The organism is Burkholderia sp. LMU1-1-1.1, from assembly GCF_040675865.1.
In the GTDB taxonomy this organism is placed as follows: Bacteria; Pseudomonadota; Gammaproteobacteria; order Burkholderiales; family Burkholderiaceae_D; genus Rugamonas.
In genome coordinates this window covers 115344-170724 of the sequence record NZ_JBEGHG010000004.1, presented here as the reverse complement: position 1 = coordinate 170724, position 55381 = coordinate 115344, and the positions used below count along the sequence as shown (strand labels likewise).

Sequence of the window (55381 nt, the reverse complement as noted above, 5' to 3'; positions counted from 1 at the left end):
TTCAAAGACTCAAATTCGCTCCCAACATGTGAGCGCGGGGTCCACTCCCGCCGTCTCGCGGCGCACCGTCCTGAAGGCCGGCGCCACCCTGATGCTGTCCGTGACCTCGCTCGCCGCGCCGCTGCGCGCCAGCGCCGCGCAGATCCTGGCCGTGCGCGTGTGGCCGGCCGACGACTACACCCGCGTCACGCTGGAAAACGACGCCGTCCTCAAGGCCACCCATTTCATCGTCAAGGACCCGGAACGCATGGTGGTCGACATTGAAGGCCTGGAGCTCAATCCGACGCTCAAAAGCCTGGTCGCCAAGATCCAGTCCAACGACCCGTACATCAAGCAGGTGCGCGTGGGCCAGAACCGGCCCAACGTGGTGCGCCTGGTGTTCGACCTGAAGGAAGAGGTGCGGCCGCAGGTCTTCACCCTGCCGCCGGCCGGTAATTACAAGGACCGGCTGATCTTCGACCTGTATCCGGTCAAGGAAGTCGACCCGATCGCCGCGATGATCGAAAAGGGCAACTGGTCAAGCGACGGCAAACCGCCGCCGGAATCGTCGTCGGCGGCCACGGGCAGCACGCCGAAAGGCGACATGCCGCCGCTCAAACCGGGCGAGGCGGAGATGGCCGCCAACGCCCCGACACCGCGCGAGCAGCTCGAAGCGCTGAAACCGGACATGAAGGCCGAGCCGCGCGACGAACTGCGCAACCAGGTCAAGACCGCCGAGGCCCAGGCCAAGGCCGCAGACAAGGCCGACAAAGCGGACAAGAACAACGTGGTGCGGATGATCACCATCGCCCTCGACCCCGGGCATGGCGGCGAAGACCCCGGCGCCTCCGGCAAGAACGGCAGCAAGGAAAAAGACATCGTGCTGGCCATCGCCAAGCGTCTCAAGGCCAAGCTGGAGGAAGCGCCCAACATGCGCGTGATGCTGACGCGCGATGGCGACTACTTCGTCCCGCTCGGAAAACGCGTGGAGAAAGCGCGCAAGGTGCAGGCCGACCTGTTCGTGTCGATCCACGCGGACGCCTTCGTGCAGCCGTCCGCGCGCGGCTCGTCGGTGTTCGTGCTGTCGGAAAAAGGCGCCAGCTCGACCGCCGCGCGCTGGCTGGCGGACAAGGAGAACCAGGCCGACACCATCGGCGGCGTCAACGTCAAGAACCACGACCGCCAACTGGCCAGCGTGCTGTTCGACCTGTCCACCACGGCGCAGATCAACGACAGCCTGAAGCTGGGCAAATCGGTGCTGGGCGAGATCGGCGGCATCAACCGCCTGCACAAAGGCTCGGTCGAGCAGGCCGGCTTCGCGGTGCTCAAGGCGCCCGACATCCCGTCCATCCTGATCGAGACGGCCTTCATCTCCAATCCCGAGGAAGAGGCCAAGCTGCTCGACGACGGCTACCAGAACCAGATGGCCAACGCCATCGTCAAAGGCATACGGCGCTATTTCGCCAAGAATCCGCCGCTGGCGAAGAACCGGCTGACCTGAACCATCCCAAACACATCAACCAAACGGAAGAACCATGGCTGTAGTTACGATGACAGAATTCGGCGCGCTGCCCGCCGTGCGACTCACCGCCGCCGATGGCGCGCAAGCGACGGTGTCGCTGTTCGGCGCCCATCTGCTGTCCTGGAAAACCGGCGACGGCAAGGAGCGCCTGTTCGTCAGTGCGCAAACGCCGCTCGACGGCAGCAAGGCGATACGCGGCGGCGTGCCGGTCATCTTCCCGCAGTTTAATGTGCGCGGCCCGGGCCTGCGCCACGGCTTCGCCCGCGTCAGCACCTGGCGCCTGACCGACAGTGGCGGCGACGGCGGCCACTCCTTCCTGGAGTTCAGCCTCGATCAGGACGATCTGGAAGCGGAACACGCGCAAGCGTGGCCGCACGCCTTCGAGCTGACCTTGCGCTTCACCCTGCACGGCGACGCGCTCGACGCCGGGTTCACGGTCCGCAACAGCGGTACGCAGGCCTTCCCGTTCGGCGTGGCGCTGCACACCTATTACGACGTCGGCCACCTGAGCGCCACCAGCATCAGCGGCCTGCAGCACCAGCGGTACACCGACCACCATCTGAACACGGCCACGCAGGAGCATCCGGCGCTGCACTTCACCGAGAAGCACGACCGCCTGTACCAATCGACGCCGTCGCTCACGCTGAACACGGCCAACGCCACGCTGCGGCTGGACCAGCAGGGTTTCAGCGAATGGGTGGTGTGGAATCCGGGTCAGGCCGATGCGGCCGCGCTGGTCGACCTGGCCGACGACGAGTACCTGCGCTTCGTCTGCATCGAGCCGGCGCGCGTGGACCAGCGGCCGCTGGAAGCCGGCGCCGCCTGGACCGGCAAGCACCGCATCTGCGCCGACTGAATCAGTTCGATTCCTTGATGATGCGGCCGGAGCCCGGCTGGATCGGCCGCGAATTCAAGGGATAGAGGCGGCTGAACAGCGCCAGCTGGGCCGGCGAGGCCTGAACCGGCTCCTTCATCACCAGCCACAGCACGCCCTCCTGGCAGGGCGGCGTCGTCATCGATCCCATGAAGGTGAAGTAGTCGCGCCGCGCCGGCAGCAGCTCCATCGGGTCGAGCACCACCGCCGGCGCCAAGGTCTCCAGCTTTTCCAGCGGCAGGTTGTTCCACACCGTCTGGATCACCGGCTGCGGCTTGCCGCGCTCCAGCAGCAGCGCCAGCATGGCGATGCGGCCCTCCCCGTCCTTGTGCACCAGGTGCACCACCATCTCGTAGCCCCTGCCGTTGATGCGTTCCTCCGACGGCCGGTGGAAATGGAACTGGATCAGTTCATACATGCGGTTCTGCACCGTGAGGAAATTGCCGCCGCCGACCATCACCTGCACCGTGTGGCCGTTGTCGGTCACGTTGAAGGTGGACGGGTGGTAGTCGAAAGTGATCTGTTCCAGCTCGACCTTCATGCCGTCGCGGATATCGATCGGCGACTGGCGGTTGCCGCTGCCGCATTTGGCCCACGCGGGATTGATCTTGCCCCAGTTGGCGGGACCGGTCTCGCCCTCGTAGGACCAGGTGTTGCTGAAGAATTTGGGCGCCGGCGGCGGCGCGGCGGCGGCCACGGCGGCCGCCTTCTTGGCCTTGGCCGCGGCGGCGGCCCGGGCCTGCTGGTTGGCGCGCATGATGGCCAGGCGGGCGGCGATCTTGGCCGACAGTTCGGCCTCCGCGTCGGCCTCGGTCGGCTTGCGGGCCGGCGACGATGCGCTGGACGCGCTGGAGGCGCCAGCGGCGGCCGACGCACCGACGGCACCGGCCGCGCCGGCGCGCACGCCCCCCACACCGGCGATCGGGGATTTCGCCGAAGGCGAAATGAGCGGATCGGTTGCGGCGCCGGCGCTCGTGACGACGCAGCAGCAGGCAATCAGGGTGAGCAGGGCGGGCACGGTACGCATGAGTTTCCAGAATAAAAGACTTACATACTGGTTTACGGATGCATTTGGGCAAAACTTGAGATGTGCCGCGTTGGCAGGGAGAATTATTTCTGAGGGATTTCTACAGCGGCACACCGCGCGGAGCGCGCGGCGTGCCTGACACAGGGAAGGATCGAGGCGGGATGCGGCTTAGCGGCCCAGCACGCGGCGGCCCAGTTTCCAGGCGCCACCCAGCAACATCGGCACCACGGCCACGCCGACGCCGACCATGACGATTTCGGTCAGATGGTCGCGCACCAACGGGATGTTGCCGAAGAAATAGCCGGCGGTGGTCAACAGCACCACCCACAGCACCGCGCCGGTGATGTTGTACAGCTGGAAGCGCGTATGCGTCATGTCGGACACGCCGGCCACGAACGGCGCGAAGGTGCGCACCACGGGAACGAAACGCGCCAGCACGATGGTCTTGCCGCCGTGCTTTTCAAAGAACTCGTGCGTCTTGTGCAAGGCGTCCTTGTTCAGCCAGCGGTAGTCGTGGGTGAAGACCTTCTGGCCGATGGCCTCGCCGATCCAGTAATTGAGCGTGTTGCCGGTGACCGCCGCCGTAATCAACAGGAACATCAGCAGGGGAAGATTCATCTCGCCCACCGCGCACAGCGCGCCGGCGATGAACAACAGCGTGTCACCTGGGAAGAAAAACAGCACCACCAGCCCGGTTTCGCAAAAAATGATGGCGAACAGCACGGCGTAAACCAGGGTGCCGTATTGTTGAATGATCACTTCCAATGTTTTGTCGACATGAAGGATCATGTCAAAGAATTGCATAAAATCCATATTCTTCCCATAAAGTGTGCGCCGGAATCATACACCACCAATGCCGCGAAAGGTCGAAGTTTCCAGACCCTCTTAACCAGTTTACAATCGTCCGCGTGCCCGCAGCAAGCGGATACGTCCAACCAAGGAGATTCTGGATGTCCCCGACCCGTTTTCTACGTACTTGTACTTATGCGCTCCCCCTCGCCGCGTTCACCGTGCTGACGGCCACGGCCGCCGACCTGCCGGCCAGGCCGAGCGCCGGCGATCTGGTCAAACAGTCCAAACCGGCCGACTGGCGGCCGCTGGACCCGAACAACACCCTGTACATGGAACTGCCGTCGGGGCGCGTCGTGATCGAGCTGGCGCCCGACTTCGCGCCCCGCAGCATCGCCAACCTCAAGACCCTGGTCGGCGAAAAGTACTTCGACGGCCTGGCCGTGCTGCGCTCGCAGGACAACTACGTGGCGCAGTGGGGCGATCCGGACGCCGAAACAAAACCCAAGCCGCTCGGCACCGCCAAAGCCAAGGTGACGGCCGAATTCACCGTCCCCATGTCCAACGATAAGCATTTTGTGCGCCAGATGGACTTCGACGGCTACGCGCCGCAGATCGGCCACTCCAACGGCTTCCCGGTCGGACGCGATCCGAAGACCAAAACCACCTGGCTGGCCCACTGCTACGGCATGGTCGGCATCGGCCGCGACAACGACACCGACAGCGGCAACGGCGCCGAGCTGTACGCCGTCAACGGCCACGCGCCGCGCCACCTGGACCGCAACGTGACGGTCATCGGACGGGTGGTGTCGGGCATGGCGCTGCTGGCGACGCAGCCGCGCGGCGGCGAGGCGATGGGCTTCTATGGTGCGAACGAGGCCAGGACGCCGATCAAATCGGTGCGTCTGGCGGCCGACGTGCCGGAGGCCGAGCGCAGCAACCTGGAGGTGATGCGCAGCGAGGCGCCGATTTACAAGCAAGTGATCGAGGCCCAGCGCAATCGCGGCGGGCCATGGAACAAGTTCTCGCCCAACTACGTGGAGCTGTGCAACGCGCCGATACCGGTGCGCGAGCGCCCGGCGTTATAATCCCTCGGATGAACGCGCCAGACACCCAAACCCTCTCCCCCGCAGCCCCCCGCCCGATCCAGGCCCTGCCCGACCAGCTGATTTCGCAGATCGCCGCCGGCGAGGTGGTCGAGCGGCCGTCCGCCGTCGTCAAGGAGCTGCTGGAAAACGCCCTCGACGCCGGCGCCACGCAGATCACCGTGCGGCTGGAGGAAGGCGGCGTCAAACGCATCGCCATCACCGACAACGGCCGCGGCATCCCGCCCGAGCAGATGCCGCTGGCGCTGGCCCGGCACGCGACCTCGAAGATCGCGTCCCTGAACGACCTGGAAAACGTCGGCACGCTCGGCTTCCGAGGCGAGGCGCTGGCGTCGATCGCCTCGGTGGCCGCCATCACCCTGACCTCGCGCACCGCCGACGCCGCGCACGCGTGGGAAATCGTCGGCTCGCACAACGGCACCGTGTCGCCGTCGTCCGGCGCCCTGGGCACCACCATCGACGTGCAGGACCTGTACTTCAACACGCCGGCGCGCCGCAAGTTCCTCAAGTCCGAACAGACCGAATTCGGCCACTGCGCCGAAGTCGTGCGCCGCATCGCGCTGGCGCGGCCCGACGTCTCGTTCTCGCTCAGTCACAACGGCCGCACCATCGACCACTGGAACGTCAGCGAGATGGCCAAGCGCAGCGCCCACATCCTCGGCGACGGCTTCGCCGAGGCGCGCCTGCCGATCGACGAAAGGGCTGGCGCGCTGCGCCTGCACGGCTACGCCGGCCTGCCGACCGCCTCCAAGGCGCGCGCCGACGGCCAGTTCTTCTATGTGAACGGACGCTTCGTGCGCGACAAGGTGCTGGTGCACGCGGTCAAAGCCGCCTACCAGGACGTGCTGCACGGCGACCGCTTCCCCTCGTATGTGCTGGCGCTCGAACTCGATCCGGCGCTGGTCGACGTCAACGTCCACCCGTCGAAGATCGAAGTGCGCTTCCGCGACAGCCGCGCGGTCCACCAATTCGTCTTCCACGCGGTGCAGCGCGCGCTGGCGGCGACATCGGCCACGTCGCACGGCAGCGTGCCATCGCCGCTGCCGGCGGCCGAAAGCCTGGGCAGTGCGACCTGGCGCGGCGAACAAACCTCGTTCGGCCCGCTGCTGGCGCCCGACTACTCCCCTACCTTCTCGCCGTCGCCGTTCGGGTCGCGCAATGGCGACACCGGCGGCATAGGCGGTTCCGGCTCCGGCGGTTTCAGCGCCGGCGGCGGCTTCGGCGCGCCGCGCTTTGGCGGCAACGAGGGCGGCGTCGCCCAGAGCACAGAGAGGTACGGCGCGCTGTTCGGCGGCGCCGGCCGCATCGACGGCTACCGCGCCGAAGCGGATATGGCGCTGCCGCAGGCCAGCCCGTTCACGGTGTCCGCCGCCGCCATGGCGCAGGAGGAGTTCCCGCTCGGCTTCGCGCTGGCGCAGCTGCACGGCATCTACATCCTGGCGCAGAACACCAAGGGCCTGGTGCTGGTCGACATGCACGCCGCGCACGAACGCATCCTGTACGAACAGTTGAAGAACGCGCTGGAGAGCCGCGTCGCCGGCGAGGAGATGCAGGTGCAGCCGCTGCTGATCCCCGTCACCTTCTACGCCGACGCGGTGGAAGTGGGCACCGCGCAGGAACACCAGGAGACCTTGAAGGCGCTGGGCTTCGACATCGCCGCGCTGTCGCCGACCACCCTGGCGGTGCGCTCCGTGCCGGTGCTGCTGAAAAACGCCGACGCCCAGACGCTGGCGCGCGACGTGCTGCGCGACGTGCGCGAATTCGGCGGCTCGCGCGTGCTGATCGAGCGCCAGAACGAACTGCTCGGCACCCTCGCCTGCCACACGGCGGTGCGCGCCAACCGCATCCTGTCGACCCAGGAAATGAACGCCCTGCTGCGCCAGATGGAAACGACGGAGCGCGCCGACCAGTGCAACCATGGCCGCCCGACCTGGGTGCAGGTGGAAATCGGCGCGCTCGACAAGCTCTTCCTGCGCGGCCAATAAGATGAACGCACCTGTTTCAAAGCCGTTGGCGGTCGCCATCATGGGACCGACGGCGTCCGGCAAGACCGCGTCGGCGCTGGCGATCGCGCAGCGCATCCCGTCCGAGATCATCTCCGTCGATTCGGCGCTGGTGTATCGCGGCATGGACATCGGCACCGCCAAACCCACGCGCGAGGAACGCGCCGCCGCGCCGCATCACCTGATCGACATCCTCGACCCGCTCGATGCGTATTCGGTGGCGCAGTTCCGCACCGATACCCTGCGGCTGGTCGACGAGATCGTCGCGCGTGGCAACCTGCCCCTGCTGGTCGGCGGCACCATGCTGTACTTCAAAGGGCTGGCCGATGGCCTGGACGACCTGCCGGGCGCGGATCCCGCCTTGCGTGTGGAACTGGAAGAGGACGCGGCGCGCATAGGCTGGCCGGCGATGCACGCCAGGCTGGCCGCGCTCGACCCGGAAACGGCGGCGCGGCTGGCCCCCAACGACGCCCAGCGCATCCAGCGCGCGCTGGAGATCTGCGCCCTGAGCGGCAAACCGATGTCGGAGCTGCTGGCGTTGCGAGAAAAGACCGAACTGCCGTTCGAGCTACTGTCGTTCGCGCTGGAGCCGTCAGACCGCGCGGTGCTGCACCACCGCATCGCGCGCCGCTTCGACATCATGCTGGAGGAATCGGAAGACGGCAATCTGATCACCGAGGTGGAAGTGCTGCGCCGGCGCGGCGACCTGCATCCGGGGCTGCCGTCGATGCGCTGCGTCGGCTACCGGCAGGCGTGGGAGTATCTGGACGGGACCATCGACTACGCGACCATGCGCGAGACCGGCATCATCGCCACGCGCCAGCTGGCCAAGCGCCAATTGACGTGGCTGCGCTCCATGCCGGAGCGCGTGGCGCTGGACTGCCTGGCGCCCGATCCGGCCGGCGCCATGCTGGCGCAAATCGCCGAAAAGCTGGGATAGACCGTTACGCCCGTCACGTGGTCGGCGGCGCCGTATCCATATAAATGATTTCCCACAGATGGCCGTCAAGGTCCTGGAAGCCGTGGCCGTACATGAAACCGTGATCCTGCGGCTCCTTGTACGCGCTGCCGCCGGCCTCGATCGCCTTGTTGACCAGCGCCGTCACCTGGTCGCGCGACGCCACCTGCAGGCATACCAGCACCTCGGTCGAGGTATGCGCGTCGCTGACCGGCTTGGGCGTGAAGGTCTTGAAGCGCTCCTCGGTCAGCAGCATGACGAAGATGTTCTCGGCGACGATCATGCAAGTGGCGCCCTCGTCCGTGTAATGCTGGTTGAACGAGTAGCCCAGATGGGTAAAGAACCGCACCGATTTCGGCAAGTCCCGCACAGGCAGATTCACAAAAATATTGGTGGCCATACCATCTCCATTTCGTTATACGCTGATAGTCCTGACATCAGGATACCAATATGCTAACGTTTTAGCGACAGCCACGCGCTTGCATGCACTTTTTTAGAAAAATCTTTGGCCCGCCCTTGACAGTCCAAAGTCCAACCCCGATAATGCTGGGCGTTGCAGGTGATATAGCTCAGTTGGTTAGAGCACAGCATTCATAATGCTGGGGTCGGTGGTTCAAGTCCACCTATCACCACCAAGAATTCGATAAGCCGCTGATCCGAAAGGTTCAGCGGCTTTTTCTTTGCCGGTCCGATCGCTCGGCACTCCGCGATGTGTTCAAGCGCGCGGCGGCACGACCCGGATACCAGCCGCCGCCAGCATTGCCGCAAAGGCTTGCTTGTCAGTGTCGTTAAACTTACAAGCCAACTCTATCCAAGTGATCGCACTGATAACGGCGTCGTTGTATGCCAGCAGCTCGTTAGTTGCCTCTTCAACGTTATTGAAGTGGTCAATCCAGCGGCGCGTCCGTCTTCTGGCTCGCCCAATAGCCAGAGTCCACATCGATATTTTCCAGCAGCGCGACGAAATTCGTGGCCTGGTTGCCCAGCAACTGGGCAAATTGCGACGACAGATTGCACTGCTTCTCCAGCAGCTTGGACATGGTGTTGGCCTGCCGCAGCTGCCCGTAGTCTTGCAGCAACACCGTGCAACCGGTGCGCCAATCCTTGCCCTGTAACTGCAGGCGGCGCACGATGGCCGCTTGTAGTTGCATCGACTCGCTCCAGACCTCGGGGTCCCACAGCCGCGTCGCCAGGGCCAGCGACAGGGCGCCGTTGTTGGCCATGTTCGCGGCATATTTTTTCGCCAGCCTGTGCGTGGTCAGCGCGTGGGCGACGGACGTCAGCGCGCTCGAGGCGAGCGCCTCGGACTCGGCTGCGGGGTCAGACGCGGCGCCGGCTTTCACGCCGACGGAAACGGGGAACTTGGTCATGACATCCTCCTGGTGGACTCAAGCGCAAAGGCGGTCGAGCATGGCGTGGATGGCCTTGATCTGGACCGCGTCACGCGAATAGAAAAGCGATTTGGCATCCTTGCTGCTATAGCCCCACCAATCCCAGCAACCGTCCGCCGCATACGATCCCAGTTGAACAATCTTCTCGCCCGCGCTTGCGTCCATCGTATGCCTCCTGTTTTATCTGTGGATGGATCGGCATCGATGTTCTAGCCGCGTAGAAATAGTATTGATCTATGCGGGGCAGGCTATTGAGATTGATCAAGATTTTACCGGGCGTTGCGGCGGCGCCTCACTCGAACCTTTCAAACGTCTCCCCCAGGAACTCGACAAAGGTCCTGATCCGCGCCGACAGCTGGTGCCGCTGCGGATAAACGGCGTAGATGTCGGCGTCGGGCGTGCGCAGGCCCGGCAGCACCTGCACCAGCCGCCCCGATTCCAGATAGCGCTCGATGTCCCACTCGGCGCGCATCAGGATGCCGTGGCCATCCAGCGCCCAGTTGACGGCGATCTCGCCGTCGTTGGTGGTCAGGTTGCCGCGCACCTTGACCGCCTGCGCGTCGCGCTCGGACTCACGGCCCGAGAACAAGCGCCACACGCCATACGCCTCGTCGCCCTGGCGGATGCAGATGCAGTTATGGCGCCTCAATTCAGCGGGCGATTTCGGTTCGCCGCGCTGCGCCAGGTACTTCGGCGAGGCGCACAACAGGCGCCGGTTCGGCGCCAGCCGCCTGGCGATCACGCGCGCATCGGACGGCGCGCCGAAGCGGATGCAGACGTCGAACTGGTCGTCGGTCAGCGCCGGCGGATCGACCGACAGTTGCAACTGCACGTCCACTTCGGGATAGCGCAGCACGTAGCGGGAAATCGCCGGCGCGATGTGCAACCGCCCGAAGCCCAGGGTGGCGTTGACCCGCAGCTGCCCTTTCGGCACGCCCTGCGAGGACGTCAACAGCTGATCGAGATCGGCGATCTCGCCCAGGATGCGGCGCGCGTGCTCCAGCAGCACTTCGCCCTCGGGCGTCATGCTCATGCGCCGGGTGGTGCGGTTCACCAGCGGCACGCCGACGCGCGCCTCGATGATGGCGAGGCGCTTGCTGACCGCCGATGTGGTGATGCCCAGTTCCCGCGCGGCGGCGCTCAGGCTGCCCGCGCTGGCCAGGGAAACGATGAAGCCCAATTCGGCCGGCTGGAATCCGCTGCTCATGGTCGATTGTGGAGTTTTAGGTTAACAATGGATTGAGTTTAGACCGTCAACGCGGCGCCGTCCACCCGTTAGAGTGGCTCCCACCCCCGCCATTTCAACAGGAGACAGCACATGAAGACCTATCACATCGCCACCATTCCAGGAGACGGCATCGGCAAGGAGGTCGTTCCCGCCGGCCGCCAGGTACTGGCCGCCCTCGCCGCCAACGGCAGCGCCTTCCGCTTCGAGTTCGAGGACTTCGACTGGGGCGGCGACTATTACCGCAAGCACGGCGTGATGATGCCGGCCGATGGCCTCGACGCCCTGCGCGGCAAGGACGCCATCCTGTTCGGTTCCGCCGGCGATCCCGACATCCCCGACCACATCACCCTGTGGGGCCTGCGCCTGAAGATCTGCCAGGGCTTCGACCAATACGCCAACGTGCGCCCCACCCGCATCCTGCCCGGCATCGACGGCCCGCTCAAGCGCTGCAAGCAGGAGGACCTGAACTGGGTCATCGTGCGCGAGAACTCGGAGGGCGAATACTCTGGCGTCGGCGGCCGCGTGCACCAGGGCCACCCGATCGAGGCGGCCACCGACGTCTCGATGATGACGCGCGTCGGCGTCGAACGCATCCTGCGCTTCGCCTTCAAGCTGGCGCAATCGCGCCCGCGCAAGCTGCTGACGGTCATCACCAAGAGCAACGCCCAGCGCCACGCGATGGTGATGTGGGACGAGATCGCGCTGGAAGTGTCGCGCGACTTCTCGGACGTCCAATGGGACAAGGAACTGGTGGACGCGGCCACCGCGCGCATGGTCAACCGCCCCGCCACGCTAGACACCATCGTCGCCACCAACCTGCACGCCGACATCCTGAGCGACCTGGCGGCGGCGCTGGCCGGCAGCCTGGGCATCGCGCCGACCGGGAACATCGATCCCGAGCGCCGCTACCCGTCGATGTTCGAACCGATCCACGGTTCCGCCTTCGACATCATGGGCAAGGGCCTGGCCAATCCGGTCGGCACCTTCTGGTCGGTGGTGATGCTGCTGGAGCATCTGGGCGAGCATGACGCGGCCGCTCGCGTGATGCGGGCGGTGGAAGCCGTCACCGCCGACCCCGCGCTGCACACGCGCGACCTCGGAGGCGCCGCCACCACCGCCCAGGTGACAGACGCCGTGTGCGCCATCCTCGGCGCCGAGGAGCGCCGCGCCGCCTAAGCCCCTCCCCGAGTCAGCGCCCCGACCGGCCATCAGAGCCCAGGCGGGGCGTGCCCGACGCAGCACAACATAACAGGAGACTCCACCATGTATAAGCGCTTCTTTGGAAAGCTATACGTCCAGGTCCTGATCGGCGTGATCGCCGGCGGGTTGCTGGGCTTTTTCCATCCACAACTGGGCACCGACTTCAAACCCCTCGGCGACGCCTTCATCCGCCTGATCAAAATGGTGTTCGCGCCCGTCATCTTCGCGATGGTGGTACTCGGCATCGCCAAGATGGAGAGCATGAAGGAACTGGGACGGGTCGGCGTGCGCGCCTTGATCTACTTCGAGGTGATGTCCACCTTCGCCCTGCTGCTGGGGCTCGTGGTGGTCAACGTCGCCAGGCCCGGCGCGGGCATGAACATCGACGTCAAGACGCTCGACACCTCCAGCATCGCCAACTACACGGCGGCGGCCAGCAAATCCGGCGGCTTCACCGACTTCCTGCTGCATATGATCCCCTCCAGCGTCATCGACGCGCTGGCCAAGAACGATATCCTGCAAATCCTGGTGTTCGCCACCATGTTCGGCATCGCGCTGTCGCACATGGGGCGCCGCGCCAAACCGGTGGTCGACTTCCTCGACGCCTTCTGCAACAGCATGTTCATCATGGTCACCATGATCATGCGCGTCGCGCCCCTGGCGGCGTTCGGCGCCATCGCCTTCACGGTCGGCAAATACGGACTCGGTTCACTGGTCTCGCTGGGCCAGCTGATGGGCAGCATGTACCTCACCTGCGCGGCGTTCGTGTTCGTGGTGCTGGGATTGGTGGCGCGCGTGTCGGGCTTCAGCCTGTGGAAGTTCCTGCGCTATATCAAGGAGGAGCTGTTCACCGTCCTGGGCACCAGTTCATCCGAATCGGTGGTGCCGCAGTTGATGCGCAAGCTGGAACATGTGGGCGTATCCAAGCCGGTGGTGGGCCTGGTGATACCGTCCGGCGTCACCTTCAACCCGGACGGCCAGTGCATCTACTACACGATGGCCGCCATCTTCATCGCCCAGGCCACCAATACGCCGCTGACCGTGACCGATCAACTGGTGGTGCTGGGGGTGCTGATGCTGACGTCCAAGGGTTCGGCTGGCGTGACCGGCTCCGGCTTCATCACGCTGGCGGCGACGCTCGCCTCGCTGGGCAACATCCCGGTCGCCGGCATGGTGCTGCTGCTCGGCGTGGACCGCTTCATGTCCGAAGCGCGCGCCATCACCAACACCATCGGCAACGCGGTGGGCACGATGGCGATCGCCCAATGGGTCGGCGCCTTGGACCGCGATCGCATGCACCGCGTGCTGAACGGCGAATCGACGGAAGAGGAATTGCGCGCGCTGTCGGCCCGGGATGAACCGGAGGACAGCGACCCGATAGACACCGGAAAACACGTAGGGCGGATTAGCGCAGCGTAATCGGCCATGAGCCGCCAGCGGCCCATGCGAAAATCACGAAGCGCGTCCGGACTTACTTGCCGATCACCTTCACCAGCTTCACCAACGCCTTGTCACTGGCGCTCAAACTCTGCGTGGCGTCGTTCCAGCGCAAGGTGGTGGTGGTCGCGCCCTTGCCTTTCTCGTAGTCGTAGCTGGCGCCATCGTCGTCATACAGGTTGAACTCCCCATCCTTGCCCGGGTAGACATGGATGGCGGTGATCGCCTGCTTGGTCGCCGTCGACTGGATGTCCGCACCGACCGGCACGATCGATCCGGCCTTGACGAACACCGGTATCCGCTCGATCGGCGCCGCCACCTTGACCCACTGGCCGCCGCTGAATTTCTGGTTGGTCCAGTAGTCGTACCAATCGGCGCCCGCCGGCAGATAGACATCCTTTTGCGTCTGTCCCTGCTCGGTCACCGGCGCCACCAGGAAGGCCGGGCCGAACATGTATTCGGTGCCGATATTGGCGACATTCGGATCGCCGGCGAAGTCCATCCACAGCGGCCGCATGAAAGGCGCGCCGGTGTCGTAGGTGGTCTTGGCGCTCGAATACAGATACGGAATCAGCCGATAGCGCAGACGGTCGTAGTCGGCCAGGATGGTCTCGGCCGCGCGGCCGAAGGACCACAGCTCATTGGCCTTGCGGTCGCCGTGCACGCGCAATGTCGGCAGGAAGGTACCGTACTGGAACCAGCGCGTGAACAACTCGGGATAGTCGTGATACTGGCCGATCACGTCGCGCGCGTCGGACGGATCGAGCAGCGGCGCCTTGGTGGCCGTGGTGGTCTGCGGCAGTCCCTGCCAGCCGCCGATGTCGTTGCCCCAGTAGGCGATGCCGGACGCGGTCATGTTCAAGCCGGTCGGAATCTGGCGCGCCAGCGCTTCCCAGCTTGGATGGATGTCCGAGGACCAGAACAACGCGCCGGTGCGCTGCGAACCGAGATACGCGGCGCGCGACAGGATCAGCACGCGCTTGTTCGGCTTCCAGGCGCGCATACCCTGCGCCACGCCTTCCACGTGCAGCAGCGGGAACAGGTTGTGATAGCGGTCGCCCGAACCGATCGAGTAGAAGAAGCCGTCCGGCACCAGGTCAGGCTCGGTCTCGTCGAGCCATGGATAATCGAAGCCGCGCGACAGGATATTGTCGCGCGCCTTTTGCCAGAACCATGCGCGCGCGGCCGGATTGGTCGGGTCGATCAAGCCGCCGGTGCGGTCGGAGCGGAACGGCAGGCCGTCGACGGTCTTGCCGTCCTTGTCCTTGAGCAGATAGCCCTTGGCATCGAGTTCGTTGAAGTAGCGGCCCGACGTCTCGTAGCGCGGCCAGATCGAGATGATCGACTGCATGCCCATGTCGTGCAGCTGCTTGTTCATGCCGTCCGGGTCCGGGAACTCGGCCGGGTTGATGTCCATCTGGCCCATGCGCGTCCAGTAGAACCAGTCCAGCACCATCACGTCCAGCGGGTACTTCTTCTCGCGGTAGGTCTTGGCCACGCGCAGCATCAGGTCCTGGCTGTCGTAGCGCGCCTTGGACTGGATCAGGCCAAACGCCGCCTTCGGAGGGATCGGCGTTTTGCCGGTCAAGCGCGCATAGCCCGAATACAGCGCCTCGGGCTTGTCGCCGGTGATGACGAAGAAGCTGACGCGCTCCCCCACCTTGGACTGGAACACCGTGCGGCCGTTGATACCGGCGACGAAACGCGTGGCCGACGGGTTGTCCCAGACGATGCCATAGGACTTGGAGCTGACCATGAACGGCACGCAGACCGTCTCGCCGGCCGGCGCGTCGTACCAGTGGGCGCAGTCGATGGTGCGGCCGCGCAGGTCCAGCGCGCCCGTCGATTCCTGGTTCTGGCCCATGCCGTAGTAATGCTCGTCGGCCGGCGCGGCGAAGGCGGCGCCCACCTGGTAGGTCTTTTCGGTGTTGACCGTCTGCGGCGACATCTCCCAGCTGTTCATGCTGAGGATGGTCTCGCCCTTGGCGTTCTTGACTTGAAGGCCGACCGGCGCCAGTTGCGGCGCGAAGTACTTCTCCCCGGTGCTCGGCACGCGCGGCGCCGGCGCGGCGTTGACATGCAGCGTCAGCGCGGGCGAGGCGAAGGTGTCGCCGTCGGCGCCGGCCGTGTGCTTGAAGGCGCTGGCGTCCGCGTGCTCGGCGATGATGCCATAACCCGGCGCCTTGAGCGCTTCGGCCTTGTCGGCGGCGATGGAGACGTGGACGATGTTCGGGCCATAGGCTTGCACCGCTACCCAGGCGCCGCTGCGATCGAGGGTGACGAGGGGCGCGGCATGGACGGCGCAGGTGAAGGAGACGGTGAAGGCGAAGGCAAGCACCGTCGACGCGGGGCGGAGTGAAAGCAGTTTCATGGGACGGTTCCTGTGATTACAGGCGGATAATTTTGTATTGATCACAACGGTGTCGCAAGTGCGAAAATCACCAAACGGCCGACTGAAATTTACCGTCCGGCGCGCGGCGGGCGCCTGGGGCGAATCATCGCCGTGGTCGAAGCGTCAGTTTTTTTCCACAAGTCGTATAGAAAAATTGCGTCCGCCTATACGAAGTGGGAATAGCACCACGCGAAAATAATCATCTTGGTGATTGTTTGTGACTTTTATGACAATTCCCTACTCGACCTTGCAAGTCACCCGCTCCCCCTCGCCCCACGCGCCAAGAGGGAAACCGCCGAATTCTTCCCCTGCGGAAACCGTTTAACTTCCGGTCGACGGCCCCCCGGCCGCAGGTTGCTCAGTGTTTGCTAAGTGACTAGTCTTGACTCTGCCAGGCAAGAGACGGCCTAGGCGACCCAGAAATCAAACACTGAGGATAAAAATGAAAAAGAAGACATTGGAGACGATGGTGGCGTTGGCGCTGGCCGCCATGTACACCCCGGGGGTGTTGGCACAGGAGACGCCGGCAACCGCCAGCGGTGAAGCAGCCCCCCCTTCGACCACCCCGGCCGCCCCACCCGCCGCCCAGGACAAAGTCGAAACCGTGGTCGTCACCGGTTTCCGCTCCAGCCTCCAGAAGGCGCTCAACCTCAAAGCCCAGGCCATCGGCGTACGCGATTCCATCGTCGCCGAGGACATCGGCAAATTCCCGGAGGCGAACGTCGCCGAATCGCTGCAGCGCGTGCCGGGCGTGATCCTGAACCGCGACGAATCGTCCGGCGAAGGCCAGCGCATCTCGATCCGAGGCCTGCCGACCGACTACTCGGTCACCACCCTGAACGGCGCGCCGGTCAACACCACGTCGACATCGACCATCGGCAGCGCCGCGCGCGGCTTCAACTACGATGTGTTCGCGTCCGAACTGTTCGGCCGCGTCGACTTCTACAAATCGCCGCTGGCCGAGTTGACCGAAGGCGGCCTCGGTGGCGTGGTCGATCTGCAGACCCCGCGCCCGTTCGACAATCCCAAGCGCACCATCCGCTACGGCCTGACCGACACCTACAACACCGCCTCCAAGCACCATGATCCGAACGGCTTCGTGCTGTACTCGAACACCTGGGACAAGCTGGGCTTCCTGATCGGCGCCTCGCACTCGGGCAGCGTCAACACCCGCTCCGGCTTCGAGGCGACGGGCGGCTACAACAGCTCCTTCAACGGCAGCCAGAGCCCCGTGAAAGGCAATTTCGCGCTGACCCTGGACTACGACGATCCGCGCGCCAACCTGTCCGGCTATACCCGCGACCAGATCGACAAGGCCCTGCTGCCGCGCATCTACCGCTTCTACGGCTCGCAAAACGAGCGCACCCGCGACGGTCTGGTGTCGTCGCTGCAGTGGAAGACGCCGACCCTCAACCTCAGTCTCGACACGATGTACTCGAAGCTGGAGAACACCCGCGAGGAAACCCTGTTCGGCATCCTGGTGCGCAGCACCAAGACCAGCAACCGCGCCTTGCCGGCCGGCGCCAACGGCAACAACGGCCTGATTCCGGTCAATGTGCACATCGACCCGGCCACCAACCTGCTGACCGGCACCTTCGCCAACACCACCTACAACGCCGGCGCCGGCTACACCAAGGACGAAACCGAATTCGGTTACGGCGCCTTGAACGGCAGCTGGAAGGTCAGCGACAAACTGACCTTGACCGGCCAGGCCAGCTTAAACCAGAGCAGCGCCACCAGCGCGACCGGCCAGTTGTCGGGCTTTATCTACGGCGCGCAATCGACTATCGACTACGGCAGCGACCATGTCTACCCTTCGATCTCGTCGCCGACCAGCTACACCGATCCGAATAACTGGAGCGGTTTCGCCGTCAGCACCGGCTGGACCAAGGAAACCGACAAGGGCAAGCAGGCGCGCGTGGTCGCCGACTGGGACTACGACCTGCCCGGCGAATGGACCGGCCACCTGAAAGCCGGCCTGACCTTCGTCTCGACCACCAAGGGCGTCAACAAGCGTAACGGCACCTCGCTGGCGACGGCGAAGTTGAACAGCATCGGCGCCGCCGGCATGCGAAACGGCATGACCAGCAACCTGCCCATCGATAACCTGGACTTCGGCGCCGGCTGGCCGCACTCGTGGAGCACGTGGGACAGCAACTACTTCTACTCGCAGTTCGATCCGAACACCTACAATCCGCAATCGGCGTTCACGCCTTCGCAAAGCTTCACCGCGCAGGAGGATGTCAAGACCGCGTTCGTGCAGTCCGACTTCAAGGGCCAGGTCGCCGACCACGAATTGCGCATCAACGCCGGCGTGCGCTTCTCCGGCACCGACACCAAGATCGACAACTTCAAACAGCAGGGCGCAAGCCTGGCGTACTCGCCGAACCATGAACAAGGCTCGTACAGCAATGTGCTGCCGGCCATCAGCGGCGCGTTCGACCTGACCGAGAACCTGATGTGGCGCGCCTCGTGGGGCAAGACCATCACGCGCGCCTCGCTGTCCGTGATCGCCGCGCAGACCGTGATCCCCAACCAGTTCGACAACACCGCCACCTCGGGCAACCCCAACCTGCGCCCGCAGCAGTCGAAGAACCTGGACACCAGCCTGGAATGGTACTTCTCGCCCGGCAGCCTGCTGTCGGCGGCCTACTTCAAGAAGGAGCTGACCGACGCCACCGTCGCCAACACGCAGATCGTCACCTTCGGCTCACTGGGCTTGCCCGACACCGCGCTCGGCCCGTTGTTCCAGGACGCCAGCGGACGTGTCGACCCGAACCTGGCGATGACACTGCGCAGCTACACCAACGCCGGCCGCCAGACCCTCAAAGGCTACGAGCTGGCCTACCAGCAGGCGTTCAGCTTCCTGCCGGCGCCATTCAACGGCATGGGCGCGCTGGCCAGCTACACGCACATCGATCCGTTCAACAGCGCCAAATGGATCACCAACGCGGGCAAGGAGATCGAGGTCAACTCGGTGCCGAAGTACGCCTACAGCACCACGCTGTATTTCGAGAACGGTCCGATCGCGATGCGCATGTCCTATAACTACAAGGGCAAGTCGCTACACGGCGACAACCCGCGCAATCTGGGCGACGATTTGATACGCTGGCGCGCCGGCCGGGGCTACCTCGACGCCAACATCAGCTACAAGATCAGCGAGAAGCTGGAGTTCCGCATCGACGCGCTCAACCTGAGCAACACGCTGGCCTACGATTATTTCGAGGACGCGACCGGCCAGTACGGCAGCGGCAAGAAGACACGGATGGACTATGCGAAGTATGATGGCCGCACCATCAAATTCGGCATCCGCGGAAAACTCTAAGGGACAAGCACCAACCTATGATGAAACGACTCTTCGCAACCGGCGCGATCGCGCTGGGTTTGGCCGGCTGCGGCACCCTGCCGCCGCCGGCGGTCGACACTTCCGAGCAGGAAGTCGTCGCCATTATCAACAAGGTCAACGACTACTGGCAGCAACGCGAAACGCCGCAAAAGTGGGCGTTCTGGGATATCGCCGCCTACCACACCGGCAATATGGAGGCCTACAAAATCACCGGCAATCCGCGCTACCGCCAGTATTCCGAGGACTGGGCCATCCACAACCAGTGGCAGGGCGCGAAGTCCACCGACAAGACCAAATGGAAGTACCAATACGGCGAGACCGACGAACATGTGCTGTTCGGCGACTGGCAGATCTGCTTCCAGACCTATGTCGACCTGTATCAGCTGGACAAGGTCAAGGACCCGCGCAAGATCGCCCGCGCCCGCGAGGTGATGGAACACCAGATGGGCACCGCGCAAAAGGACTACTGGTGGTGGTCGGACGGCTTGTACATGGTGATGCCGGTGATGACCAAGCTGTATAACGTCACGGGCGAGCGCAAGTACCTCGACAAGCTGCACGAGTATTTCGACTATTCGAACAGCATCATGTACGACAGCGAAGAGCGGCTCTACTACCGCGACGCGCGCTACGTCTATCCGAAGCACAAGAGCGTCAACGGCAAGAAGGACTTCTGGTCGCGCGGCGACGGCTGGGTGTTCGCCGGCCTGGCCAAGGTACTCAACGATCTGCCGAAGGACGATGCCCACCGCGCCGACTACGTGGCCAAGTTCAAGGGCATGGCGCAGGCGCTGAAGAAGGCGCAATCGGACGAAGGCTACTGGACCCGCAGCCTGCTCGATCCCGCGCACGCGCCGGGACCGGAAACCAGCGGCACCGCGTTCTTCGTCTACGGCTACCTGTGGGGCATCAATAACGGCGTGCTCGATCGCGACGAGTACCTGCCGACGGTGCGCAAGGGCTGGAACTTCCTGAGCAAGACGGCGCTGCAGCCGGACGGCCGGATCGGCTATGTGCAGCCGATCGGCGACCGCGCGATTCCTGGACAGGTGGTCGATCAGAACTCGACCACGCCGTTCGGGGTGGGCGCGTATCTGCTGGCGTCCTCCGAAATGGTAAGGCTGCTGAAAAAATAAGAACGGAGACATGATGGAACGACGCAATTTCATACAGGCCGTGATGGCCGGTTCGGCCGCCAGCGCCACCCTGGGCGCGCAAAGCGCGATCGCCGCGACGCCGGCAGCAGGATCGGCGTCGGCGGCCGGCGCCGACGGCAAGACCGCGCGCGCCCAACTGGCCGCGCTGGCGCAGAAGATGACCGAACCGGTGCTGGCCAATATGGCGGCCGGCACGCTGAAGAAAAACTTCGCGCTGGAAGTCAGCCCGACCTGGGACGGCCGCGACAAGGGCGTGGCCTATCTGGAGTGCTTCGGCCGGCTGATCGCCGGCGTCGCGCCGTGGCTGGCGTTGGCGGACGACGGCACGCCGGAGGGCCGCACCCGCAAGCGCCTGCACCAACTGGCGCTGCAAAGCTATACCAACTCGGTCGATCCTGCCAATCCCGACTACCTGCTGTGGAAGGGCCCCGGCCAGACGCTGGTCGATTCGGCCTACTTCACCAACGCCCTGATCCGCGCGCCGAAGGCGCTGTGGGAGCCGCTCGACGCCAAGACCAAGCAGCGCATCATCGCCGAGATCAAGTCGCTGCGCCGCATCGAGCCGCCGTACATCAACTGGATGCTGTTCGCCGCCATGAACGAAGCCTGGCTGATGTCGATCGGCGAGGAGTTCGACCCGCTGCGCATGAACGTCGCCATCCGCAAAATCAACGAATGGTACGTGGGCGACGGCTGGATCAAGGACGGCGACGCCTTCCACTTCGACTACTACAACGCCTTCGTCATGCACCCGATGCTGGTGGAGATACTCGACGTGCTCGATCAGAAAAAGGGTGCGTTCTGGAACGGCAAGCCGGAGGAGTTGCGCGCGCAGGCGGTCAAGCGCATGCAGCGCTACAGCGAGCACCTGGAGCGCTTCATCTCCACCGACGGCAGCTTCCCGCCGATCGGCCGCTCGCTGACCTACCGCACGGCGGCCTTCCAGCCGCTGGCACTGCTGGCGTTGCGCAAACAGCTGCCGGCCAGCCTGCCGGAGGGCCAGATCCGCGCCGCGTTGCAGGCGGTGCACAAGGCCGTTTGGAGCGCGCCCGGCAACTTCACCAGGGACGGCTACCTGACCATCGGCTTCGTCGGCCACCAGCCGGAGCTGGGCGACTGGTACTCCAACAACGGCAGCATGTACATCGCCTCGGCCAGCCTGCTGCCATTGGGCCTGCCGGAGAGCGACAGCTACTGGACCTCGGCGCCGCAGGACTGGACCCAGAAGAAGGCCTTCGCCGGCGCCCGTTTCCCTAAAGATTACCCAGTCAACTACTGATCCTATGACCACATATTCCGTAACACGCCGCGGCGTGCTGCGCGGCGCCAGCGCCGCCATGGGCAGCCTGCTGCTGCCGGTGGCCGCCCAGGTGCATGCCGCCGCCTCCGCGCGCTTCGCCATCGGCGACAGCGATTTCCTCCTCGACGGCCAACGCCTGCAGATCCGCTGCGGCGAAATGCACTTCGCCCGCGTGCCGCGCGAATACTGGACGCACCGCCTGAAGGCCATCAAGGCCATGGGCCTGAACACCGTCTGCGCCTACCTGTTCTGGAACTACCACGAATGGCGCGAGGGTAAATTCGATTGGGCCGGCCAGCGCGACGCGGCCGAATTCTGCCGCCTGGCCCAGGCCGAGGGCCTGTGGGTGATCCTGCGTCCCGGTCCCTATGCCTGCGCCGAGTGGGAAATGGGCGGCCTGCCATGGTGGCTGCTGAAAAAACCGGGCGACAGTTTCCTGCGCACGCGCGACGCCAACTACATGACGCCGGCCAAGCGCTGGATGAAGGAAGTCGGCCGCGCGCTCGGCCCGCAGCAGATCACCAAGGGCGGCCCCATCCTGATGGTACAGGTCGAGAACGAATACGGCTTCTTCGGCGAAGACCTCGATTACATGCGCGAGATGCGCCAGGGGCTGCTGGACGCCGGTTTCGACGTCCCCCTGTTCCAGTGCAATCCAACCAACGCCGTCGCCAAGACCCATTTGAAGGAGCTGTTCTCGGTGGCGAACTTCGGCAGCGATCCGGCGGCCGGCTTCAAGGTGCTGGACCAGGTGCAGAAAGGGCCGCGCATGTGCGGCGAATACTACTCCGGCTGGTTCGACACCTGGGGTGCGCCGCACCGCCGCGGCTCGGCCGCCGGCGCGGTGGCCGACATCCAGACCATGCTCAAGGCGAACGGCTCCTTCAGCCTGTACATGGCGCACGGCGGCACCACCTTCGGCCTGTGGGGCGGCTGCGACCGCCCCTTCCGTCCGGACACCACCAGCTACGACTACGACGCGCCGATCAGCGAAGCCGGATGGACCGGCGAGAAATTCCAGGCCTACCGCGACGGCATGAAGCCCTACCTGATGGCCGGCGAAACGCTGCCGCCGCCACCGCCGCAAAACCCGCTGATCGCCATCGCGCCGTTCACGATGAAGCAGTCGGCGTCGGTGTCCTCGGCGCTGCCGGCCGACGCCATCAAGGCCGTCTCGCCGCAGCCGATCGAACAGTACGACATCAGCCGGGGTCTCGTGTCCTACCGCGTCACCCTGCCCGCCGGTCCCGCCGGCACGCTGGAAGCGGCCAAGGTGCGCGACCTGGCCTGGATCTACGTCGACGGCAAGCAGGTCGGCACCATGGACACGCGCTACCGCCGCTTCAAGGTCGACCTGCCGGCGCGCAGCCGCCCGGCGACGCTGGAGATCCTGCTCTACACCATCGCCCGCGTCAATTTCGGCGTCGAGATCCACGACCGCAAGGGCATGCACGGGCCGGTGCGTTTCGCCGGACAGCCGCTGGAAAACTGGGAAATCCGCGCCATCGACTTCGACGCCGACGGCGTGCTGCCGCCGCTGGCGTGGAAAACCGGCCGCGCCAAGGGTCCGGCCTTCTGGCGCGGCGACTTCGACGCGCCGCAAACCGGCGACACCTTCCTGGACATGTCGAGCTGGGGCCAGGGCGTGGTGTGGGTCAACGGCCGCTGCCTGGGACGCTACTGGAACATCGGGCCGACGCAGACCATGTACCTGCCCGGCCCCTGGATCAAGCGTGGCCGCAACGAGGTGGTGGTGCTGGACCTGACCGGGCCGCAAAGCGCGCGCATCGCCGGCCTGAAGGCGCCGATCCTCGACAAGCTGCGGCCCGAACTCGATCTGGCCCGGCCGCCCAACAACGACAAGCCGGCGCTGGACGGCGTCAAGCCGGCGCACGAAGGCGAATTCCAGAACGGCGCCGCGACCCAGGATGTCAAGTTCGCGCAGGCCGTCAGCGGCCGCCAGGTGTGCCTGGAGTCGCTCGACGCCTTCGACGGCAAGCAGTTCGCCGCCATCGCCGAACTGGCGCTGCTTGGCCCGGACGGCAAGACGCTGAACCAGTCCAACTGGACCATCGCCTATGTCAGCAGCGAGGAGCGCACCAGGGAGGACGGCTCGGCGCTCAACGCCATCAACGGCCAGGCCACGGACTTCTGGCATAGCGCCTACAGCGGCAAGGCGCCGCACCCGGCCCACCCGCACCGCATCATCCTCGACCTGGGCCAAACGGACACGGTGGCCGGCTTGCGCTATACGCCGCGCCAGGGTGCCGAAGGGGTGACCGGCCGCATACGCCACTACCGCGTCTATGTGGGGGGGCAGCTGGTCAAAACCGGCTGACCGGCAAACGGCCAATCGGCCATGCATGCGTCGCCAACGACACCGATTACGCTACGCTAAGCCACACTACGCGCATGCAAGCATTGACAGCAACTATCTTGTCGCGCAATCATCTTAACAACGGCCACGTTGGCCGGGATGAAGGCGTGACAAGGGCAGCCGGCGATGAACAACCGCGAGAATTTTTGGCATCATCCGGGCTGGCTGTTTTGTCTGCTGCTGCCGTTGTTCCACTTCGCCAGCGTCAAGCTGACCTTCTTCTGCGCCGTCACGCCGGAAAACGTGGTCGTGGTCTGGCTGCCCAACGCGGTGCTGCTGGCGGCGCTGCTGCGCTTTGAGGGGCGCCGCGCGCCGCTGCTGGCCGCCCTCACCTTCACCTCCGACGTGCTGGCCAACGTGAACGCCTTTTCCTGGACGGGCGCGGTGTTGTTCAGCATCTGCAACCTGACGGAAGTGATCATCACCTATCAATTGATGCGCCGCAGCGGCGCCTCGTTCGGCCTGCACCGCCTCAAGGACCTGATGATCTTCATCCTGGCCGGTCCCGTGGTCGGCGCGCTGCTGGCGGCCTTCATGGCGGCGGCGGTGCTGCAGTACCTGATGGAGACCCCGGCGTCGTACTTCACGTTGACCCGCCTGTGGTGGTTCGGCGACGGGCTCGGGTTGCTGATCTACACACCGCTGCTGCTGTCGCTGTCGCAGCCGATGCGCCGCGAGCGGCACCTGACGCGGCTCGACGACGCCGCGCTGGTGCTCACGCTCCTGCTGGCGACGGCCGTGCTGTCCGCGCACGGCGGCGAAATCGACGGCGTCTCCGTCACGCCGACCTTGCTGCTGCCGGCGGTGGCCGTCATCGCCTTCCGCTGCGGCATCCGCCTCACCACCCTGACGGTGGCGCTGATTTCGCTGGCGACGGCGATGATGATGACCACCGGCCTGAAACCGTTCGGCGACGTGCCGGTGCATCTGGAAACGGTGCGCGCGCAGGAGTTCATCCTCACGCTTTGCATCGTCGGCATCGGCTTCGCCGTCCTGCTGGACGAACTGCATGCCCGCGAGCGCGACCTGGAAAACCGCGTGCGCGTTCGCACCCGGGAACTGGAGAAGTCGAATAGCCTGCTGGCCGCCATGAGCGCCACCGACGGCCTGACCGGCATCGCCAACCGGCGCCGGTTCGACGAGATGCTGGCCAGCGAATGGAACCGCTGCCGCCGAGGCAACCGGATGCTGATGCTGGCGATGCTCGATGTCGACCTGTTCAAACAGTACAACGACCATTACGGCCACCAGGCCGGCGACGACGCGCTGCGCGCCGTCGCCGACGAGCTGACCACGCATATCCGCCGCAACAGCGACTTCGTGGCCCGCTACGGCGGCGAGGAGTTCGCCGTCATCGCGGAAGCGCCGGACCTGCCGCACGCGCTGGCCATGGCCGACATGATCTGCCATTCGATCTCCGCGCTCGCCATTCCGCACGACCGCTCGCCCTTCCAGGTGCTGACGGCGAGCGTCGGCGTGGCGCTGATCATTCCCTGCGAGGACGACCAGCCGGTCGATCTGATGAAACTGGCCGATGCCGCGCTCTATCGCGCCAAGCAGCAGGGCCGCAACCGGGTCGAAGTGGCCGACGCCGAGATGGTCACCTGACCGCCAACGCCGCCGGCGGGCCGGCCGGATGGCCGGGCGCTTTGCCCGCCAGCTGGCGGTACTGGCTCGGGGTGACGCCGGTGGTGGCCTTGAACTGGCGCGTGAAGGCGGAATGGTCGCCGTAGCCGCAGGCCTGGGCGATTTCGGCCACGCTGGCGCCGCCGCCGAGCATGCGCGACGCCGCCTCGACCCGGGTCTGGATGATCATCTGGCGCGGCGTCAGGTGGAAGATGCGCAGGAAATAGCGCTCGATCTGCGCCACCGACATGTTCGCGGTGCGCGCCAGTTCGGCCAGATGCAGCGGCTGGCCGTACTGCTCCTGGATCAGGTTGACCGCCGCCGCCACCTTGCGGTAGGCGGGATTCTTCTTGTCGGCCATGGCCAGGTCGCGCGAGACGCCGGTCAGGCCGACGATGCGGCCTTCGCCGTCGCGCAGCGCCGTCTTGCGCGTCAGGCACCAGCCGGGATCGCGGCTGGGATACAAATGCAGCTCCAACTGGTCCTCGATGTCGTGGCCGCCGGCCAGCACCGCCATGTCCTGCGCCACGTAGGACTGGCCGAAGGGATGGGCGAAAACCTCCGCCGGGGTGCGTCCGATCAGCGCCGACTTGTGCCGGCGGCCGCACCGCTGCACCAGCGTCTGATTGACCACAACATACCTTCCCTGCACGTCCTTGACGAAGAAAACCACGTCCGGCAGCGCGTCGAACAGCGCCTCGGCGAAGAAGGGATCGGCTATGCCTGCGCCCAGCGCGCGGCGCGCGGGGTCGTCGGGGAGGGATGAATTGTCCATGGCCCCGATTGTGCCAGCGGTCCGCGCCGCAGTCTGCAGTTTTTTCGCCATTGTGCAGATTTCGTCATTTATCGTGCGCAGGCGGTGCAAGACAGTCCGACCGCGAAAGCCTAAGATTTGAGCATGAAAACCATCACCATCATCGATTCCCATACCGGCGGCGAGCCTACCCGGCTGGTCACCGAGGGCGGCCCGGATCTGGGCAACGGTCCCCTGGACGAGCGCCTGGCGCTGCTCAAACGCGAACACGACACCTTCCGCTCCGCCGTGGTGTGCGAGCCGCGCGGCTCCGACGTGCTGGTCGGCGCGCTGCTGTGCGAGCCGCACGCCGCCGACTGCGCGGCCGGCGTCATCTTCTTCAACAACGTCGGCTACCTGGGCATGTGCGGCCACGGCACCATCGGCCTGGTGGCCTCGCTGGCCTTCATGGGCCGCATCGGGCCGGGCCGCCACCGCATCGACACGCCGGTCGGCGTGGTGGAGGCGGAGCTGCACGAGGACGGCAGCGTCACCGTCGACAATGTCGCCTCCCACCGCAGCCGCGCTCAGGTCACGGTGGACGTGCCGGGCCACGGCCCGGTCACCGGCGACGTCGCCTACGGCGGCAACTGGTTCTTCCTGGTCGCCGGCCACGGGCTGGAACTGAACGTCGCCAACGTCGAAGCGCTGACCGCCTACAGCGCGGCCGTCGGCGCGGCGCTGCAGCGCGACGGCGTCACCGGCGACGGCGGCGCGCTGATCGACCATATCGAACTGTTCGCCCCATCGCGCACCGGCGCCGACAGCCAAAGCTTCGTGCTGTGCCCCGGCAAAGCCTACGACCGCTCCCCGTGCGGCACCGGCACCAGCGCCAAGCTGGCCTGCCTGGCGGCCGACGGCAAGCTGGCCGAGGGCGCGCTGTGGAAGCAGGAAAGCGTCATCGGCAGCGTGTTCGAGGCGTCCTACCGCTATCGCGGCGAGCAGCTGATCCCCAGCATCCGCGGCAAGGCATGGGTCAACGCGCAGGCGCGGCTGATCCTCGACCCGACCGATCCCTTCGTGTGGGGCATCCGGTGAACAACACCGACGTGATCGTCGTCGGCGCCGGCATCGTCGGCGCCGCCTGTGCGGACGCGCTCAGCGAGCGCGGACTGCGGGTGGCGGTCATCGAGCAGGATATCGCCGGCGGCGGCGCCACGGCGGCCGGCATGGGCCACCTGGTGGTCATGGACGACAACGCGGCCGAACTGGCGCTGTCGGCGTATTCGGTCTCGTTGTGGAACGATCTGGTGGGCGAACGCCCGCAGCGCCACGAATACAGCGGCTGCGGCACCATCTGGGTCGCCGCCGACGAGGAAGAAATAGACGCCGCGCGCGTCAAGGCGCAGACGTTGTCGGCCTACGGCATCACCTGCGAGCTGCTGTCGCCGGCGGCGCTGTACGCGCGCGAGCCGCAGCTGCGCGCCGGCCTGGCGGGCGGCCTGCTGGTCAAGGGCGACGGCCTGGTCTACCCGCCCAAAAGCGCGCGCATCCTGCTCGACCGCGCGATGCGGCGCGGCGCCATCACCAAGCGCGCCGCCGTCAGCGCCATCGAGGACCACGGCGTGCTGCTGGCCGACGGCACGCGCCACCAGGCGCAGCACATCGTGCTGGCCGCCGGCTCGCGCTCGGCGGCGCTGCTGCCGGAGCTGCCGGTCCAGCCGAAAAAAGGACACATCGCCATCACCGACCGCTATCCGGGCTTTGTCCGGCACCAGCTGGTGGAGCTGGGCTATATCAAAAGCGCCCATGCGGCCAGCGGCGATTCGGTCGCGTTCAATTTGCAGCCCCGTCCCACAGGACAAGTCTTGATCGGCTCCTCCCGCCAGTTCGACACGATCGATCCGGCGGTGGAGCCGGCCATGCTGCAACGGATGCTCAGGCACGCCACCACCTTCACGCCCGCGCTGGCGCAACTGAACGTGCTGCGTTGCTGGACCGGCCTGCGCGCCGCCACGCCCGACGGCCTGCCGCTGATCGGACCGCACGCGGCGCGCCGCGGCCTGTGGCTCGCCACCGGCCACGAGGGCCTGGGCATCACCACCTCGCTGGCGACGGCGCAGCTGCTGGCCGGCCAGATGCAAGGCGAGAGCACGCGCATTCCCATCAATCCCTACCTGCCCCGCCGCTTCCATGTTTGAATTCGCCGCCCACACTTTCGCCAACAACCGCGCCAACGGCGACAAGGGCGATAGCATCACCCTCAGCATCAACGCCCGCGCCGTCAGCGTGGCGCCCGGCGTCAGCGTGGCCGCCGCCATCGCCATGGCCGGCAGCATCGTCACGCGGCGCTCGGTCGTCGGCGCCGCGCGCGCGCCGCTGTGCGGCATGGGCGTCTGCCAGGAATGCCGGGTGACCATCGACGGCCGTCCGCACCAGCTCTCGTGCCAGACCTTGTGCGCCGACGGCATGCATGTGCAGACCGGCGCGTCGGAGCGCGCGGCATGAGCCACTACGACGTCCTCGTGATCGGCGCCGGCCCGGCCGGACTGGCGGCGGCGCATGCCGCCTGCGCCGGCGGCATGAAGGTCGGCATCGTCGACGACAATCCGCTGGCCGGCGGCCAGATCTGGCGCGGCGGCCCCGATCAACAGGCCGACCCGCGCGCGCAATCGCTGTGGAACGCGTTGCGCGACGCGCCCAACGTCACATTTTTACCGCAAACGCGGGTGCTGTATTCGCCGGAACCGGGGCAACTGCGGGTGCAAACGGCGGCGGCGTCGGACACGCTGCGCTTCGGCCATCTGATCCTGGCGACCGGCGCGCGCGAACGCCTGCTGCCCTTCCCCGGCTGGACCCTGCCCGGCGTGACCGGCGCCGGCGGCCTGCAGGCGCTGGCCAAGGGCGGCTATCCGCTGCAAGGCAAGCGGGTGGTGGTGGCCGGCAGCGGCCCGCTGCTGCTGGCGGTGGCGGCCACGCTCAAGCTCAAGGGCGCGCACATCGTCGCCATCATCGAGCAGGCGGCGACGCCGGCGATGGCGCGCTTCGCCTTCGGCCTGCTGGCGACGCCGTCCAAGATCGCCCAGGCGCTGCGGCTGGCCGCGCAGCTCAAGGACGTGCCGTACCTGCACGACAGCTACGTGCGCTCGGCGCACGGCGACGGCACGCTGCAATCGGTGATGGTCCAGCGCGGCAAAGGGCGCGAACTGGAAACGCTGCAGTGCGACTACCTGGCCTGCGGCTACGGCCTGATACCGAACGTGGAACTGGCGCAGGCGCTCGGCTGCGCCACCGCCAGCGTCGGAGCGCAAACCGTGGTCGAAGCGGACCACTGGCAGCAAACCTCGGTGCCCGGCATCTACTGCGCAGGCGAAGGCACGGGCGTGGGCGGGGTCGACCTGGCGCTGGTGGAGGGCCGCATCGCCGGCCTGTCGGCCAGCGGCCAGATCGTGCCGGCGCAGGCCGATTTCGGCCGACGCGCGCGCTGGCGGAAATTCGCCGCCAGCCTGGCGCGCACCTTCGCGCTGCGTCCGGAGCTGGCCACCCTGGCCGGCGACGACACCATCGTCTGCCGCTGCGAGGACGTCTGCCACGGGGAACTGCGCACGCACACCACCTGGCGCTGCGCCAAGCTGCAAACGCGCTGCGGCATGGGACCGTGCCAGGGCCGCATCTGCGGCGGCGCCACCGAAGTGCTGTACGGCTGGCGTCCCGACGCCGTGCGCATGCCGATCTCTCCGGCGCGCGTCGACACCATCATCGCCTAAAGCGAAATTTAATTGCGCTTGGCGATCGAGGTGCGCAGCACCAATTGCGGTTCGATCATCGTGGTGTCCGACGGCGGCTTGCCGTCGATGGCGGCGATCAGCTTTTCCATCGCGGCGACGCCCATGCGCTCGCTCTGCAGGTCCACCGTCGTCAGCGCCGGCGACGTGTATTGGCCGTACTGGATGTTGTCGAAGCCGGCCACCGAGATGTCGGCCGGCAGGTTGAAGCCCAGCGTTTGCGCCGCTTTCATGAAGCCGAGCGCGATCAGGTCGTTGTAGCAGATCAGCGCGTCCGGATGCTCCTCCCCCAGCATGATGGCCGAGCACAGACGCTCGCCTTCCGCCGACGTCGGCGCGCTGCCTTCGTAGACCGTCAACTCCTGCCCGTAGCCCTTCAGGCATTCGCGGATCGCGCCCAACCGGTCCTCGTCGCGGCGCGAGCGCGGAAAGCGCAGGTAGGCGATCCGCTTGTGCCCCAGCGAGACCAGGTGCCGCACCAGCATGCCGGCGCCACGGTGGTCGTCGCTGCCGACCCACGGCAGGTTCAGGCGCGCCGGCCGGCCGAAATACACCAGCGGCTTGCCCAGGTCCATGACCCAGTCCATTTCCGATTCGAGCATGCGCGAGAAGATAATCAGGCCGTCGACGCGTCGGCTAAGCGCCTCCAGCAGGGGCCGCTCGCGGTCGGGATTTTCCTCGGTGTCGACCAGCAGCAGCGTGTAGCCGTGCGCCAGCGCGACCCGGTTGGCGCCCTTGACGATGCTGGTGAAGTGGGGATTGCCGACGTCCAGCACCGACAGGCCGATGCTCTTGGTGCGGCCGGTGATCATCGATTGCGCCAGCGGATTGGAGCGGTAGCCCAGCCGCGCGATGACTTCCTTGATGGTCGCCTCGACCGCCGGCGAGAAGCGCTGCGCGCCGTTGACGAACTTGGAGACGGTGGCCGTCGAGACGCCGGCCGCCGCCGCGACGTCGCGTATGGTTGCTACATTTTTTTTCATGATCGGGCTGTGGGGGTTGGCGCGGCGCCAAAGCGTGGATATTAGCACGCGCCCCCGCGACCGCCTTCGGCGGCGCCGCCGGGAGCCGGCGCCGCCGTCCAACCCGGCCCGTTTACAGGTCGGTGATTTCCTTATGGCGCGGCACCAGCGCCTTCATCACGCACCACGCCACCAGGTAGGCCAGCGCGCAGATGCCGAACATGATCATGTAGCCGGTGCGGATGTCGTTGACCGATTTGTAGTAGTCGAACACCCAGCCGCCCAACTTGGTCAGCGCCACGCCGCCGATGCCGCCGGCCATGCCGCCGATGCCGATCACCGAGGCCACCGATTTTTGCGGGAACATGTCCGAGACGGTGGTGAAGATGTTGGCCGACCAGGCCTGGTGCGCCGAGGCGCCCACGCCGATCAGCAGCACCGGCACCCAGAAGCTGATCGCGCCGAGCGGCTGCGCCAGCAGCACCACCAGCGGGAAGAAGGCGATCACCAGCATGGCCTTCATGCGGCCGTCGTACGGCGCGTAACCGCGCGACATGAAGTAGCTGGGGAACCAGCCGCCGCCGATCGAGCCGATCATCGTCATGCTGTACAACACGGCCAGCGGCACGATGATGGCGTCGCCCTTCATGCCGTATTGCGCCGACAGGTAGGTCGGCAGCCAGAACAGGAAGAACCACCAGACGCCGTCGGTCATGAACTTGCCGAAGGCGAAGGCCCAGGTCTGGCGGTATTTCAGCAGCTGGAACCACGAGACTTTTTTGGCGGCGGCGGCCGACGCTTCCTCGGTCTTCTCGACCGGCTGCACCGAGTCGCTGCGGATATAGGCCAGCTCCTCCTTCGACAGGCGCCGCTGCTGTTCCGGCTTTTCGTACAGCCACAGCCAGACGCTCATCCAGATGAAGCCGAGCATGCCGATCATGATGAAGGCCGACTGCCAGCCCCAGATGGCGGCGATCACCGGCACCGTGATCGGCGCCAGGATGGCGCCGACGTTGGCGCCGGAGTTGAAGATGCCGGTGGCGAAGGAGCGTTCCTTCTTCGGGAAGTATTCGGCGGTGGCCTTGATCGCGGCCGGGAAGTTGCCCGCCTCGCCGACCGCCAGCACCGCGCGCGAGATCATGAAGCCGACGATCGACGGCACCAGCACCACGCCGAAGGCGGCGCCGATGACGGCCACGCCCTCGCCCATCGGCACCGAGAACGCGTGCAGGATGGCGCCCAGCGACCAGACCACGATCGCCACCACGTAGGCGGCCTTGGTGCCGATCTTGTCGACCACGCGGCCGGCGAACAGCATCGAGATCGCGTAGACGAACTGGAAGGCGGCGGCGATGTTGGCGTAGTCGGTGTTGGTCCAGCCGAACTCCTTGGACAGGTCGGGGGCCAGCAGGCTCAATACCTGGCGGTCCAGGTAGTTGACGGTGGTGGCAAAAAACAACAGTGCACAGATGGTCCATCGGTATTTACCGACGGCTTGGCCCACCACGTGCGGAGTTACAGGCTCGCTCAGGTTCATGGCATCACTTATATTTTGGTTTTTGGTGATGATCTCTCGGTCTCCACGAGATCACTTTAGTCGTATGTCATCGTACAACTATAAAACTTGATAAGCAAGCACAAAGATAAGCCAGTTGAAGCCGCCCCGCGCAAGAAGATGATTGATTCATGAGGCGTCGGCTCCGATGCTTGACCGGCGCCGCTCCGCCCCGTGTGGCGGCGTTGTAGGACGACCTCAGGCCGGCTGCGCGGCCCGCGCGTCGCCGGTCTTGACCAGCAGCAGCGCCACCAGGCTGATCACCGCCGCGCCCGACAAATAGTAGCCGACGTAATGCAGTCCGTAGTTGGTCGCCAGCCAGGTGGCGATGTACGGCGCCAGCGAGGCGCCGAGGATGCCGGCCAGGTTGAACGTCAGCGAGGCGCCGGTGTAGCGCACCTCCGGCGGGAACAGCTCGGACAGGATGGTGCCCAGCGGGCCGTAGGTCATGCCCATCAATCCCAGGCCGAGCGACAGGAACACGGTGATCTGGACCAGGCTGCCGGAGCCGAACAGCGGCGCCAGCGCCAGCCCGAACACGGCAATCGCGGCCGAGACCCAGATCAGCGTCGTGCGGCGGCCGTAACGGTCGGCCCACAGCGCGGCGAGCGGGATCGTCAGGCCGAAGAACAGCACGGCGATCAATTGCTGGATCAGGAAATCCTTGCGGGTGAACTTCAGCGCCGTGGTGCCCCAGCTGAGCGCGAACACCGTCATCAGGTAGAACAGCACGAAGGTGGCCAGCGCGATCAGGGTGCCCAGCACCAGCACGCGGCCGTGGTCGCGGAACACCGTCACCACCGGCACCTTGACGCGCTCGTTCTTGTCGAGCACCTTCTGGAAGTCCGGCGTCTCGTGGATTTTCAGGCGGATATACAGGCCGACCACCACCAGCAGCGAGCTGGCCAGGAACGGAATGCGCCAGCCGTAGCTGAAGAACTCGGCGTCGGTCAGCACTTCGCTCAGCAGCAGGAAAATGCCGCCCGACAGGAAGAAGCCGATCGGCGCGCCCAGCTGCGGGAACATGCCGTACCAGGCGCGTTTGCCCGGCGGCGCGTTCTCGGTCGCCAGCAGCACCGCGCCGCCCCACTCGCCGCCGAGGCCGAGGCCCTGGCCGAAGCGGCACAGCGCCAGCAGCGCCGGCGCCAGCGTGCCGATCTGCGCGTAGGTCGGCAGCATGCCGATCACCACGGTCGAGATGCCCATCATCAGCAGCGCCGCGACCAAGGTGGCCTTGCGGCCGATGCGGTCGCCGAAGTGGCCGAACACGGCCGAGCCGACCGGGCGCGCGAAGAAGGCGATGGCGAACGTGGCCAGCGACTGCAAGGTGGCGGCGGCCGGATCGCTGGCGGGAAAGAACAGCTTGGGGAACACCAGCACGGCGGCGGTGGCGTAGATATAGAAATCGAAGAATTCGATGGTGGTGCCGATCAAGCTGGCAAACAGCACCGTGGACGGCGAATTGGTCTTGGACGATCCCGGTTGAGACTTGCTCATGCGTGCGGCTCCTGCGGATGGGTGGTGCGCCTCATCATACACACCCGATCCGCAGCTTGCCAAGCAGATATGATTGCCCGTGATGACTGGTCAGTGATCGATTTGCGACAGTCCCGCGGCGATCTCGTCGGCCTTGAGCGGGCGCACCACGCGCGCCACTTCCCGGCCGTCGCGCAGGAAGATCAAGGTCGGCCACAGCTTGACCTTGTAGGAGCGGCCCAGCGGACGGCCCGGCCCGTCCTCGACCTTGTAGTGGTTGACGGCGGCATGGCCGGCCATCGCCTGTTGCAGCGGCGACTGGGCGGCCATGCAATGGCCGCACCAGTTGGCGCCGAACTCCAGCAACGTGGCGCCGGGCATGGCGTCGATCTCGGCGCGCGGCGGCGCCTCGGCGATATAAACAGTTTTCATTAGACGGTTTTCATTTGGTCTTGAACTTGGCACATGGATCGGTGCGCTGCTGCGTCTTGAGCTGGTGCGCCACGTCGTACAGGCCGCCATCCTTGTCGCCGCCCTCCACGAAGCCCTCGCTGCGCACGGTCAGTATAGGCTGAATCTGATTGAGCCAGCGCGCGACACCGATGTCCTTGCGCACATGGCCGTTGCCAGCGATCAGCACCACGTCGCGCGGCCGCTGGTCGCGCACGATCTTGGCCATCCAGATGTCGCGCGCGATTTGGGCGTTGACCATGCCCTCGATCATCATCTCGGGCGCCATATTGCAGTGGCCGATGGCGATCTCCTTTTGCTGGGCGGCGCGCAGGTCGGCCGGCAGCGGCTGGTCCAGGCGGTAGTCCTTGACGCTTTGCGGGTCGAAGGTGGCGGTGACGCCGTCGCGCACCACGCGCGAGGCGTCGGCGCGCGACAGGTTGCCGGCCACCAGCGGCAGGTGGTAGGTCAGCGCCAGCTGGATCACCGGGTAATACAATTGCCAGTCCCAGCGGGCGCCATTGACGACGCGGATCACGCACTGCGCGTCGAGGCAGCCCTTTTGCGCCTTGTTGAGCAAATCCTGGTCTTCGCGGTCGAACTGCTCCATGACGATGGCCGGCCGCCAGCCGCCCTCCACCCGCTGGCGCAGCAGATCGTAGCGCAGCCGGTGCCCCTGGGCGTTGTCGTGCACCTCGCCCAGCAACAACACTTGCGGATTGGGTCCGGCCGGGGCGGCCTGCCCGGCCTCCGGGGTCGGGCCAGGGCGGGCGCCGCCGGCGCAACCGGCCAAGGCCAGCGCGCCTGTCAACATTGCCGTAAAGCCAATTGTCCGCCAGCTTTTTTTATATGTGGATATCATTCCGCTCCTCACGTCTGAGTTCGCAAGAAACCTGCGGCGCCTGCCGATGCATCGGCCTGTTGTTGCGGCGCAATATTAAATTTCTTTGACATAAACACAGATAGCAATATGTTATGAATTGTGGTTTAATAGTCTTTGTGCAATAAACGTCCAACGCATTGCGGTCGCGAGTCTAGGGTGTCTGCATTAATTTGCGGTTAACACCAAGCCCCCGCAGTATTGCCATAGGAGTAAATTATGAAAATAACACCGCTTTTAACATCGCTGCTATTGGCGCTGAGCCTGACCGGCGCGGCGCACGCGAAGGTCCACACCGCCCCCGCGGCGCCTAACGCAGCTGCAACAATTGAGGCCGAAAAATGCGTGCCGAACGCGGCCTCCTCATGCATGACCGACGACGACGCGGCGGCCAAGGACGACGACAGTGTCGATCTCGCCACGCTGCCGAAAACCAATCCCGCGCAGCAGGTCGACGCCGCCGCCTCGCCGGTGCCGGAACCGCAAACCTTCGCCATGATGGCGCTGGGTCTGGCGCTGCTGGGTTTCTCCTCGCGCCGCCGCAAGCCGTCGGACAAGTTCGAGAACTAAGCGCTGCCCACGCGGCACGACACAAATCCCGCCCGGTGCGGGATTTTTTTTGCCCTTCAGTAGCAAAGCGACCGTATGTTGCTGATGGCCACGCCCTGGGCCATGGCGCGGAACGCGCACCCCAGCTTGCGCCAGCCGTCGTCGGTCAGCATCACCGCGCCCACCGCCAACGCCAGCGCGACGGCCAGCACGATCAACAATCCCTTGATGGCGTCTTTATTCATGCGGCCCCCGGTCGGCGCGGCGTGAACGGCGTTAGGCGGCGTCCGCCAGCTGGTAGTCGAAGTCGTAGTAGTGCTTGCCGCCTTCGATGCGGATGTTCAAGGTGCCGCTGAGCCCCTCGAGCTCGTCCCGGCCCGAATCGGGCACCACCGCCACCGCCAGGCTGGGCGCGCCGCGCTCCATGATGCCGCGGTGGTGCAGCAGGAAGTTGCCGCGTTTGCCGGCGAGGGAGCCCTCGACCCGTTCGATCGCCACGTACACGCCCGAGCCCAGCGCGCTGTCCATATAGGCCAGCATCTCGCCCTTGCCGGTGGCGGCCAGCGCGCCGTGGTACTGCTTGTCGAGCGACATGCGGCCCACGCCGCTGTCGCCGGCGACCTCGGAGGTCGACTCCGGCCGCATCTTGACGCTGAATTCCCCTGTGACCCTGTTCATCGCTGCTCCTTCCTAGGCGGGCAGGCGGGTTTCCGCCTGGCCGCTGGTGTCGTCGACCGGCGTCACGCACGGCATGCGCAGCGTGAAACTGGCGCCGTGGCCCAGCACGCTGGCGACCGTGACCGTGCCGCCGAATTGTTTGGCCATCAGGTTGAACACGATGTTCAGCCCGAGCCCGGTGCCGCCCTGCCCGCGCCGCGTGGTCACGAACGGATCGAACACCTTGTCCAGCATTTCCGGCGCGATGCCCTTGCCGTTGTCGCTCACCCGCATCTCGATCCAGTCGCCCTGGCGCACCACGTCGATGGTGATGCGGCCCTCGTCGTCCGGCTCGAACGCGTGGTCGACGCAGTTGAGCGTCAAATTCGTGATCACCTGCGCCAGCGCGCCAGGGTAGCTGTCGAGCATGATATCGGGCGGGCAATCGATGCCGACCGCGATATGCGTCTTCTTCAGCTTGGGCTGGAGGCTGGACACCACCTCGTTTATATAATCGCGCAATTCGAAGCGGCGGCGCGCCTCGCTGACCTGGTCGACGGCGATCTGCTTGAAGCTGTGGATCAGGTGGGCGGCGCGGTAGGCGTTGTTCATGATCAGGCGCGTGCTTTCGGCCGCCGTCTCGAGGTAGCGCATGATGTCCGATTTCTTGATGTTGCCGCCCTCGACGGCCAGTTGCACCTTCTCGGTGGCCTCCATCAGCACCGAGGCGCTGGTCAGGGCGATGCCGACCGGCGTGTTGATCTCGTGGGCGACGCCGGCCACCAGGCCGCCCAGCGAGGCCAGCCGCTCGGCCTGCAGCAGCGATTCCTGCGTGCGGCGCAGGTCGGCCATGGCCTTGGCGGTGGCCTGGGCCGACTTGCGGGCCTCGTCCTCGGCCTCGCGGATGCGCTGGATGTTCGATTTGACCTTGCGCTGGATGGCGTTGAAGCCGCGGATGACTTCGCCGAGCTCGTCGTGGCGGCTGTCGGCCAGCTCCTCGACCTCGTCGCTGCCGCGCGTGGCCAGGTCGAACAGGCCGTCGCGCAGGCGCTTGAGGGGGTCGAACACGATGCGCAGCGACAAGGCCAGTGCGGCCACCAGGATCAGGTCGAGCAGCAACACCTCGATCACCTTGCGGCGCACCTCGGCCGCCAGGGTGGCGTCGATCTGGGCGCGGCTGAAGTTGACCACCACGCGGCCGACGATGACCGGCTTGAGCGCGGCCCCGGCGGCGCCGGAGTCGCGGTAGGCCAGGTCGGCCACCACCGGCGTGCCGGCGACGGCGGCATCGTTCTCGATCGTGCTGATTTTGCCGTCCTCGTGGCGCAGGCGGCCGGAAAACAGGCCCACCGAGGTGTCGTAGACGCGGATCGACACCAGTTCGGGCGGCATCATCTCGGCGGCGACGATGTTGTCGACCTTGGCCTTGTCCAGGTCCCACAGCGCCGACGGCAGGCTGGTTTGCAGCCGGGTCAGCACGCCCTGGCGCAGGCGCTGGCTGCTCACTTCGAGTTCGTGCCCGAGGCTGTATTGCGCATAGGTGCCGGAAATACCGAGCACCAGGGTCACGATGACCACGAAGAGCAGTGTCAAACGGCCTTGAATACCAGACATCGAACAATCTCCCCCGACCACGTATTTGACGGCAACGTCCCAATGTACGGTATGGGCTGCGTCTTGGCAAGAATTTGGGGCGGTCGCCGGCCAACGGCGGCTCCGCCCGGCAGACTCCACCGGCGCGCAATGGTAATATCGTGCAACATGTGGGCCGGCTGACACACCGGCGGACAACCCGAATTTAGCGGAGGCACCATGACGGGCAATTATCATCAACTGGCGACGGCCGAGGTGCGGCCGGGCATGGTCCTGTCCGACGTGCTGCTCGACGTCCAGGGCCACGTGCTGCTGCCGCAGGGCACCGTGCTGACCGAGGCCATGCTGGCGCTGATGCCGCGCCACGGCATCGCCGTGCTGCCCATCGTGCGCGAGGACGTGGCGCCGGAGGTGGCGCGGGCCGCGCTGACCCAGCATCAGGCCCGCATCGATCATCTGTTCCGCAAAAACGACGCCGACAGCGACAACGACTGGGCCACGGCGTTGCTGCGGCGTTTCGTGACCGATTTCCGGCTCGGCAAAGCGGAACCGGAGCAAGCCACGGAGCACCCCGGACATGAGTAACACCCTCAGCTACGACGACGTCGTGCGCAACCTCGACGACCTGCCGTCGCTGCCGGCGGTGGTGATGGAATTGCTCAACAGCATAGACCAGGACGATGTCGACATCTCCGTGCTGGCCAAGAAGGTGTCCTATGACCAGGCGCTGACCGCCAAGACGCTGCGGCTGGCCAATTCGTCGCTGTACGGGCTGCAGGTCAAGGTCACCACCATCCAGCAGGCGATCACCTACCTGGGTTTCCAGACCACCCGCAACCTGATCACGGCGGCGGCCGTCACCGGCTGCTTCGCCGAGGGCCATTGCCCCGGCTTCGACCACAAGGCGTTCTGGCGCCACTCGATCGCCACCGCCGCCTGCGCCAAGGTGCTGGCGCGGCAAATGCGCTTCAACCAGGATTACGCCTTCACGGCCGGCTTGCTGCACGATATAGGCAGGCTGGTGCTGGTGTCGTGCTTCCCGAACCAGTATTCGATCACCCTGGCCTACCGCGAGGAGCACGACTGTTATTTGCTGGAGGCCGAACGCAAGGTGCTGGGCGTCGATCACGTCGACGCCGGCATGGCGCTGGCCGAACACTGGAATTTTTCCGACACGATGCGGCTGGCCATCGGCGGCCACCACGATCCGGAAGCGCCGGGCGCGGGCTTCCTGGCGGCCATCATCCATGTGGCCGACGCCATCGTCCACGCGCTCGATCTGGCGCAGGTGCGGGACGATCTGGTCCCGCCCGTGTCCACCGTGGCCTGGACCGCGCTGGGCCTCGATGAGGAAATCTATCTGCAGCTGTTCCGTGAAACCGAGCTGCAGTATGAAGAAATTTCGATGGTGCTGCTGAGCTAACAGACTACGCTGACCGACTGCCTACTGCACAAGATGCACGAAAACACGAAAGGGCTACCTGCCGGCCGGGTCGGACGTGACGTCGGTGGACGTCACGTCAGCCACGGCGCGGCAAGTGCGGAAGCTGCGGGCGCATTAATGACGCGCGTAGTTTCCGGCCTCGGCCTTTTCTGGGCGCTCTTCAGGCTTCGGACGGCCCTGCGCATCGGACAGGCGGTATTTGGTGCGGCGGTCGCCCATCAAGTCGCGCAGGTCGCGGATGCTCATGCCGGTCACCTCGTGCATGCGGATCAGCAGCGAGGCGCCGACCGGCAAACGGTGGTGACGGATTTTGCTGATCACCGGCGGAGCCACTTCCAGCAGGCGCGACAGCGCGGCGTCGTTTTTCAGTTGCATCTTGCCGAGCAGGATGTCCAGCAGATGGTTGGGGTTGTAGCTTTCTTGGGAAGCAAGAGCGTGATGTGCCATGATTTTCCTCGTTGGTTGGGTGAAGATATAGTGCTGGTCGGAACTTAAGGACAACTTAGAATTTATCAATTAACTGCATCCTGGGATAAGCAGCTAACAGAGCGACTAAACTAACCCGCAAGTCCGATTTGCCTGAATTGCCTTTCGTGCAAGAGAATTCTATGCTTAAAGGGACTGCTCCAGCCGGCGCGCGGTGTATGAAGATTGTTTGACATCAACCGCCGGCTAGAAAACTTAGCAACTATGCTATTTCATCACATGGGGCCGGAGGGTGTCGCACGCAAGAACTTGTAGGAAATTGTTACATGAAGCAAGTTCATGCAGAGGGACGGCGGGTTTGCTACCCCTCGGCAACTGTGTCACAGCCAGGGCAACATTCGGTGGTCCCGGGGCGGCGCCGGCCGGGTCCGACGCGGGCCGCGCACCCCGCTTCAAAATGCGGCGCGGGCGCGGTTTGCATCGGCAAATTACGCTAAACTAGCGCCTGTGCGCAGCAGTGCGCCCCATCCCGCCTCATCTCTTAAAAGCATTCCATTGAAAACCAAAACACCCGTTCAGCCGCATTACTTTGTTCCAGAGCCGCTCGACAACTCGCGCCTGGCCCATTTGTGCGGCCCCCTCGACGAAAACCTGCGGCAGATTTCCGCGGCGCTGGACGTCACCATTTTCCGTCGGGGCGAGAAATTCATCGTCAGCGGCCACAATGCCGAACGCGCGGTGCAGATCCTGGAACAGTTCTACGCCGTCGCCAACAAGGTCGTGCCGATTGAAGAGGTGCAACTGGCGCTGGTCGAACAGCGCGCCGGCCTGGCCGCGGCGGCCACCGCCGCGGCCACCGTCCCTGGCGGCGATGCCAAACCGCACGCGGTGGCCGAGGCGCCGTTCGTCGAGCCGGAAATCAACAGCCCGGTGCTGAAGACCCGCCGCGCCGACCTGCGCGGCCGCACGCCGCACCAGATCCGTTACCTGCGCAACATCCTCGAGCACGACATCAGTTTCGGCGTCGGCCCGGCCGGCACCGGCAAGACCTATCTGGCCGTGGCCTGCGCGGTCGATGCGCTCGAGCGCGACGCCGTCAAGCGCATCATCCTGACCCGTCCGGCCGTCGAGGCCGGCGAGCGGCTCGGCTTCCTGCCGGGCGACCTGGCGCAAAAAGTCGATCCGTATCTGCGGCCGCTGTACGACGCGCTGTACGACCTGCTGGGCTTCGACCGCACGCAGAAAATGTTCGAGAAGCAAGTCATCGAGATCGCGCCGCTGGCCTATATGCGCGGGCGCACCCTGAACCACGCGTTCGTGATCCTCGACGAGGCGCAAAACACCACCGTCGAGCAGATGAAGATGTTCCTGACGCGCATAGGTTTCGGCAGCAAGGCCGTCATCACCGGCGACGTCACGCAGGTGGACTTGCACAAGAGCCAGAAAAGCGGCTTGGTCGACGCCGTCCAGGTGTTGAAGGACGTGCGCGGCATCGCCTTCAGCCACTTCAACAGCGAGGACGTGGTGCGCCACCCGCTGGTGGCGCGCATCGTCGACGCCTACGAGACGGCGCACAACCACGAAGCCGAGATCGCTCCCCTCCTCAAAGCCACCGCCCTTAAAAATGTCCGTAAAAAATAAATTGACCTTGTCGGTGCAATATCCCGACGCCCGCCTGAAGGAAGTCATCACCCGTCCGGCCATCCGCAAGTGGATACAGGCGGCGCTGTTCGCCCCGGCCGAGCTGACCATCCGCTTCGTCGACGCCGACGAGGGCCGCGAGCTCAACAAGCAATACCGGGGCAAGGACTACGCCACCAACGTGCTGACCTTCGCCTACAACGAGGGCGAGGAACTGGACGAGGACGCGCCGACGCGGGCCGACATCATCCTGTGCACCGACGTGCTGGAGAAGGAGGCGGCCGAGCAGAAGAAGTCGGTGGAGGAGCACACGGCCCACCTGGTCGTGCACGGCGTGCTGCACGCGCAGGGCTACGACCACGAGGACGACGAGGAGGCGGCCGAGATGGAAGGCATCGAGACCGAGTTGCTGGCCGAGCTAGGTTACGCCGATCCCTACGCGGAATGACTCAGCCGCCCGTCCGCCGCGGCATCGGACATTTGGCCAATCGCCTCCTGCCAAGGCACCGCTGTCGGCAGCGTGGCGACCTGCCCGTTCCGGAGAACCAGAAGCGGCCCATTGCCCGCGAGCGCGAACATGGGATCGCGGGTGCGGACGAAATCAGCTGAATTGTAGAAAAACAGCCAGCCTTGCTTCACCTCTGTTGTTTCGGCGGTCACAATGTCGAATGCATCGCCCGCCGCCCGGCCCAGCTCATCGACCTTGGCTCGGGCAATTGTTAAAGCTGCGGCACGATTGAGCGTATCCATTAGTTGCTCCTTAAAAAGCGAAACCCGGTGTAACCGCTGACCACCGCGGCTTTGCCAATTTGCCCATCGAGGAAGCGGACGACGCCATTTTGATTGACGGCATTGAAGACGTGGCCTACTCCTCCGCTGCGGCTACCGTAGACAATCCCGCGACTTCCACTGCCCGCGGCCAGCAACGCCTGCACCACCTCGCCAAGATCGTCAGCAGCCTCACTGAATTTTGCGCCAAATATCTGTTCAAGTATAGTGATGCTATGGGGGCCACCAGGCAGAGCCGCAGCAGGACGGCCCGCCAGCATCGCATCCGTTGCGATCACGCAATTAACGCAATTCGTCTTGCTCTGTCCAGGATTGATGCGTCGAACCGTGCCGGCCAGGATATTCATCGCGCGACCACCATCATTGAATGAATTGGTCCAGCATGGCCCCGATGAATGGCCAATGCGCTGAGCAAACTCAAACGATGCCTAGCTTCGCTCCCCGATCGGATTGGCTGCTTTTTTGACAAAAACCTGCTATCTTGAGCTTTTGGTGTATCCTATACCCCTTCAAAACAATGGCTCACGCCTACTATGCAAGAGCACTCTAGTGGCGTCAAGACTGACGCCAAACCCCATCGGTCACTGTTTGAACGCCTGACCGCACTGATTTCCCCCGAGCCAGAGAACCGCGCGGAACTGCTCGAAGTTCTGCACGACGCCCACGAACGCAACCTGATCGACGCCGACGCCTTGTCGATGATCGAAGGCGTGTTCCAGGTCTCCGACTTGTCCGCCCGTGACATCATGATTCCCCGCTCGCAGATGGATGTCATCGACATCTCCAAGCCGATCGAGGAATGGATGCCCGCGGTGCTGGCGACCGCCCACTCGCGCTTCCCCGCCATCGAGGGCGAGCGCGACAAGGTGATCGGCATCCTGCTGGCCAAGGACCTGCTGCGCTACTACGCCGAAGAGTCCTTCGACGTGCGCGACATGCTGCGCCCCGCCATCTTCATCCCCGAGTCCAAACGCCTGAACGTGCTGCTGCGGGATTTCCGCGCCAACCACAACCACATGGCCATCGTGGTCGACGAGTACAGCGGCGTGGCCGGCCTGATCACCATCGAGGACGTGCTCGAACAGATCGTCGGCGACATCGAGGACGAATACGACTTCGACGAGGAAGAGGACAACATCCTCTCGATCAAGGAAGGCGTGCACGGACCGCGCTGGCGCATCAAGGCGCTGACCGAGATCGAGCAGTTCAACGAGGAACTCGACACCTCGCTGCCCGACGACGACGTCGACACCATCGGCGGCCTGGTCGCCAAGCACCTGGCGCGCATGCCGCACAAGGGCGACATCTTCGACTACCAGGGCATGCGCTTTGAAGTCTTGCGCGCCGACGCCCGCCAGATCCACGTGCTGCTGGTGGAAAAACTGCCGGCCGCGCCCGACGCCGGCGACACGCAATAATGCGCTTTCGCCGCGCCAATCCGAACGATCCGCCAAAGCCGCAACGCAGCACCAAAGGTCGGATGGTCATCACCATGCTGGCCGGCGCGATCTGCGTGTTCGCCTTCGCGCCGTTCGGCTGGTGGCCGCTCGAGATCCTCGGCCTGGCGACCCTGTTCTACCAGGTGCTGCGCAGCGCCGACGTCAAAAGCGCGGGGCTGATCGGCTGGGCCTTCGGCTTCGGCTGGACCGCCGCCGGCACCCACTGGCTGTACGTGTCGCTGCACGATTACGGCGCCATGGCCGCGCCGATCGCGGTCGCCGCCGTGCTGCTGCTGGCCTGGGGCATGGGTTTCTACGTGGCGCTGGCGATGGGCGGCGCGGCCTGGCTGCGCAAGCGCTGGTCGCTGCCGCTGCCGGCCGCCAACCTGCTGGTGCTGCCGGCCATGTGGGCGCTGTTCGAATGGGTGCGCGCCTGGCTGTTCACCGGCTTCCCGTGGATGTCGTCCGGCTACGCCCACAACCACAGTCCGCTGGCCGGCTACGCGCCGGTGATCGGCGTCTACGGCCTCGGATGGCTGGCGGCCGTCATCGCCGGCGCCCTTCTGCTGCTGCTGCACCGCACCCGCATCAAGGCGGCGGTGCTGATCGTCGCCATCTGCGCCGTCGGCGTCGGTCTGACCTACCTGCAATGGACCTACCCGGAGGGCAAACCGATCTCGGTGCGCCTGCTGCAAGGGAACATCCCGCAAAGCGAAAAATTCGACGGCGCCCGCGTGATCGAGACGATGAAGCTGTACCACGACGCCATCACCGCCGCGCCGGCCGACTTGATCGCCACGCCGGAGACGGCCATCGTCATGCTGCCGAGGCAACTGCCCTCGGACTACCTGCCCGGCATCGCCCAGTTCCTGACCAGGACCAACAGCAACCTGATACTCGGCATCCCGATGGCCGACAGCCAGACCGCCTATTTCAACAGCGTGATCGGCCTGACGCCGCGCCAGGGCAGCAGCTACTACCGCTACGACAAGCACCACCTGGTGCCGTTCGGCGAGTTCATTCCGCTCGGCTTCCGCTGGTTCGTCAACCTGATGTCGATCCCGCTCGGCGACCAGACCAGCGGCGCCGACATCCAGCCGGCCTTCCCGATCAAGGACCAGCGCGTGCTGCCCAACATCTGCTACGAGGACTTGTTCGGCGAGGAGATCGCCGCGCAATTGAACCATCCGGCGCAGGGCCAGAAGCCGGCGACGATGCTGCTCAACGTCTCGAATCTGGCCTGGTTCGGCGACACCATCGCCATTCCGCAGCATTTACAGATCTCGCAAATGCGCACCCTGGAGACGGGCCGGCCGATGCTGCGGGCGACCAATACCGGCGCCACCGCCATCATCGACGGCCATGGCGTGATCCTGCACCAGTTGAAGGTCAACACCTTCGGCACCCTGGCCGCCAACGTCCAGGGCATGGCGGGCAGCACCCCCTTCGTCATCTGGGGGAACAAGCTGTTTCTGCTGCTGGCGGCGCTGGCGTTGGGTGGCGCCTGGTTTTGGGCGCGGCGCGCAAAAAACCCGGCCAAAGCCGCTTAATCTCTACAGGCTCCGGGCAAAACCCGCTAAAATTGCCCCTTTAGCATAACCGCAACCGCGCGTCCCTCGCCCCGCGAGGCGCGCCATCGACCACACAAGATGCTGACATTTCAACAAATCATTCTGACCTTGCAAACCTACTGGGACAAGCAAGGCTGCGCCCTGCTCCAGCCCTACGACATGGAAGTCGGCGCCGGCACCTTCCACACCGGGACCTTCCTGCGCGCGATCGGGCCGGAGCCATGGCGCGCCGCCTACGTGCAGCCGTCGCGCCGCCCGAAGGACGGCCGCTACGGCGAGAACCCGAACCGCGGCCAGCACTACTACCAGTACCAGGTGGTGATGAAGCCGGCGCCTGAAAACATCCTCGACCTGTATCTCGGTTCGCTGGAGGCGTTGGGCCTGGACCTGAAACAGAATGACGTGCGCTTCGTCGAAGACGACTGGGAGTCGCCAACCCTGGGCGCCTGGGGCCTCGGCTGGGAAGTGTGGCTGAACGGGATGGAGGTGACGCAGTTCACCTACTTCCAGCAGGTCGGCGGCCTCGATTGCAAGCCGGTGCTGGGCGAGATCACCTATGGCATCGAGCGCCTGGCGATGTACCTGCAGGGCGTCGAGAACATGTACGACCTGGTGTGGACCACCTGGGAAGAGAACGGGGTAGTGAAAACGCTGAAATACGGCGACGTGTTCCACCAAAACGAGGTCGAACAATCGGCCTACAACTTCGAGCACTCGAACGCCGAACTGCTGTTCGCCCAATTCAACAACCACGAATCGGAAGCCAAGCGCCTGATCGAAGCGCAACTGACGTTGCCGGCCTATGAGCAGATCATGAAAGCGTCGCACAGCTTCAACCTGCTGGACGCGCGCGGCGCCATCTCGGTGACCGAACGCGCCGCCTACATCGGCCGCGTGCGCGCCCTGTCGCGCCTTGTGGCGCAGGCCTACTACGATTCGCGCGAGCGCCTGGGCTTCCCGATGGCCCCCGCCTCGGCGACCGCTGCTGCTGAACAAACTGTATAAATAATATGACCCAGACCCTCCTCATCGAACTGCTGACCGAAGAACTGCCGCCGAAGGCGCTCGCCAAACTGGGCGCGGCCTTCGCCGCCGGCATCGTCAGCGGCCTGAAAGCGCGCGACTTCCTCGAAGCCGACAGCGTCGCCACCTCGTTCGCCTCGCCGCGCCGCCTGGCCGTCTCCATCACCAAGGTGCGCGCCACCTCGCCGGACAAGTCGATCCGCGAAAAAGTGCTGCCGGTGTCGGTCGCGCTGGACGCGGCCGGCAACGGCACGCCGCCGCTGGCCAAGAAACTGGCCGCGCTGGGCTTCCCCAACCTGACCGTGGCCGACCTGGAACGCGCGCAGGACGGCAAGGCAGAAAGCTTCTTTTACACCTACACGGCGGCCGGCAGCGCGCTGCAATCGGGCCTGCAGGCGGCGCTGGAGGAATCGGTCGCCAAGCTGCCTATCCCTAAAGTGATGAGCTACCAGCGTCCGGACGGCGCCACCGTGCAATTCGTGCGTCCGGCCCACAGCCTGATCGCGCTGCATGGTTCGACCGTGCTGCCACTGACCCTGCTGGGACTGACCGCGTCGAACGTCACCGAAGGCCACCGCTTCCTGACCGCGCCGGGCCAACGCGCGGTCACCGTCGCCGACGCCGACAGCTACGCCGAGACCCTGAAATCCCAAGGCAAGGTGCTGGCCGGCGTCGAACAGCGCAAGGAACAGATCCGCGCCGAACTGCTGGCCAAGGCCGGCGCCGACCAGGTGCTGATGCCCGAGGCGCTGCTCGACGAAGTGACCGCGCTGGTCGAATGGCCGGTGGTCTACGAGTGCCACTTCGAGGAGGAGTTCCTGGCCGTGCCGCAGGAATGCCTGATCCTGACCATGCAGACCAACCAGAAATACTTCGCGCTGACGGACGCCGACGGCAAGCTGCGTTCGCGCTTCCTGATCGTCTCCAACATCGCCACCGACACGCCGGCGGCCATCATCGGCGGCAACGAGCGCGTGGTGCGTCCGCGCCTGTCGGACGCCAAGTTCTTCTTCGAGCAGGACAAGAAGAAGACCCTGGAATCGCGCCTGCCGCTGCTCAAGAACGTGGTCTACCACAACAAACTGGGCACCCAGGCCGAGCGCAGCGAGCGTGTCAGCGCGCTGGCCGGCTTCGTCGCCACGCAAATCGGCGGCGACTCCGCGCTGGCCACCCGCGCCGCCAAGCTGTCCAAGGCCGACCTGCTGACCGACATGGTCGGCGAGTTCCCCGAGCTGCAAGGCATCATGGGCACCTACTATGCCCGCAACGACGGCGAACCGGAAGACGTGGCGCTGGCCGCCTCCGAGCACTACCAGCCGCGCTTCGCCGGCGACGCGCTGCCGTCGACCGTCACCGGCACCGCCGTGGCGCTGGCCGACAAGCTCGAAACTCTGGTCGGCATCTGGTCGATCGGCCTGCAGCCGACCGGCGACAAGGACCCGTTCGCGCTGCGCCGCCACGCGCTGGGCGTGTTGCGCATGCTGATCGAAAAACGCCTGATGCTGTCGATCCGCGGCCTGCTCGATTCGGCCGCGCAGCAGTTCACCGGCATCGCCGGCTTCAAGGACCCGGTCATCGAAGTCACCGCCTTCATGCTGGACCGCCTGCGCGGCATCCTGCGCGAGCGCGGCTTCTCGCCGAACGAGATCGAAGCGGTGGTGGCCCAGAACCCGGACCGCCTGGACGACATCGTGCAGCGCCTGGAGGCCGTCAAGGCCTTCGCCGCGCTGCCGGAAGCGGCCTCGCTGGCCGCCGCCAACAAGCGCATCACCAACATCCTGAAGAAGAACGAGGAAGCGCTGGCCGCCGCCGGCACCAGCGCCGTCGACCCGGCGCTGCTGCAGGACGAAGCCGAGAAGAACCTGGCCGCCGCCGTCACCCGCGTGCAGCCGGACATCGACGCCGCCTTCATCCGGGGCGATTTCAGCGACGCGCTCAAAACCCTGGCGCAGCTGCGCGACGAAGTCGACGCCTTCTTCAACGACGTCATGGTCATGGCCGAAGACGTCGCCCTGCGCAACAACCGTCTGGCACTGCTGTCATCGCTGCATGGCATGATGAACCGCGTGGCCGACATTTCGAAGCTGGCGGCCTAAATGGGTACGCCGTCCATGAAACTGATCATCCTCGATCGCGACGGCGTCATCAACCATGATTCGCCGGATTTCATCAAGTCGCCGGCCGAGTGGATCCCCATCCCCGGCTCGCTCGAAGCGATCGCCCGCCTGAACCAGGCCGGCTATCGCGTGGTGATCGCGTCGAACCAGTCGGGCATCGCGCGCGAGTTCTTCGACATGACGACCTTGAACGCGATCCACGCCAAGATGCACAATCTGGCGCAGCAGGTCGGCGCCGACATCGACGCCGTGTTCTTCTGCCCCCACGCGGCGGCCGACAACTGCGATTGCCGCAAGCCGAAACCGGGCATGTTCAACGAGATCTCGCAGCGCTACAAGGTCAGCCTCAAAGGCGTGCCGGTGGTGGGCGACTCGCTGCGCGACCTGCAGGCCGGCTATGTCACCGGCTGCGTGCCCTACCTGGTCCTGACCGGCAAGGGCGAGAAAACCCGGGAAACCGGCGGCCTGCCGCCGGGCACCCTGGTGTTCCCCGACCTGGCGGCGATGGTGGGCCACCTGCTCAAAACCAGCGTGCCGCCGGCGCTGCACGTCGTTAGCTAACAAGTATTTGGAGTCTGCATTGGGTCATCCCGTATTGTTTTTGCGTTCCCTGATATTCACCATCATCATGGTGATATCGACCGTCGTCTGGGCGCTGGTGTGCTTCCTGGCCGCCCCGCTGCCGTATAACAAGCGCTTCTGGGTCACCGCCCGCTGGAACGTGTTCATCGTCTGGTGCGCCAAGGTTATCTGCGGCATCCGCTACGAAATCAAGGGCGCCGAGAATTTCCCGGACGCGCCGGCGGTGGTGCTGTCGAAACACCAGTCGGCGTGGGAAACCATCTTCCTGCTGCCTAACCTGCCACGCCCGTTGGTGTTCGTCTTCAAGAAGGAAATCCTCTACATTCCGTTCTTCGGCTGGGCGATGGCGCTGCTGCGCATGATCCCGATCGACCGCAAACAAGGCAAGAACGCGTTCAAGCACGTGGTCCGCCACGGCAAGCGCCGGCTCGCCGACGGCCAATGGATTATCATGTTCCCCGAGGGGACGCGGATTCCTGTCGGCCAGGCCGGCAAGTACAAAAGCGGCGGCACGCGCCTCGCCATCGAGACCGGCGCCGTGGTGGTGCCGATCGCGCACAACTCCGGCGAGTGCTGGCCAAAAAACTCTTTCATCAAACGGCCCGGCCTTGTTACAGTATCGATAGGTAAGCCAATTTCGCCGGAGGGACAAACTCCCGACGGCATGATGCAACAGGTGGAAACTTGGATAGAATCAGAAATGCGCGTCATTTCGCCCCACGCCTACAACGCTGGCTAGACGACCTGGCCACGTTGGTGAAGCCGGCGTCGCCGCAAGACGACGCCAGCCAACTCGACCTGTTCGCGCGGGAGGCGCAGGCGCAGGGTTTGCCGTCCTCCACCAAGCCGGTTTACACATCGCCGGTTTGGTCGGTTCCTCCTTCCTCCAGCAAGCCTCCTCCGATTTCCCCGTATATCGCACCACCCGTACCGCCGCCCGCCACGGCGGTCCCGGTCAAGCCGCGCGTGGCGCCACCGCCGTCCGAACAACCGCCGACGGCCAAGCGCCAGCTGATGGTCGGTGAATTCATCCTCGAATATGAACTGCGGCGCTCGACGCGCCGCTCGATCGGCTTCATGATCGACGACGACGGCCTGCGCGTGACGGCGCCCAAGCGCATCAGCATCGCCGAAATCGACAACGCCATCCGCACCAAGCAGCACTGGATACTGAGCAAACTCAAAGAACGGCGCGAGCGCCGCGCCGCGCGGCTGCAAAAACCGCCGGTGGAGTGGATCGACGGCGCGCAGATTCCGTATCTGGGCGCCGACATCACCCTGCGGCTGCTGGTGGGCGGGCGCAATCGCACCAGCTACAATCCCGCCACGCGCGAGTTGTCGATGGTGCTGGTGCCCGGCGCGACCGAGACGCTGCTCAAGGAGCGCGTCAAGTCCTGGTACCAGCAAGAGGCCAAGGTGCTGTTCGAGCAGCGCCTGGACCTGTACGCGGGGCGCCTCGGCGTCAGCTACCACTCGTTCGGCCTGTCGTCGGCCGGCACCCGCTGGGGCTCGTGCACGGTCGACCGCAAGATCCGCCTGAACTGGAAACTGATCCACTTCTCGCTGCCATTGATCGACTACGTGGTCGCCCACGAATTGGCGCACACCTTGGAAATGAACCACAGCGCCGACTTCTGGAACACCGTCGGCCGCATCTACCCCGAGTACGACGAAGCGAAGAACCTGCTGCGCAAACGGGCGCAGGAATTGCCTGTGCTGTTTTCCTGAAATAACTCTATTTCGCTTTCTTCTGCGCCCATCTGTCATCTTATTGATGAGTTCGCCGCAACGGTAACTATCATATTGCATCGCACAATAAAATTGCCGTACGGAACTAAGTGTGATATTTTGTCTTATGTTTGGCTCAATTAGGGCTTAATAAAACGGCAAATACTGTCACTAAACGGGGGGTTATATGGTCAAGGTAAGTGCAACCAAAAAGATGGGTTTGGTACTGGGTGGCGGTGCGCCAAATTCACCATTGATAGCGGGAGCGCTTGCGGCATTCCTCGACCAGGAGGTTGAGTTCGACGTGATTTCCGCCTCGGGCGCGGGCGTGCTGATGGGGCTGCTCTACACGGCGCCGCTGGAAGGCTCGCCGCGCGAGGCGCTCAAGCGCTGGGCCGACACCGGCGTGGCCGACACCATCTATAAAATGATGCCGGTCAATTACAAGATTTTCCACAAGCCGGGCAAGGAAGCGGACGCCTTCCGCGGCGTGTTCTCGCCGCAGGTCGGCAACCCGGTGTTCCCGAGGCTGCCAAATGTCATGGGCGGTTCGGTGCCATGGGCCGACTGGACCCAGCTGATGATGTCGACGATGTCGCCGTCGAACCTGTCGTCGAAAAGCCTCGGTTTGTGCGCCCACGCGCCATTCCTGGAAGGCTCGATCGACTTCTCGGCGATCCCGAAGATGAAGCCGGAGTTCTACATCAACGCCTACAACCTGAACCAGCACAGCATGAAGATCTGGGACAAGCGCGAGATCCAGGCCGAGCACGTGCGCGCCGCGCTGTCGTTCCCGTTCCTGTACGCGCCGACCACGATCGACGGCGAGGAGTATATCGAAGGCGCGGCGCTGGAGACGTTGAATTTCGACCCGTTCATCGAGGGCAAGGGCGAGCACGCCGATACGGAGGTGCTGGTGGTGCTCGACATCCTGGGCGACGAACGCCTGCTGCGCAAGCCGCGCGACCTGTACGACGCGTGGGTGGGTTCGATGATCACGCCGCTGGTCAACATCTCGAAGCAGCAGCTGCGTTTGTTCGAGCTGGAGCACAACACCGACCACAAGACGGGCGAGCCGAAGCGCCACATGCTCAAGCTGGAACTGATGGCCGCCGTGCCGGACCAGCACATCCCGTACACGATGGACTGGTCGACGTCGAATATGCAGTTGTTGTTCGACGTCGGCTACAAGGCGGCGACGCGTTTCTGCCGTCAAAACGCGGACGTGCTGCGCTTCGCGGACGAGACGGTAATGGTGGGTTAAGGAGCCAGTTGCAGTCCAGTGCTCGCATTCCTTGCTTAGATTCAATCGGATCGGGGTGTGGCACCGGCCGGTCTACAATGATCCGACAACCATTGTGGAGGCGATCATGAGCGAGAACACACCCATCAACCCAGGCGACGAAGCGGCCCCCGGCACGCCCGGCACCGGCGACGACGTCTGCCCGATCTGCCACGGCACCGGCCGCATCCTCGACGAAGACGACACCGTCCCGTGCGACAACTGCGGCGGCACCGGCATCATTACCGAGGGCGTCGGCGGCGGCTAGCGCCGCCCGAGGTGCGCCAATCAGCGCTTGATGAGCGGCGCCAACAGCGCCAGGGTGCGGCGGGTGGCGCCGCGATACTGATTGGCGAACGCCAGCGCGCCCCGCCCCATCGCGCCGCGCGACTCGTCGTCGCGCAACAGGCGCGCGGCGGCGGTCACCAGCTCGGCCGCGTCGGCCACGCGCCGCGCGCCGCCGGCGGCCAGCGCATCCTCGGTCGACTCGGCGAAATTGAAGGTATGCGGCCCGATCAGCACCGGCTTGCCCAGGGCCGCCGGCTCGATCAAATTCTGTCCGCCCAGCGGCAACAGGCTGCCGCCGACAAACGTGCAGTCGCACGCCGCGTAATAGGCGAACATTTCGCCCATCGAATCGCCCAGCAGCACGTCGATATACGCTGGAATGGAACCTTCGGCGGCGCCGTCCAGCGCCAGCCCGCTGCGCCTTTGAACATTCAACCCCGCCTCGCCAACCATCCTGGCGACTTCGTCGAAGCGCTGCGGATGGCGCGGCACGATCAGCAGCAGCACATTGACCGGCAGCTCGGAGCGCGCCTCGCGCACCGCCTGCAGTATCAACGCCTCCTCGCCTTCGCGCGTGCTGGCGAACAGCAGCACCGGACGCGCGCCGATCGCCTTGCGCAGCGCCGCGCCGGTGGCCAGCGCCGCCTCCGGCACCACCACGTCGAACTTGATGCTGCCGGTGACCTCCACCCGCTTGACGCCAAGCGAGCGCACGCGCTGCGCGTCGGCCTCGGTCTGCGCGGCGACCAGCGAGATGCCGTGCGCCGCGTCCAGTATCAGCGAACCGAGACGCCCGGCCTTGCGCAGCGAGCGCTCGGACAGGCGCGCATTGGCCAGCACCACCGGCACGCCGCGCGCGCCGCAGGTGGCGATCAGATTCGGCCAGACCTCGGTCTCCATCAAAATGCAGACCGCCGGTTTGAAATGCTTGATGAAGCGCCCCACCATGGTGCCGGTGTCATACGGCAGGTAGGACTGCGCCAGCCGCGCGCCATGTTTGGCGAACAGCGACTTGCCGGTGGCGCGCCCGGTCGGCGTCATGTGGGTCAGGACGATGCGGCCGGTCGGATACTCGGCCAGCAGCGCGTCGATCAAGGGCTCGGCCGCGCGGGTTTCGCCGACGGACACCGCGTGCACCCACAGCACCGGCGTGGCGCTCGAAGAAGCGGAAGCGGCGCCGTAAAACCCCAGCCGCTCGCCCCAGTGCCCGCGATAGCCCGGCTCCTTGCGGCCGCGCAGCCACAAGCGCGCCAGCACCAGCGGCAAGGCCAGCCACCACATCACAGAATAGAAAATACGCATGAAGCTCAGCCCAGCAAACTCCTGGCCGCAGCCAGTACTTCGGACACGGAAGGCGGCGCGCCCCGATCGCCCAGATTGATGATGCGCGGCGACCAGTTGCCCTCGGTCTTCCAGCGCGGCGAATCGGCGTAGATTTCCACCGTCGGGCGCACAAAGGCGGCGGCGATGTGCGTCAGGCCGGTATCGACGCCGATCACCAGGCCCGCGTGGCGCGCCAGCAGCATGGCGTCGGCCATCGACAGCTTGGGCAGCACGCGCGCGTTCGGCAGATTGGCCGCCAGATGCTCGGCCTCGGCCAGCTCCTTCGGCGAACCCCAGGGCAGCAGGATGGGCATCGGCGCCAGTTCGCGCCCCAGGGCGATCCAGTTCTCCGGCGCCCACTTCTTCGGATCGCGCGCGGTGCCGTGGAAGTACACCACGTAAGGCTCGGCCGGCATCCACGCCGGACGCGGCTCGCTGGCCGACACCTCCGGCAGGCCGAAATCGGCCGGCGTATCGACCTGGTAGCCCAGCGCGGCGGCGGCCACCAGGCGGCCGCGTGCCACCGCGTGCGTGCGCGGGTCGGTTGGAATACTCAGGTTATGGAAGATGCGGGAGACGCCCTCGTAGCCCGAGCCCTCGCTGCCGTTGGCCAGGCCGACCTTGCGGCCGCCCTTGACCACCCGCGCGGCGCCCATGATGATGCCGGTCTTGAGCAGCCCCTGGGTGTCGAACACATAGTCGTAGCGCTGCTGGCGCAGGGTGCGGAAGAATGCCTTGATCTCGGCCCTGGTCTCCGGCTTGCCCAGGCTTTTGCGCCAGCGCCGCAGCGCGAACGGAATGATGGTCCGCACGCGGGCGTTGAGCCGCACCAGGCTGACGTAACCCTCCTCCACCACCCAATCGATGTTCGCGTCGGGGAAGCGGCGGGCGATGTCGGCCACCATCGGCAGGTTGTGCAGCACGTCCCCCAGCGAGGACACGCGCACCAGCAGGATGTTCAACGGCTTGCCATCGCCCGCTAGAGAGGACATCGCTTAGAAAGGCAGTTCCGCGTCCGGCTTGGCGGCCAGGATCACGCGCTTGAACTGGCCCTGGATGCGCGCCAGCGCTTCCGGCGTTTCCGCCTCGAAGCGCATCACGATCACCGGGGTGGTGTTGGACGAACGCGCCAGGCCGAAGCCGTCTTCGTATTCCACGCGCAGGCCGTCGATGGTGATGATTTGCACATTGCCCGGGAATTCCGCATCCGCGCGCAGCTTGTCCATGACGATGACGTTCTCACCTTCGCCCAGGTGCAGGTGCAGCTCGGGGGTGCTGTCCGACTGCGGCAGGGAATTGAGCAGCGCCGACGGATCGGCTTCGCGGGTCAGGATTTCCAGCAGGCGCGCGCCCGAGTACAGGCCGTCGTCGAAACC

The 55381-nt window shown here is 65.3% G+C and carries 53 protein-coding genes and 1 tRNA gene (3 of these 54 cut by a window edge); 32 read left to right on the top strand and 22 right to left on the bottom strand.

Features of this window, described 5'->3' with window-relative positions; translation table 11 throughout:
* Positions 1 to 32, top strand: the final stretch of a protein-coding gene (gene tsaE / locus MRBLMU1_RS05535; protein ID WP_363498401.1) for a tRNA (adenosine(37)-N6)-threonylcarbamoyltransferase complex ATPase subunit type 1 TsaE. 454 nt of this gene lie to the left of the window's left edge; 32 of the gene's 486 nt are visible here — the last part of the coding sequence; the start codon falls outside the window, past its left edge; the stop codon is at positions 30 to 32.
* On the top strand, positions 1 to 1480 hold the 3' portion of the coding sequence (locus MRBLMU1_RS05530) for an N-acetylmuramoyl-L-alanine amidase (protein WP_363498216.1). Its footprint begins 5 nt before the window's first position; the window shows 1480 of its 1485 coding nt (coding positions 6-1485); its start codon lies beyond the left edge, outside the window; its stop codon occupies positions 1478 to 1480. The genes tsaE and MRBLMU1_RS05530 overlap by 37 nt, the downstream gene beginning before the upstream one ends.
* 34 nt (positions 1481 to 1514) lie before the next feature.
* On the top strand, positions 1515 to 2357 hold the full coding sequence (locus tag MRBLMU1_RS05525) for a D-hexose-6-phosphate mutarotase (RefSeq protein WP_363498213.1): 843 nt from the start codon (positions 1515 to 1517) through the stop codon (positions 2355 to 2357).
* Position 2358: 1 nt separating this feature from the next.
* On the opposite strand, the gene MRBLMU1_RS05520 is transcribed toward MRBLMU1_RS05525, so the two are convergent.
* Together MRBLMU1_RS05520 and MRBLMU1_RS05515 are read right to left on the bottom strand one after the other, a co-directional pair.
* Positions 2359 to 3402, bottom strand: coding sequence for a carbonic anhydrase (locus tag MRBLMU1_RS05520; protein WP_363498210.1), 1044 nt, complete (start codon positions 3400 to 3402; stop codon positions 2359 to 2361).
* A 168-nt stretch (positions 3403 to 3570) separates the two neighbouring features.
* Complete coding sequence (locus MRBLMU1_RS05515) at positions 3571 to 4215, bottom strand: VTT domain-containing protein (protein WP_363498207.1); 645 nt, start codon at positions 4213 to 4215, stop codon at positions 3571 to 3573.
* Between the two features lie 137 nt (positions 4216 to 4352).
* Between MRBLMU1_RS05515 and MRBLMU1_RS05510 the strand changes: the two genes are divergently transcribed.
* The 3 genes from MRBLMU1_RS05510 to miaA are packed head-to-tail and all read left to right on the top strand — an operon-like array spanning position 4353 to position 8240.
* Entirely contained in the window at positions 4353 to 5279 is a 927-nt protein-coding gene (locus MRBLMU1_RS05510) for a peptidylprolyl isomerase (RefSeq protein ID WP_363498204.1), read from the top strand.
* An 8-nt stretch (positions 5280 to 5287) separates the two neighbouring features.
* On the top strand, positions 5288 to 7282 hold the full coding sequence (gene mutL / locus MRBLMU1_RS05505) for a DNA mismatch repair endonuclease MutL (RefSeq protein WP_363498201.1): 1995 nt from the start codon (positions 5288 to 5290) through the stop codon (positions 7280 to 7282).
* A 1-nt stretch (position 7283) separates the two neighbouring features.
* Positions 7284 to 8240: a tRNA (adenosine(37)-N6)-dimethylallyltransferase MiaA gene (miaA, locus tag MRBLMU1_RS05500; protein ID WP_363498198.1), complete on the top strand. Its 957-nt coding sequence runs from the start codon at positions 7284 to 7286 to the stop codon at positions 8238 to 8240.
* Positions 8241 to 8253: 13 nt separating this feature from the next.
* On the opposite strand, the gene MRBLMU1_RS05495 is transcribed toward miaA, so the two are convergent.
* Complete coding sequence (locus MRBLMU1_RS05495) at positions 8254 to 8658, bottom strand: VOC family protein (RefSeq protein WP_363498195.1); 405 nt, start codon at positions 8656 to 8658, stop codon at positions 8254 to 8256.
* Positions 8659 to 8816: 158 nt separating this feature from the next.
* Between MRBLMU1_RS05495 and MRBLMU1_RS05490 the strand changes: the two genes are divergently transcribed.
* A tRNA-Met gene (locus MRBLMU1_RS05490) sits at positions 8817 to 8893 on the top strand.
* Positions 8894 to 9145: 252 nt separating this feature from the next.
* Here the strand turns inward: MRBLMU1_RS05490 and MRBLMU1_RS05485 are convergent.
* The 3 genes from MRBLMU1_RS05485 to MRBLMU1_RS05475 all read right to left on the bottom strand — a co-directional run bounded on the left by MRBLMU1_RS05485 (position 9146) and on the right by MRBLMU1_RS05475 (position 10856).
* On the bottom strand, positions 9146 to 9628 hold the full coding sequence (locus MRBLMU1_RS05485) for a hypothetical protein (RefSeq protein ID WP_363498192.1): 483 nt from the start codon (positions 9626 to 9628) through the stop codon (positions 9146 to 9148).
* Positions 9629 to 9646: 18 nt separating this feature from the next.
* On the bottom strand, positions 9647 to 9814 hold the full coding sequence (locus MRBLMU1_RS05480) for a hypothetical protein (protein ID WP_363498189.1): 168 nt from the start codon (positions 9812 to 9814) through the stop codon (positions 9647 to 9649).
* Positions 9815 to 9941: 127 nt separating this feature from the next.
* Positions 9942 to 10856 carry a LysR substrate-binding domain-containing protein gene (locus MRBLMU1_RS05475; protein ID WP_363498186.1) on the bottom strand — a complete coding sequence of 305 codons (915 nt, stop codon included), beginning with the start codon at positions 10854 to 10856 and terminating at the stop codon, positions 9942 to 9944.
* A 111-nt stretch (positions 10857 to 10967) separates the two neighbouring features.
* Here MRBLMU1_RS05475 and MRBLMU1_RS05470 point away from each other — a divergent pair, with 111 nt between their 5' ends.
* Both MRBLMU1_RS05470 and MRBLMU1_RS05465 read left to right on the top strand, forming a co-directional pair.
* Positions 10968 to 12053, top strand: coding sequence for a tartrate dehydrogenase (locus MRBLMU1_RS05470; RefSeq protein ID WP_363498183.1), 1086 nt, complete (start codon positions 10968 to 10970; stop codon positions 12051 to 12053).
* Between the two features lie 87 nt (positions 12054 to 12140).
* Positions 12141 to 13496 (top strand): dicarboxylate/amino acid:cation symporter, encoded by a 1356-nt coding sequence (locus tag MRBLMU1_RS05465; RefSeq protein ID WP_363498180.1) that lies wholly within the window; start codon positions 12141 to 12143, stop codon positions 13494 to 13496.
* Between the two features lie 52 nt (positions 13497 to 13548).
* Here MRBLMU1_RS05465 and MRBLMU1_RS05460 read toward each other — a convergent pair whose 3' ends face one another.
* Entirely contained in the window at positions 13549 to 15885 is a 2337-nt protein-coding gene (locus MRBLMU1_RS05460; protein WP_363498177.1) for a glycoside hydrolase family 31 protein, read from the bottom strand.
* 463 nt (positions 15886 to 16348) lie between these two features.
* On the opposite strand from MRBLMU1_RS05460, the gene MRBLMU1_RS05455 reads away from it, so the two are divergent.
* The 5 genes from MRBLMU1_RS05455 (at position 16349) to MRBLMU1_RS05435 (ending at position 25694) form a co-directional block, all read left to right on the top strand.
* Entirely contained in the window at positions 16349 to 19231 is a 2883-nt protein-coding gene (locus tag MRBLMU1_RS05455; RefSeq protein ID WP_363498174.1) for a TonB-dependent receptor, read from the top strand.
* Between the two features lie 17 nt (positions 19232 to 19248).
* Entirely contained in the window at positions 19249 to 20388 is a 1140-nt protein-coding gene (locus tag MRBLMU1_RS05450; protein WP_363498171.1) for a glycoside hydrolase family 88 protein, read from the top strand.
* Between the two features lie 10 nt (positions 20389 to 20398).
* Positions 20399 to 21688, top strand: a complete 1290-nt coding sequence (locus MRBLMU1_RS05445; RefSeq protein WP_363498168.1) for a DUF2264 domain-containing protein — start codon at positions 20399 to 20401, stop codon at positions 21686 to 21688.
* Between the two features lie 4 nt (positions 21689 to 21692).
* Entirely contained in the window at positions 21693 to 24047 is a 2355-nt protein-coding gene (locus MRBLMU1_RS05440) for a beta-galactosidase (protein ID WP_363498165.1), read from the top strand.
* Positions 24048 to 24212: 165 nt separating this feature from the next.
* On the top strand, positions 24213 to 25694 hold the full coding sequence (locus tag MRBLMU1_RS05435; RefSeq protein WP_363498162.1) for a GGDEF domain-containing protein: 1482 nt from the start codon (positions 24213 to 24215) through the stop codon (positions 25692 to 25694).
* Here the strand turns inward: MRBLMU1_RS05435 and MRBLMU1_RS05430 are convergent.
* The gene (locus MRBLMU1_RS05430) at positions 25687 to 26487 is read right to left on the bottom strand and encodes an AraC family transcriptional regulator (RefSeq protein ID WP_363498159.1); all 801 of its coding nucleotides are present in this window, start codon (positions 26485 to 26487) and stop codon (positions 25687 to 25689) included. The genes MRBLMU1_RS05435 and MRBLMU1_RS05430 overlap by 8 nt on opposite strands.
* Before the next feature lie 123 nt (positions 26488 to 26610).
* Here MRBLMU1_RS05430 and MRBLMU1_RS05425 point away from each other — a divergent pair, with 123 nt between their 5' ends.
* From MRBLMU1_RS05425 to MRBLMU1_RS05410, 4 genes are read left to right on the top strand one after another with little or no spacing between them, the layout of a single operon-like run.
* Positions 26611 to 27543 carry a 4-hydroxyproline epimerase gene (locus MRBLMU1_RS05425; RefSeq protein ID WP_363498156.1) on the top strand — a complete coding sequence of 311 codons (933 nt, stop codon included), beginning with the start codon at positions 26611 to 26613 and terminating at the stop codon, positions 27541 to 27543.
* Positions 27540 to 28646, top strand: a complete 1107-nt coding sequence (locus tag MRBLMU1_RS05420) for an NAD(P)/FAD-dependent oxidoreductase (RefSeq protein ID WP_363498153.1) — start codon at positions 27540 to 27542, stop codon at positions 28644 to 28646. The genes MRBLMU1_RS05425 and MRBLMU1_RS05420 overlap by 4 nt, the downstream gene beginning before the upstream one ends.
* Complete coding sequence (locus MRBLMU1_RS05415) at positions 28639 to 28953, top strand: (2Fe-2S)-binding protein (RefSeq protein ID WP_363498150.1); 315 nt, start codon at positions 28639 to 28641, stop codon at positions 28951 to 28953. Before MRBLMU1_RS05420 ends, MRBLMU1_RS05415 begins: the two co-directional genes overlap by 8 nt.
* Positions 28950 to 30212, top strand: coding sequence for an FAD-dependent oxidoreductase (locus MRBLMU1_RS05410; RefSeq protein ID WP_363498147.1), 1263 nt, complete (start codon positions 28950 to 28952; stop codon positions 30210 to 30212). Before MRBLMU1_RS05415 ends, MRBLMU1_RS05410 begins: the two co-directional genes overlap by 4 nt.
* An 8-nt stretch (positions 30213 to 30220) precedes the next feature.
* On the opposite strand, the gene MRBLMU1_RS05405 is transcribed toward MRBLMU1_RS05410, so the two are convergent.
* From MRBLMU1_RS05405 to MRBLMU1_RS05385, 5 genes are all read right to left on the bottom strand, one after another.
* Complete coding sequence (locus MRBLMU1_RS05405; RefSeq protein WP_363498145.1) at positions 30221 to 31213, bottom strand: LacI family DNA-binding transcriptional regulator; 993 nt, start codon at positions 31211 to 31213, stop codon at positions 30221 to 30223.
* 112 nt (positions 31214 to 31325) lie between these two features.
* On the bottom strand, positions 31326 to 32729 hold the full coding sequence (locus MRBLMU1_RS05400) for an MFS transporter (RefSeq protein ID WP_363498142.1): 1404 nt from the start codon (positions 32727 to 32729) through the stop codon (positions 31326 to 31328).
* 216 nt (positions 32730 to 32945) lie between these two features.
* Positions 32946 to 34244 carry an MFS transporter gene (locus tag MRBLMU1_RS05395; protein ID WP_363498139.1) on the bottom strand — a complete coding sequence of 433 codons (1299 nt, stop codon included), beginning with the start codon at positions 34242 to 34244 and terminating at the stop codon, positions 32946 to 32948.
* Between the two features lie 90 nt (positions 34245 to 34334).
* Positions 34335 to 34655, bottom strand: a complete 321-nt coding sequence (locus MRBLMU1_RS05390) for a thioredoxin family protein (RefSeq protein ID WP_363498136.1) — start codon at positions 34653 to 34655, stop codon at positions 34335 to 34337.
* A gap of 10 nt (positions 34656 to 34665) precedes the next feature.
* Positions 34666 to 35487 (bottom strand): ChaN family lipoprotein, encoded by an 822-nt coding sequence (locus tag MRBLMU1_RS05385; RefSeq protein ID WP_363498133.1) that lies wholly within the window; start codon positions 35485 to 35487, stop codon positions 34666 to 34668.
* 285 nt (positions 35488 to 35772) lie between these two features.
* Between MRBLMU1_RS05385 and MRBLMU1_RS05380 the strand changes: the two genes are divergently transcribed.
* A complete protein-coding gene (locus MRBLMU1_RS05380; RefSeq protein ID WP_363498130.1) occupies positions 35773 to 36123 on the top strand; it encodes a PEP-CTERM sorting domain-containing protein in 351 nt (116 codons plus the stop codon).
* A gap of 56 nt (positions 36124 to 36179) precedes the next feature.
* Here the strand turns inward: MRBLMU1_RS05380 and MRBLMU1_RS05375 are convergent, their stop codons facing one another.
* From MRBLMU1_RS05375 to MRBLMU1_RS05365, 3 genes are read right to left on the bottom strand one after another with little or no spacing between them, the layout of a single operon-like run.
* The gene (locus tag MRBLMU1_RS05375; protein ID WP_363498127.1) at positions 36180 to 36347 is read right to left on the bottom strand and encodes a hypothetical protein; all 168 of its coding nucleotides are present in this window, start codon (positions 36345 to 36347) and stop codon (positions 36180 to 36182) included.
* 31 nt (positions 36348 to 36378) lie between these two features.
* Positions 36379 to 36780: a DUF3224 domain-containing protein gene (locus MRBLMU1_RS05370; protein WP_363498124.1), complete on the bottom strand. Its 402-nt coding sequence runs from the start codon at positions 36778 to 36780 to the stop codon at positions 36379 to 36381.
* A gap of 12 nt (positions 36781 to 36792) precedes the next feature.
* Positions 36793 to 38373 (bottom strand): sensor histidine kinase, encoded by a 1581-nt coding sequence (locus MRBLMU1_RS05365; RefSeq protein ID WP_363498121.1) that lies wholly within the window; start codon positions 38371 to 38373, stop codon positions 36793 to 36795.
* Positions 38374 to 38571: 198 nt separating this feature from the next.
* Between MRBLMU1_RS05365 and MRBLMU1_RS05360 the strand changes: the two genes are divergently transcribed.
* Positions 38572 to 38937 carry a hypothetical protein gene (locus MRBLMU1_RS05360; protein ID WP_363498118.1) on the top strand — a complete coding sequence of 122 codons (366 nt, stop codon included), beginning with the start codon at positions 38572 to 38574 and terminating at the stop codon, positions 38935 to 38937.
* Positions 38930 to 39775 (top strand): HDOD domain-containing protein, encoded by an 846-nt coding sequence (locus MRBLMU1_RS05355; protein WP_363498115.1) that lies wholly within the window; start codon positions 38930 to 38932, stop codon positions 39773 to 39775. Before MRBLMU1_RS05360 ends, MRBLMU1_RS05355 begins: the two co-directional genes overlap by 8 nt.
* A gap of 135 nt (positions 39776 to 39910) precedes the next feature.
* On the opposite strand, the gene MRBLMU1_RS05350 is transcribed toward MRBLMU1_RS05355, so the two are convergent.
* Entirely contained in the window at positions 39911 to 40243 is a 333-nt protein-coding gene (locus MRBLMU1_RS05350; protein WP_090323567.1) for a hypothetical protein, read from the bottom strand.
* A 534-nt stretch (positions 40244 to 40777) separates the two neighbouring features.
* On the opposite strand from MRBLMU1_RS05350, the gene MRBLMU1_RS05345 reads away from it, so the two are divergent.
* Positions 40778 to 41863 (top strand): PhoH family protein, encoded by a 1086-nt coding sequence (locus tag MRBLMU1_RS05345; RefSeq protein WP_363498112.1) that lies wholly within the window; start codon positions 40778 to 40780, stop codon positions 41861 to 41863.
* Complete coding sequence (gene ybeY, locus MRBLMU1_RS05340; protein WP_363498109.1) at positions 41847 to 42311, top strand: rRNA maturation RNase YbeY; 465 nt, start codon at positions 41847 to 41849, stop codon at positions 42309 to 42311. The genes MRBLMU1_RS05345 and ybeY overlap by 17 nt, the downstream gene beginning before the upstream one ends.
* Here the strand turns inward: ybeY and MRBLMU1_RS05335 are convergent.
* Positions 42299 to 42613, bottom strand: a complete 315-nt coding sequence (locus MRBLMU1_RS05335) for a YrhB domain-containing protein (protein WP_363498106.1) — start codon at positions 42611 to 42613, stop codon at positions 42299 to 42301. The two genes, ybeY and MRBLMU1_RS05335, sit on opposite strands and share 13 nt — an antisense overlap.
* Complete coding sequence (locus MRBLMU1_RS05330; protein ID WP_363498103.1) at positions 42613 to 42999, bottom strand: toxin glutamine deamidase domain-containing protein; 387 nt, start codon at positions 42997 to 42999, stop codon at positions 42613 to 42615. The genes MRBLMU1_RS05335 and MRBLMU1_RS05330 overlap by 1 nt, the downstream gene beginning before the upstream one ends.
* Positions 43000 to 43185: 186 nt before the next feature.
* On the opposite strand from MRBLMU1_RS05330, the gene MRBLMU1_RS05325 reads away from it, so the two are divergent.
* From MRBLMU1_RS05325 to MRBLMU1_RS05285, 9 genes are all read left to right on the top strand, one after another.
* Positions 43186 to 44070 (top strand): HlyC/CorC family transporter, encoded by an 885-nt coding sequence (locus tag MRBLMU1_RS05325; RefSeq protein WP_363498100.1) that lies wholly within the window; start codon positions 43186 to 43188, stop codon positions 44068 to 44070.
* On the top strand, positions 44070 to 45641 hold the full coding sequence (lnt, locus tag MRBLMU1_RS05320; protein WP_363498097.1) for an apolipoprotein N-acyltransferase: 1572 nt from the start codon (positions 44070 to 44072) through the stop codon (positions 45639 to 45641). The genes MRBLMU1_RS05325 and lnt overlap by 1 nt, the downstream gene beginning before the upstream one ends.
* Before the next feature lie 99 nt (positions 45642 to 45740).
* Positions 45741 to 46667 (top strand): glycine--tRNA ligase subunit alpha, encoded by a 927-nt coding sequence (glyQ, locus tag MRBLMU1_RS05315; protein WP_363498094.1) that lies wholly within the window; start codon positions 45741 to 45743, stop codon positions 46665 to 46667.
* A 5-nt stretch (positions 46668 to 46672) separates the two neighbouring features.
* Complete coding sequence (glyS, locus tag MRBLMU1_RS05310; RefSeq protein WP_363498091.1) at positions 46673 to 48781, top strand: glycine--tRNA ligase subunit beta; 2109 nt, start codon at positions 46673 to 46675, stop codon at positions 48779 to 48781.
* 15 nt (positions 48782 to 48796) lie between these two features.
* Positions 48797 to 49363 (top strand): D-glycero-beta-D-manno-heptose 1,7-bisphosphate 7-phosphatase, encoded by a 567-nt coding sequence (gene gmhB / locus MRBLMU1_RS05305; RefSeq protein ID WP_363498088.1) that lies wholly within the window; start codon positions 48797 to 48799, stop codon positions 49361 to 49363.
* A gap of 67 nt (positions 49364 to 49430) precedes the next feature.
* A complete protein-coding gene (locus MRBLMU1_RS05300; RefSeq protein ID WP_414646029.1) occupies positions 49431 to 50123 on the top strand; it encodes a lysophospholipid acyltransferase family protein in 693 nt (230 codons plus the stop codon).
* Positions 50124 to 50140: 17 nt separating this feature from the next.
* Positions 50141 to 51112 (top strand): M48 family metallopeptidase, encoded by a 972-nt coding sequence (locus MRBLMU1_RS05295; RefSeq protein ID WP_363498082.1) that lies wholly within the window; start codon positions 50141 to 50143, stop codon positions 51110 to 51112.
* Positions 51113 to 51326: 214 nt separating this feature from the next.
* A complete protein-coding gene (locus MRBLMU1_RS05290; RefSeq protein ID WP_363498079.1) occupies positions 51327 to 52376 on the top strand; it encodes a patatin-like phospholipase family protein in 1050 nt (349 codons plus the stop codon).
* 106 nt (positions 52377 to 52482) lie between these two features.
* The gene (locus MRBLMU1_RS05285; protein WP_363498076.1) at positions 52483 to 52662 is read left to right on the top strand and encodes a hypothetical protein; all 180 of its coding nucleotides are present in this window, start codon (positions 52483 to 52485) and stop codon (positions 52660 to 52662) included.
* A gap of 20 nt (positions 52663 to 52682) precedes the next feature.
* Here MRBLMU1_RS05285 and waaA read toward each other — a convergent pair whose 3' ends face one another.
* The 3 genes in view from waaA to MRBLMU1_RS05270 are tightly spaced (at most 5 nt apart) and all read right to left on the bottom strand, a layout consistent with a single transcriptional unit that may run on beyond the window.
* Entirely contained in the window at positions 52683 to 53984 is a 1302-nt protein-coding gene (gene waaA / locus MRBLMU1_RS05280; protein WP_363498073.1) for a lipid IV(A) 3-deoxy-D-manno-octulosonic acid transferase, read from the bottom strand.
* A gap of 5 nt (positions 53985 to 53989) precedes the next feature.
* On the bottom strand, positions 53990 to 54997 hold the full coding sequence (gene waaC, locus MRBLMU1_RS05275) for a lipopolysaccharide heptosyltransferase I (protein WP_363498066.1): 1008 nt from the start codon (positions 54995 to 54997) through the stop codon (positions 53990 to 53992).
* Positions 54998 to 55000: 3 nt separating this feature from the next.
* Positions 55001 to 55381: the final stretch of a phosphomannomutase/phosphoglucomutase gene (locus tag MRBLMU1_RS05270; protein WP_363498063.1), read on the bottom strand. It continues 1002 nt past the right edge of the window; the window shows 381 of its 1383 coding nt (coding positions 1003-1383); the start codon falls outside the window, past its right edge; its stop codon occupies positions 55001 to 55003.

Excerpts from the sequence above, each read along its gene's own strand:
- MRBLMU1_RS05430 (WP_363498159.1), bottom strand. The coding sequence starts at position 26,487 with ATGGACAATTCATCCCTCCCCGACGACCCCGCGCGCCGCGCGCTGGGC.
- mutL (WP_363498201.1), top strand. The coding sequence starts at position 5,288 with ATGAACGCGCCAGACACCCAAACCCTCTCCCCCGCAGCCCCCCGCCCG.
- MRBLMU1_RS05405 (WP_363498145.1), bottom strand. The coding sequence starts at position 31,213 with ATGAAAAAAAATGTAGCAACCATACGCGACGTCGCGGCGGCGGCCGGC.
- waaC (WP_363498066.1), bottom strand. The coding sequence starts at position 54,997 with ATGTCCTCTCTAGCGGGCGATGGCAAGCCGTTGAACATCCTGCTGGTG.
- MRBLMU1_RS05460 (WP_363498177.1), bottom strand. The coding sequence starts at position 15,885 with ATGAAACTGCTTTCACTCCGCCCCGCGTCGACGGTGCTTGCCTTCGCC.
- MRBLMU1_RS05285 (WP_363498076.1), top strand. The coding sequence starts at position 52,483 with ATGAGCGAGAACACACCCATCAACCCAGGCGACGAAGCGGCCCCCGGC.
- MRBLMU1_RS05325 (WP_363498100.1), top strand. The coding sequence starts at position 43,186 with ATGCAAGAGCACTCTAGTGGCGTCAAGACTGACGCCAAACCCCATCGG.
- MRBLMU1_RS05470 (WP_363498183.1), top strand. The coding sequence starts at position 10,968 with ATGAAGACCTATCACATCGCCACCATTCCAGGAGACGGCATCGGCAAG.
- MRBLMU1_RS05525 (WP_363498213.1), top strand. The coding sequence starts at position 1,515 with ATGGCTGTAGTTACGATGACAGAATTCGGCGCGCTGCCCGCCGTGCGA.
- MRBLMU1_RS05355 (WP_363498115.1), top strand. The coding sequence starts at position 38,930 with ATGAGTAACACCCTCAGCTACGACGACGTCGTGCGCAACCTCGACGAC.
- MRBLMU1_RS05335 (WP_363498106.1), bottom strand. The coding sequence starts at position 42,613 with ATGGATACGCTCAATCGTGCCGCAGCTTTAACAATTGCCCGAGCCAAG.
- waaA (WP_363498073.1), bottom strand. The coding sequence starts at position 53,984 with ATGCGTATTTTCTATTCTGTGATGTGGTGGCTGGCCTTGCCGCTGGTG.
- MRBLMU1_RS05390 (WP_363498136.1), bottom strand. The coding sequence starts at position 34,655 with ATGAAAACTGTTTATATCGCCGAGGCGCCGCCGCGCGCCGAGATCGAC.
- glyS (WP_363498091.1), top strand. The coding sequence starts at position 46,673 with ATGACCCAGACCCTCCTCATCGAACTGCTGACCGAAGAACTGCCGCCG.
- ybeY (WP_363498109.1), top strand. The coding sequence starts at position 41,847 with ATGTCCGTAAAAAATAAATTGACCTTGTCGGTGCAATATCCCGACGCC.
- MRBLMU1_RS05395 (WP_363498139.1), bottom strand. The coding sequence starts at position 34,244 with ATGAGCAAGTCTCAACCGGGATCGTCCAAGACCAATTCGCCGTCCACG.
- MRBLMU1_RS05450 (WP_363498171.1), top strand. The coding sequence starts at position 19,249 with ATGATGAAACGACTCTTCGCAACCGGCGCGATCGCGCTGGGTTTGGCC.
- MRBLMU1_RS05515 (WP_363498207.1), bottom strand. The coding sequence starts at position 4,215 with ATGGATTTTATGCAATTCTTTGACATGATCCTTCATGTCGACAAAACA.
- MRBLMU1_RS05370 (WP_363498124.1), bottom strand. The coding sequence starts at position 36,780 with ATGAACAGGGTCACAGGGGAATTCAGCGTCAAGATGCGGCCGGAGTCG.
- gmhB (WP_363498088.1), top strand. The coding sequence starts at position 48,797 with ATGAAACTGATCATCCTCGATCGCGACGGCGTCATCAACCATGATTCG.
- MRBLMU1_RS05375 (WP_363498127.1), bottom strand. The coding sequence starts at position 36,347 with ATGAATAAAGACGCCATCAAGGGATTGTTGATCGTGCTGGCCGTCGCG.
- MRBLMU1_RS05410 (WP_363498147.1), top strand. The coding sequence starts at position 28,950 with ATGAGCCACTACGACGTCCTCGTGATCGGCGCCGGCCCGGCCGGACTG.
- MRBLMU1_RS05445 (WP_363498168.1), top strand. The coding sequence starts at position 20,399 with ATGATGGAACGACGCAATTTCATACAGGCCGTGATGGCCGGTTCGGCC.
- MRBLMU1_RS05330 (WP_363498103.1), bottom strand. The coding sequence starts at position 42,999 with ATGAATATCCTGGCCGGCACGGTTCGACGCATCAATCCTGGACAGAGC.
- MRBLMU1_RS05300 (WP_414646029.1), top strand. The coding sequence starts at position 49,431 with ATGGTGATATCGACCGTCGTCTGGGCGCTGGTGTGCTTCCTGGCCGCC.
- MRBLMU1_RS05485 (WP_363498192.1), bottom strand. The coding sequence starts at position 9,628 with ATGACCAAGTTCCCCGTTTCCGTCGGCGTGAAAGCCGGCGCCGCGTCT.
- MRBLMU1_RS05385 (WP_363498133.1), bottom strand. The coding sequence starts at position 35,487 with ATGTTGACAGGCGCGCTGGCCTTGGCCGGTTGCGCCGGCGGCGCCCGC.
- MRBLMU1_RS05455 (WP_363498174.1), top strand. The coding sequence starts at position 16,349 with ATGAAAAAGAAGACATTGGAGACGATGGTGGCGTTGGCGCTGGCCGCC.
- MRBLMU1_RS05425 (WP_363498156.1), top strand. The coding sequence starts at position 26,611 with ATGAAAACCATCACCATCATCGATTCCCATACCGGCGGCGAGCCTACC.
- MRBLMU1_RS05465 (WP_363498180.1), top strand. The coding sequence starts at position 12,141 with ATGTATAAGCGCTTCTTTGGAAAGCTATACGTCCAGGTCCTGATCGGC.
- MRBLMU1_RS05480 (WP_363498189.1), bottom strand. The coding sequence starts at position 9,814 with ATGGACGCAAGCGCGGGCGAGAAGATTGTTCAACTGGGATCGTATGCG.
- MRBLMU1_RS05510 (WP_363498204.1), top strand. The coding sequence starts at position 4,353 with ATGTCCCCGACCCGTTTTCTACGTACTTGTACTTATGCGCTCCCCCTC.
- MRBLMU1_RS05520 (WP_363498210.1), bottom strand. The coding sequence starts at position 3,402 with ATGCGTACCGTGCCCGCCCTGCTCACCCTGATTGCCTGCTGCTGCGTC.
- MRBLMU1_RS05415 (WP_363498150.1), top strand. The coding sequence starts at position 28,639 with ATGTTTGAATTCGCCGCCCACACTTTCGCCAACAACCGCGCCAACGGC.
- miaA (WP_363498198.1), top strand. The coding sequence starts at position 7,284 with ATGAACGCACCTGTTTCAAAGCCGTTGGCGGTCGCCATCATGGGACCG.
- MRBLMU1_RS05400 (WP_363498142.1), bottom strand. The coding sequence starts at position 32,729 with ATGAACCTGAGCGAGCCTGTAACTCCGCACGTGGTGGGCCAAGCCGTC.
- MRBLMU1_RS05365 (WP_363498121.1), bottom strand. The coding sequence starts at position 38,373 with ATGTCTGGTATTCAAGGCCGTTTGACACTGCTCTTCGTGGTCATCGTG.
- MRBLMU1_RS05475 (WP_363498186.1), bottom strand. The coding sequence starts at position 10,856 with ATGAGCAGCGGATTCCAGCCGGCCGAATTGGGCTTCATCGTTTCCCTG.
- MRBLMU1_RS05440 (WP_363498165.1), top strand. The coding sequence starts at position 21,693 with ATGACCACATATTCCGTAACACGCCGCGGCGTGCTGCGCGGCGCCAGC.
- MRBLMU1_RS05290 (WP_363498079.1), top strand. The coding sequence starts at position 51,327 with ATGGGTTTGGTACTGGGTGGCGGTGCGCCAAATTCACCATTGATAGCG.
- MRBLMU1_RS05435 (WP_363498162.1), top strand. The coding sequence starts at position 24,213 with ATGAACAACCGCGAGAATTTTTGGCATCATCCGGGCTGGCTGTTTTGT.
- MRBLMU1_RS05350 (WP_090323567.1), bottom strand. The coding sequence starts at position 40,243 with ATGGCACATCACGCTCTTGCTTCCCAAGAAAGCTACAACCCCAACCAT.
- lnt (WP_363498097.1), top strand. The coding sequence starts at position 44,070 with ATGCGCTTTCGCCGCGCCAATCCGAACGATCCGCCAAAGCCGCAACGC.
- MRBLMU1_RS05380 (WP_363498130.1), top strand. The coding sequence starts at position 35,773 with ATGAAAATAACACCGCTTTTAACATCGCTGCTATTGGCGCTGAGCCTG.
- MRBLMU1_RS05360 (WP_363498118.1), top strand. The coding sequence starts at position 38,572 with ATGACGGGCAATTATCATCAACTGGCGACGGCCGAGGTGCGGCCGGGC.
- glyQ (WP_363498094.1), top strand. The coding sequence starts at position 45,741 with ATGCTGACATTTCAACAAATCATTCTGACCTTGCAAACCTACTGGGAC.
- MRBLMU1_RS05495 (WP_363498195.1), bottom strand. The coding sequence starts at position 8,658 with ATGGCCACCAATATTTTTGTGAATCTGCCTGTGCGGGACTTGCCGAAA.